Raw genomic sequence first — 49,047 nt, forward strand, 5'->3', positions numbered from 1 at the left:
CCACCAGCAGGTTGAGAATCTGCGCCTGAGTCGACACATCCAGCGCTGACACCGGCTCGTCGCAGATCACCAGCTTGGGTTTGACGATCAGCGCCCGGGCGATGCCGATGCGCTGGCGTTGCCCACCGGAAAACTGATGCGGCAAACGCTCCAGGCTGTTGCGCGCAAGGCCCACGGCGTCGAGCATCTGCTCGCGGGCGCGGCGCCTGAGATTCGCATCGTCCTGGCCGTGCAGGCGTTGCACGCGGTCCAGGATGGTTTCCACGCTGTGCCTTGGATTGAGCGCGGCATAAGGGTCCTGAAACACCATCTGCAACTGGCCGCGCCACGCCAGCCGCTGGACAGGCTCAAGGGTGGCGATGTCGCGTCCGGCGAAATCGATCTGCCCACGACGAGGTTCGATCAGGCCCAACAGCGCCTTGCTCAGGGTCGATTTGCCGCAGCCGGATTCGCCCACCAGGCCCACGGTTTCCCTCGGGTGAATCTCGAACGACAGCCCGCTCAAGACTTCCCGCTCACCGTATCCCAGGCTCAGGTCCTGTACCTGCAGCAGGGGAGCGCCGTCATGGCTGCCGGGACGCGGCGCATGGCCGGGGCCGTAGTGCGTGCTGCTGACCTTGTACTGGTTGGGTTGGCCGCCGTGGCGCGTGACCTGGATCTCCGGCAGGCGGTTGTGCAGGTAATGCTGGTCGTGGTCCCGGCCAAGGGAGGCGTTGAGCAGGCCCCGGGTGTACGGATGGGTTGGGCGGGTAAAGAGTTCGGCATTGGGCCGGTGCTCAAGGGCCAGGCCGTCGTGCATGATGATGACCCGGTCGGCCTGTTGGCGCACCACGCCCAGATCGTGAGTAATCAACAGCAGGCCCATGCGCAATTCCTTGCGCAGGGAGTCGAGCAGTTCGAGGATCTGCGATTGCACGCAGACGTCCAGCGCGGTGGTCGGCTCGTCGGCGATCAACAGTCGGGGCTCGCAGGCGATGGCCATGGCGATCATCACCCGCTGGCGCTGGCCGCCGGACAGGTGCTGCGGGTATTCGCCAAGGTGCGCCGCCGGACGTGGCAATTGCACCAGGCCGAACAGTTCTTCGGCGCGCTTGAGCGCCTGGCGGCGGGTGAAATCGGTGTGGGTCAGCAGCGTTTCTGTGAGCTGCTCGCCCAGAGTCAGCACCGGGTTCAGGCTCGACAGCGGCTCCTGAAACACCATGCCCAGGCCGCTGCCTTGCACCTGGCGCATCTGCCGTGGCGTCAACTGCAACAGGTCGCGGCCCTCGAACAGCACCTGCCCGCTGGTGCGCGCGTGCTTGGGCAACAGCCGCAGCAGCGCCAGTGCGGTGGTGGACTTGCCGCAGCCGGACTCGCCCACCAGCGCAAGGGTTTCCCCTGACTCCAGAGTGAAATCCAGCCCCTTTACCGCCTCGATCCCCTGGTAATTCACGCGTAGGTCGCGTACGTCGAGCAGGCTCATGGCAGGTACCGTCGCAGGCGTGGATTCAAGGCGTCGTTGAGGCCGTCGCCCAGCAAATTGAACGCCAGCACTACGGCGATGATTGCAATGCCGGGCAATGCCGTCAGGTACCAGGCGCTGGCGATTTGTTCGCGACCGCTGCCGATCATCCCGCCCCAGCTGGCGGTGTTGGGATCGCTCATGCCAAGGAACGCCAGGCCAGCCTCGATCAGGATCGCCGAGGCCACCAGAATCGAGGCCGTGACCACCAGCGGTGCCAAGGCGTTAGGCAGGATTTCTTCGAGGATCACGGTCCGGCTGCTGAAGCCCTGGCTGCGGGCGGCGGTGACGAAATCCGCCTCGCGCAGGGTGCGGAATTCGGCGCGGATCAGCCGGGCGATGGTCGGCCACGAAGACACGCCAATTGCCAGGGCGATGATGTTTACCGTAGGCGTGCCGATGGCGACGATGACGATCACCAGCAGGAACGAGGGCACGGTCTGGAACACTTCGCTGAGGCGGGTGAGGATGTCGTCCAGGCGCCCGCCGTGATAGCCGGCCAGCGCACCGACGGTGACACCGATCAGCACGCTGATGAGTGTGCCGTAGAGGGCGATCAGCAGGGAGGCGCGTGCGCCGTGGGCGATCCCGGCGGCGACATCGCGGCCCAGTGAGTCGGTGCCCAAGAGATAGGCCGGATCACTACCGGGCCAGAGCAGTGGAGCGGCGACCATGTCAAGCGGATCGCCGGGAAAGAAATACCCGGCGGTGAGGGCCATGAACAGGGTCAGCAGCAGAATCGCAGCGCCGGTGAGGGCCGCCGGATTACGCCGCAGCGCACCCCACAGCGATTCGCTGCGGCCTGCGCGTTGAACAGGGAAAGCAATCGTCGACATCGAATCCTCACTCATGGGTGTTGGCAGGACTTTGGGGGCGCCACCGATCCGTAGCAGCACGGCTTGCCGGCGGGGCCGGCCTCAAGATCGCTCCCGCCGGCAAGCCGTGCTGCTACGAGGTAGGGGGGCCAGGATTTGAGTTCCAGCCCAGACTCTGTAGCAGTCCGGCTTGCCGGCGAGACGTCCTTGAGATCGCAGACGCCGGCAAGCCGGACTGCTACGAGGTGTGGGTGTGCCCGGGATTTCGGGGTCATACGCGAATCCTCGGGTCGAGCCAGGCTTGCAGCAGGTCCATGCTCACGTTGACCGCGACCACCAGCATCGAAGACAGCAACAGGATCCCCAGCAGCAGGTTGTAATCCCGGGACAGCACCGCATCGAGGGTCAGGCGGCCAAGGCCGGGCCAGCCGAACAGGGTTTCGGTGACCGCCGCACCGCCCAGCAGCGCCGCGAAATGCAGGCCCGCCAGGGTGGTGACGGGCAGCAGGGCGTTGCGCAGCACGTGCCGGATCGCCACCCGCGCAGGGTGCAGCCCCTTGGCCTTCGCCGTGCGCACGAAGTCCAGCCGCTGCACTTCCAGCATCGAGGCGCGGGTCAGTCGGGCATACAGGGCGATGTAGAACGACGACAGGGTCAGCACCGGCAGGACCACGTGCTTTACGCGATCCAGCAACCAGTCCGCTCCGGAAAGGTCCAGTCCGAGGGTGGCGATGCCGTCGCTGGGCAGCCAGCCCAGGGTCACCGAAAACAGCACCACCGCCATCAGGCCGATCCAGAAACCGGGCGTCGAATACAGCACCAGCACCGCCAGCGACAGTGCCCGGTCAGGCCAGCGCCCGACCTTGCTGGCCATGACGGCGCCCGCAGCGATCCCGACCACCAACGCCAGCACCAGCGAACTGACCATCAGCAGCAGGGTGTTGGGCAGGCGGTCGAGAATCAGCTGGATGACCGGCACGTTGAAGCGCGGCGACAGGCCCAGGTCGAAATGCGCCAGATGGCTGAGGTAAGCCAGCAACTGCTCGCCCAGGCTCAGGTCCAGACCGAAATGGCTGCGCCACTGCGCCAGGGTCGCGACGGTTGCGCCGCCGGACTCACTGGCCAGCACATCCACCGCGTCGCCTGGAATCAGCCGCAGCAACAGGAAGTTCAGCAGCACGATGCCCAGCACGGTCGGCAGCGCCTGCCACAAGGTGCGCCGGGTCAGGCGAAGCAGGCGGCGGTCAGCCATGGGCAACCGCCTCGCCGGTGATACTGACGGCCGCCAGGCTACCGTCCAGCCCGTTGCCGTCCGCCTCGAACCCCGACACCCGCGCATTGAACACGGTCACCTGTTGCTGCATGACCAGCGTGATGCTCGGCAACTCCTCGATGACGATCTTCTGGAACGCTTTGAACAGCTCGCCGCGCCTGGTTTCATCCGTTTCCACGGCAGCGCTTTCCAGCAGGCGGTCGACTTCCGGGTTGTTGTAATGGGTGCCATTGGTAAACGGCACGCCCTTGCGAAAGTTCTTCGACCAGAACAGGCGCTGCACACCGACGGTGGGGTCAAAGGTGGTGCCCATGCCGACCACGGCAAAGTCGAAATCGCGATCGGTGTAGACGCGCTTGATGTAGGTCGGGAAATCTTGGGCGCGCAGTTGCACGTCGATGCCGACCCTGGCCAGCGCCGAGCGGATGTAGGTCGCAGTACGGGCGTAGCTGTCGCCGTAGGGCAGCGGGTCAAGGGTCAGGCTGAAACGCGAAGTGCCTTTCTTGGGCAGCCCGGCCTGATCGAGCAGGGCATTGGCCTTGGCGATGTCGAAAGGATAGGGATCGGGCCCATCGTAGTGATACTGAGCAAAGCTCTTCGGGATGGGCGAGACGCTGACATCGGCGTAGCCGTAGTACACCACCTTCCTGATCACTTCGCGGTCGATGGCGTGGGCAATCGCCTGGCGCACCTCGTGGCGGGCCAGCAGCGGGTTGTCCAGATTGAACTCCAGCATGGTCGGCGTGATGCTGTAGGCGTAGCCGCGGGTGGTGAACTTGAGCTTGCCGTTGGCCGTGATTCGCGCCAGATCGCTCAGCGGCACAGGGCTCTGGCCACCCGCGTCGAGGCTGCCGTTCTCGAACGCTGCCAGGCGCGCTGCCGAATCGGGGATCACCTTGAGGAACAGCGTATCGACCCCCGGGTAGCCGGCGTTCCAGTAATCGGGGTTGCGTTCGTACTCGATGAAACTGCCGCGCTGCCATTGCTTGAACCGGTACGGCCCGGTGCCGACCGGCGCGTTGTTGTGCGGATTGCTCAGCGGGTCGCCGCTGGCATAGAGGTGCTTGGGCAGGATCGGCGTTTCACCGGCGGCAAAGGCACGGATCAGATACGGCGCAGGTTTGCTCAGGCGCACGATGGCGGTGTGGGCGTCCGGTGTCTCGACGCTGGCCAGGTTGGCAAAGGTGCCGCCGCCCCGTGGGTGGAAGCGCTTGATAAGGTCCAGGGAGAACGCCACGTCTTCGGAGGTGAACGGCTGGCCGTCGTGCCATTTCACGCCCTGGCGCAGGGTAAAGCGATAGCTGAGGCCGTCCGCCGCCGCTTCCCACGCAGTGGCCAGCGCAGGTTGCGGCGCGAGGTTTTCGTCATACCCCAGCAGGCCTTCGAGCACCTTGCTGCTGGCGGTGATCGTGGTGCCAGCGGTGGTGTTGAACGAGCTGAGGGACGGCGGCTCCGGGTTGACCAACAGGTTGAAGATGCGCCGCCCGGTGATCGCCTGCTCGGTGGCCGCAGCCAGGGCAGTGGGCAGAAACGGCACGCTGGCGCCCAGCAAGGGCAGGGCGGACAGACCTTTGATGAACTGACGACGGGAAAAGGGCATTGACGGGATATCCTGATAAAGGTGTCAGAGGCGCAGGCCGGCCTGGTGCAGCAGCGGCAAGACGCGCTCGCCAAACTGCTCAAGGTCCGGAACGAAGTCGAAGAAGCTCAGTTGAATGCCGTCGATGCCGGCCTGCTTGAGGCGCAGGATGTCGCGCACCACGGTTTCCGGGCTGCCCACCAGCTGGATGTTGCCGCCAACGTAGCGCTGATCGGCCTTGTGCCCGCGCCAGGCGTGGGCATCGCTGGCTTCGCGGACATGCCCTTCAAGGGCGCCGGGATCGCCCGCAGCAGTGATCGCGGCATGGTGCTCCCAGGCTTCTGCGTCGCTGTCGCGGCAGATCACCAAAGGGTTGATCAGGGTGCGGATCTGCCGGCCATGGTGCGCCGCGGCGGCCTTGATGCGTTTCAGGTGCTCGGGCAGTTTGGCCAGCGCGTCTTCGATCTCGGCACTGCCGGGGCTGGTGGTGAAGACGATGTCCGAATGCCGGGCGGCGAAATCGATGCCGGCGCTGGAGCCGGTGGCGTTGACCAGCACCGGGCGGCCGAAGCGGGGTTTGACGCTGCTGTAGGCTTCCTGGAGGCGGTAATAGTCGCCGTTGAAATCGACGTTCTCGTTGCTGGCCCACAACTGCTGGACCACGCGAATGAATTCATCCGCCTGCTGGTAGCGCTGGTCGTGTTCGATAGGCTCATGGCCGAAGCGGCGGTGCTCGCGATGGCGGTGCCCGGTCACCAGGTTAAGGCCCCAGCGGCCGTTGCTGATGTGGTCCAGGGTGGCGCCGAACTTGGCCAGGTGCAGCGGGTGCCAGGGGCCGTACAGCACGTGGAGGGTCGAGATCAGCAGGATGCGCTCGGTGACCGACGCCAGCGCCGCCTGGGTGATGAAGGCGTCCAGTGACTTGTCGTGATAGCCGATCTCGCCGCCATAACCGCCTTTGCCCAGCCACTCCGCCAGCGCGAACACCAGATCGAAGCCAAGGGCTTCGGCGCGCAGGGTCAGCTGCTTGTTGTAGTCGAAGGTCCAGTCCGTACCCCGTGGCAACGCCGAAGGACTCCAGCCGCCCGATTGCACAGGCAGGAACAAACCCAGCATCAGGGGCTGGGCAAACGCGCGGGATAACGGACTGTCGGGATAATCGAGAGGCGAAGGCAATAAGGACAAGAGAAACACTCCGGCGTTGAATGTCGTGGGAGTGTTGTTGCAAAGGGTGTGCCGTTAGTTGGTTTTAGTTGGGGTGTGTTGAAAATAAGCGAGGGCGTGCGGCCAAGACAGAAAGTTTGCCGTATTTTGGCTGCGCAAGTTTGGGAAGTTGTGTTTATCAAGTGTTGCTGGAGCAACAGTTAGAGGGCGGGGTATTCAAGATCGCCCCCGCCGGCAAGCCGTGCTGCTACGGGATCGCATAGCTTGCGCGCTCTCAAGGGTGCTGATGTCCGTAGCAGCACGGCTTGCCGGCGGGAGCGGTCTGGAGGATGGGCACCATTTTGAAACCGGGAATAACTTTAGTTTAAAACGTTATAGCTTGTTATTTGACGATTCCCTCTGCCGCTCTTTATTGTCGGCGCACATTTTAGTCGGGCCGTACTTCAAACGTCGGCCATTCTTGTTTCTGTTGCCTTGAAATTAATTGCGGGAGTTGCCATGAGTGCTATCGAGTACCGTTCATTGGGCCGTCACGGAATAAAAGTGTCGCCGTTGACATTGGGCACCATGATGTTCGGTGGCCAGACCGACGAGAACGTCGCGCGGCGCATCACCGACAAGGCCTTCGAACAGGGCGTCAACTTCATCGACACCGCCAACGGCTACAACGCCGGTGCATCCGAAGAAGTGGTCGGCCGTCTTATCGCCCAGCGCCGCCAGCAGTGGGTCCTGGCGACCAAGTTCGTCAACCCGGACCCGAGTGGTGCCGGGCCGAACAACCGCGGGGCTTCGCGCAACAACGTGATTCAGTCGGTGGACGCCAGCCTCAAGCGCCTGAACACCGACTACATCGACCTGTTCTACCTGCACCGCGAAGACCCGCAGACCCCGGTCGAGGAAACCGTGCGTGCGCTGTCCGACCTGATTCGCGCCGGCAAGATCCGCAGCTATGGCCTGTCCAATCACCGGGGCTGGAAGCTCGCCGAGTTCAGCCGCGCCGCCGACTTGCTGGGCGTGGAGCGTCCGGCGGCCAGCCAACCGTTGTACAACTTGGCCAACCGGCAGATCGAGGTCGAGCACCTGCCTGCCGCCGATTACTACGGCATCGGCGTGGTGTCCTACAGCCCGTTGGCGCGAGGCGTATTGACCGGCAAGTACGTGCCCGACCAGCCTGCGCCACAGGACACCCGCGCCGGGCGCAACGATCCACGCCTGCAACAGACTGAATGGCGCCCGGAGTCGCTCAACCTTGCGCAGCGCGTCAAGGACCATGCCCGGCAGCGTGGCATCAGCAGCGGCCAGTTCGCCCTGGCCTGGGTGCTGAACAACCGGCTGATCACTTCCGCCATTGCCGGCCCGCGCACCGAAGCGCAATGGGACGACTATCTGCCCGCGCTGGAATACCGCTTCACCGCCGAGGACGAAGCCTTCATCGATGATCTGGTGGTCACCGGGCATTCCTCGACGCCCGGCTACAACGATCCGAGCCACCCATTCTTCGGCCGCCAGTCGCGGGTCTGACCTGCGCCCGGACGTTCTCCGGCTGCCACTCATTCAGGAAGCTTCAACATGCAAGAACACAACAGCCGCAGGACGTTCATCAAGCAAGTCGCGCTGCTGGGCGCGGCGGGGGCGGCAGGGTTGCTGCTGCCGGGCTGCGACAAGTCCGAGAAGACCGCAAGCGCTGCGCCGGCCATCATCAAGAAGCGCTCCGATCAGGTGGTCAGCTTCAAATACCCGGACAACCCCTCGTTCGACCTGGTCTACCTGGCCGACTCGCTGGGTTACTTCGAAGGCACCCGCACCCGTCCCAACTACATTGGCAAGATTGCCGCGCCGCAGATCATCCCGCTGGTCGGCACCGGCGAGATCGATTTCGGGTCGCGCATGGTGCCTTTGGTGATTTCGGCGATTGCCAGCGGCCTGGACCTCAAGGTGGTCGCCGCAGGCGGCAAGACCCTGCAGGAAGCGCCGCACATGAAGTACTTCGTGCGCGCCGATTCGGGGATCTTCACGCCCAAGGACATGGAAGGCAAAACCGTGGGCTTCAACAGCTTCGGTGCCTGCGCCGAGTTCGTGACCAAGAAGTACCTGCGCGAGCATCAGGTGGACGTCGACAAGATCAACTGGGTGGTGGTGCCGGACAACCAGGGCGAGCAGACGCTGGTCACGCGCAACATCGACATCGCGATCATCCATCCGCCGGCCTCCGGTGGCGCCGAACACAACCCCGAACTGCGCAAGCTGTGGAGTGACTACGACCTGGACAAGGGCCTGGGCGGCATGGCGCCGTACAGCGGCTACGGCAAGTTCATCCGGGAAAACCCCGAAGCCACCGAGGATTTCGTCAGCGCCATCGCCAAGGCCGCGAACTGGGTCAACGCCAACCCCGACGAGGCGCGCAAGATCGTGTCCCAGCGCATCGGTACACCGCTGGAACTGGTGGAACGCTACGCCTACATCGACGACCTGGTCGTCACCGAGCCACCGATTCAGTACTACATCGACATCCTGCAGAACGAGAAAAAGATCAAGCCCGGCGCGGTGGCAGTGAAGGATGTGTACACCAACCAGTTCAATGTGTTGGCCAAGGCAGGCAACACTCAGTCCTCGTAGCCGCGCGGCTTGCCGGCGGGAGCGGTGTGTCAGGCGCGTCATCTTTACCTGACCCACCACGCCCGCCGGCAAGCCGTGCTGCTACGGGACGGGTGGAACGCCGATGGGGCGTCATACATTCAATGATTAATCTGGATACGCAATGGCAGTGCATAAAATTTCAACATCCGGCCTGCACATGGAATATCAGGCTCAGGACGAGGCGGGCAACAGCGAGCGGGTCGAGGTGCTCAAGGATTTTGACCTCGATGTGCGCGAAGGCGAGTTTCTGTCGATCCTCGGCCCGTCGGGCTGCGGCAAGTCCACTTACCTGAACATCCTCGCCGGCCTTGCGCGCAAGAGCGGCGGCACGCTGAACATCGACGGCAAACCGTTGCAAGGCATCAACCGCAATCAGGGCGTGGTGTTTCAGGGCTATGCCTTGCTGCCCTGGCGCACAGTGCTGGACAACATCGCCGTGGGCCTGGAAATCCGTGGCGTCGGCAAGGCCGAACGGCGTGAGCAGGCGCGCGAATACCTGGACCTGGTGGGCCTGACCGGCTTCGCCTCGCGTTATCCCCATGAACTCTCCGGCGGCATGCGCCAGCGCGTGGCGATTGCCCGCTCGCTGGTCTACAAGCCCGATGTGCTGCTGATGGACGAACCCTTCGCCGCGCTGGACGCCCAGACCCGCGAAACCCTGCAGGACGAACTGCTGCGCATCTGGAGCCTGCACAAGAAGACCATCGTGTTCATCACCCACAGCCTGGACGAAGCGATTTTCCTGTCCGACCGGGTGGCGGTCATGACCCCGCGCCCCGGTCGCATCAAGGAAATCATCGACATCGACCTGCCGCGCCCACGCTTGCCCGAGGTGCGCAACAGCCACGATTTCGTCCATCTGCGCCAGCGCGCCTGGCTGTCGCTGCGTGAAGCCATGGGCGGTGCGCCAGCCAGCGATCTTGAACTGCCCGGCAAACCTCGCGATTTCAGCTGGCAACAGATCGCTCTGAGCAGCGGCTACCGGATCGGAGTGTAGGCATGAGCATCAAGAGAACCTTGCGCCGGACGGCGGACAGCTCCATCGGCATCCTGATCTTTCTCGCGCTGTGGGAGGCCTTGCCGCGCCTCGGCGTGGTCAATCCCGGGTACCTGAGCCCGCCCTCCGAAGTGCTCGCGGCGATCTTCGACATGGCGGGCAACGGCGCGCTCATCAAGCACCTGCAGGCCAGCCTGGTGCGCTCGTTGGCGGGCCTTGTGCTGGCGATCGTCACCGGTATCACGCTGGGCCTGCTGATGGGCTGGTTTGCGCGCCTTGAGCGCATCCTCGACCCGCTGTTGCAGTTCTTCCGCCAGACCTCGGCGCTGGCACTGTTCCCGGTATTCATCTTGTTTCTGGGGATCGGCGAGCTGTCCAAGGTGGCGATCATCTTCTGGGCGTCGTTCTGGCCGATCCTGCTCAGTACCATCACCGGGGTGAAACAGGTGGACAGTCTGCTGATCAACTCGGCGCTGTCGATGGGTGCCAACCGGCGGTTCCTGTTCCTGAAGATCGTGTTGCCGTCGGCGGCGCCGTCGATTTTCACCGGGGTGCGGCTGGCCGGTGCGTATTGCATCACGGCCCTGGTGGCCGCCGAAATGATCGGTGCCCATTCGGGGCTGGGCTTCCTGACGCTCAATTCCCAAGAAGTGTTCCAGATCCCGAGCATGTACGCCGGAATCCTGCTGCTGGCGGTGGTAGGCCTGCTGCTGAATTTCCTGCTGGCCTTGCTGGAGCGGCGGTTTACCCGCTGGCGGCGCGGCATGAAACATGCCGGTTAACACGGAGCGAGCCTTGAGTGGCGGCTGGATCAGTTACAGCCTCGCTGTGCTGATCGGTGGCGCGGCGGTGTGCGCGGTGTGGCTGCTGCCGCTGCTCGATGCGGCTGAACAGGCACCCGGGCCGCTGCTGGAAAGGGCAAAAGAGCAGCATGTGCTGCGCATTGGTGTGCGCAGCTACCCAAGGCCTACCTACAGCACCGAAGCGTTGGTGTCCGAGCCAGACGAGATGGACAGCGAACTGGCTCAGGCACTGGGGCGTTATCTGGGCCTGGAGGTGCAACTGGCGGCGATTCCTTCCCAGGACCTTGCAGGCTTTTTGAACAGCGGAAAAGTCGATGCGGTGATCGCCGGCAGCGCCGACGTCGCCGGCCTTGAGAAACAGCGTGCGTCGTTGCGTGCGGTGCCCGATGCCTTCGAGCACGGCGCACTGGTGAGTCTGCGCAATGCGCCGCAGTCTTCAATCGCAGGGCAGAGTGTCTGCGCGGCCTTTGGCAGTCCTTGGATCGACGCCTTGCACAAACAACACGCGCAAGTGCGGACCTACGCCTCCGGCATCCGCGCCGCGACGGCATTTCTGTCAGGAGATTGTGCGTTCCTGGCCGATGAACGAACGGTGCTGACCAGCCTTTTGCAGACCCCGGACTGGCGCTTCTATCGCTTGCTGCCGCAGACCCTTGAGGCCAGCAGCGACGCCCGTGTGTACCTCGCGCAAGCGGACTCGAAAAGCCTGCGCCTGCTACAAGCGGGCCTGCGCCACTGGCAGTCCGAAGGCGGGCAGGCGAGGGCATGGGACCTGCGCAGCAATGCGTATCTGGTGGACAGCATGAAGATCAGCGACGGACTGGTCTGCCACTGATCTTCGGTCAGCGGTTCAGGCGCGGGTCGGCAACACCCAGTTCGGCCGGATGAAGTGGCAGGTGTAGCCGTTGGGAATGCGCTCCAGATAATCCTGATGCTCGGGCTCGGCTTCCCAGAACGCGCCGGCCGGGCTGATCTCGGTGACCACCTTGCCGGGCCAGAGCCCTGAGGCGTCGACGTCTTTCACGGTTTCTTCAGCAATATGCTTTTGCTCGTCGTCGAAGTAGAAAATCGCCGAGCGATAGCTCAGGCCGATGTCGTTGCCCTGGCGATTGGCGGTGGACGGGTCGTGGATCTGGAAGAAGAATTCCAGAATCCGGCGATAGCTGATGAGGGCAGGGTCGAAGACGATCTCGATGGCTTCGGCGTGGGTGCCATGATTGCGGTAGGTGGCGTTCTCGACGTCGCCGCCCGAGTAGCCTACCCGCGTGGACAGCACGCCCGGATAGCGGCGCAGCAGGTCCTGCATGCCCCAGAAGCAGCCGCCGGCCAGCAGCGCGGTTTGTGTTTGGCTTGTCATGGTTCAGTCCTTCCAGTCGCTCGGTGAGCGTGTAGATTTCGATACGTCAGCCAGTGTGCTCGCGGCGCGCTCGCCTGCGCAAGGGTTGAAAGGGGCGAGCGTTCCCCGTAAAAGGCCTCGCTTGAAAAGCGAACCGGGTGGCCGGGTCCGCTGTCCATCCCACAGCGGGCCATTGGCCTGAACGCCCATCTGAGGAAACATCGTGAGCACCCCCCGTATCGGATTTGCCTGCATGTACCGCCATCCTGAGCGTGCGTTGTCGCTCAAGGAACTCAAGGCCCTGGAAGGCGGCTACAACCCGCGCACCACCACCCTGCGCTGGATGGACAGCGTCACGCTGCAGGTGGCCCGGGAAAAACTGCTGGAAATCGTCGAGCATAACCTGGCGGCGCAGATTCGCCTGCTGGGCTACGTGGCGCAGTTGCCGGTGGGGCGCAGGATGCTGCGGCTCTCCAGCGACCTGCTGCCGTTCTACAGCCACCCCAAGGTGCTGGAGTTCTACCGTGACCCGGCGCTGATGGTGCGTCTGGAACAGTTGTTCGCTGCAATTGGCGATACGGCGCGCCAGGCGGATATCCGGCTGTCGTTTCATCCGGGGCAGTTCTGCGTACTGGGTTCGGACCGGCCCGAGGTGGTCGAGAACAGCCTGGCCGAGTACGAATACCACGCCGACATGATCCGCATGATGGGCTACGGCAGGCAGTTTCAGGATTTCAAATGCAATGTGCACATCGCAGGCAAACTCGGCGCTGAGGGTGTGCGCAAGGTCTGGCCGCGGCTGTCCGAAGTCGCCCGCAACTGCATCACCTTTGAAAACGACGAGAAAACCTATGGCGTGGATGACTGCCTGCAATTGGCCGATCTTGCGCCGGTGGTGCTGGACATTCACCACTGCTGGATTCACGAGAGCGCCTACATCCCGCCCGACGACCCCCGTGTCGCACGGATCATCGACAGCTGGCGCGGGGTGCGGCCGGTGATGCACTACTCCCAGCCCCCGGAAAGCCTGCAGGCGCTGGGCTTCACCGCCGAACAGAAGCTTGAGATGGACGACCTGCTGAAGGTGGTCAACAAGCGCGACCTTTACCTGCACAGCGACCGAATGTGGAACGACTGGACCAACGCCTACGCACGGCAGTTTCTGGACAGGTTCGACATCATGTTCGAGGCCAAGGACAAGAACCTGGCGGTTGAAGAGTTCTATCAGCGGTTTGTGCTGCCGTCGTAGCAGTCCGGCTTGCCGGCGTCATCGACCTTGAAGCCGCCCCCGCCGGCAAGCCGTGCTGCTACGTGTGGTCGACGTGGCTCTTCGTAGCAGCCGGGCTTGCCCGCGGGGCTTTTCAGCGGTCCGAACCGCGATCCCGCGCTTTTCTCGCCAATTGCAACGATCCATGTTGAATACCGTCATGGCCGGGTGCCACAATCCGCCGGTCAGCGTGGCATGGACAGGCGGGATCCGATGCACCCCAATGAGTTTCAACTCGAACGCGATGTGCAGATCCGGGCGCAAGTGCGGACCGATCGTTTGCAGTTGCTGTTCCGGCAAACCTTTTTCTCGGTCACCGGCAGTTTCCTCGGCGCCCTGATGCTCAGTTGGCTGTGCTGGCAGCGGGTTGATCCTGTTGTGGTCATCCTCTGGCTGAGCGTGCTGGGTGCGGCGACCCTGCTGCGCATCGTGCTGTTGCTCGGCTATTTCCGAAGCTGCGCAGATACCCGGACCCCGGAACGCTGGGAGCGCAAGTACTGGCTGACCCTGGTGCTGACGGCCGCGATCTGGGGCGCAGGGGCGCTGGCGCTGATGTGCAGCGGCGATCTGCTGACCCGCACGCTTGTGCTGCTGTTCGCGGTGGGCATGTCGGTCAGCGCGGTGTCGTGCTATTCGACGTTTCGCGCCATGACCATCGCCTCCATCGGCCTTGTGTTGCTGCCCTGTACCTTCTGGCTGCTAGTCCAGCCGGACGCCACGCAGATTGGCATGGCGGTCGCCTCGCTGGTGTTCGCCTCGTTCGTCATCAGCGCAACGCGCAAACTCTCGGAGGCCATGGAAACCGCGTTCCGCCTGACCCGGGAGATGGAATACGCCCACAAACTCGCCACCCACGCCGCCCAGACCGATGAACTCACGGGGCTGAAGAACCGCCGCGCGTTCTTCCATGAGGCTGCGCTGATCTACGAACGCTGCAAGCGCAATCACCAGCCACTGGCGGTCCTGATGCTGGACATCGACCACTTCAAGCGCATCAACGATTCCTTCGGTCATCAGGCCGGGGATCAGGCGTTGCGGGAGATAGGCCGGGTGATCCGCGAGTCGACCCGCGAGGTGGATATCTGCGGCCGGCTGGGAGGCGAGGAGTTCGCCATTCTGCTCACCGACGCCTCGCTGGACATCGCCCGGCAAACCGCCGAACGCCTGCGTCAGGCGGTGACCCAGGTCAGCTGTGAACAGGTGGGCGGGATTACCGCAAGCCTCGGTGTTGCGGCCATGGGGGCCGATGACCGTAGCCTGACCGCGTTGCTCAACGAGGCGGACAAGGCGATGTTCCGCGCCAAGTCTCAGGGGCGCAATCAGACGGCAACGGCCTGAGGCGACTGCTGAATCCTTTCATGTCACCCGATCGTGACATTTGCAGTAACTCTTTTCATTCTTCCCCACCTGTGGCGTAGTGTGCTCAGCACGTTACCGATTGGAAGAGGTAAAGAGAAATGACCCTGCAAAACCGCCTGGACAACCTGTATCCCCGCGCCGATGAAATCCCCGAGCAGTTCCGTGCAGGCCCCGCCATCGAGCAGCGCGAGTACCTGGTCAATGGCGAACTGCGTCAGTGGCAAGGGCCGCTGGCGCCGGTGCTCAGCCCCGTATCGCTGAAGACCGACGCGGGCCTTGAAGGCGTCGTGCTGGGCAGTACTCCGTTGATGGACGCCGACACCGCGATGACTGCGCTGGATGCAGCGGTCAAGGCCTATGACCGGGGGCAGGGCGCCTGGCCGACGATGCGCGTGGTTGACCGCATTCGCCACGTCGAGACCTTTCTCAAGCTGATGCGCGAACAGCGCGACGCAGTCGTCACCTTGCTGATGTGGGAGATCGGCAAGAACCTCAAGGATTCGCAGAAAGAATTCGACCGTACCTGCGACTACATCGTCGACACCATCGGTGCGCTCAAGGAACTGGATCGTCGCTCCAGCCGTTTCGAACTGGAACAGGACACCCTGGGCCAGATCCGCCGAGTGCCACTGGGCGTGACCCTGTGCATGGGCCCCTACAACTACCCGCTGAACGAAACCTTCACCACGCTGATCCCGGCACTGATCATGGGCAACACCGTGGTATTCAAGCCGGCCAAGTTCGGCGTGCTGCTGATTCGCCCGCTGCTGGAAGCCTTCCGCGACAGCTTCCCGGCCGGCGTCATCAACGTGATCTACGGCAGCGGCCGCGAGACCGTCAGCGCCCTGATGGCCAGCGGCAAGATCGACGTGTTTGCCTTCATCGGTACCAACAAGGCCGCCAGTGCCCTGAAAAAGCTGCACCCCAAGCCGCATCGCTTGCGCGCCGCACTGGGCCTGGACGCGAAGAACCCGGGGATCGTGCTGCCGGATGTCAACCTGGACAACGCGGTCAGCGAAGCCATCACCGGCTCCCTGTCTTTCAACGGTCAGCGCTGCACCGCGCTGAAGATCATGTTCGTGCACGAAAACGTGGTCGGCAGTTTCCTGGAGAAATTCGAGGAAAAACTCGCCCAGCTCAAACCCGGCATGCCGTGGGAGCCGGGCGTAGCCCTGACCCCGTTGCCTGAACCAGGCAAGACCGACTACCTGCAAGGCCTGGTCGATGACGCCGTGAGCAAGGGCGCCAAGGTCGTCAACGAAGGCGGCGGCACCACCCACGGGCAGTTCTTCTATCCGGCGGTGCTGTACCCGGTGACGCCGGACATGCGCGTCTACCACGAAGAGCAGTTCGGTCCCGTGGTGCCGGTGGTGGCGTACCGTGACCTGGAAACGGTGATCGAATATGTGCTCGACTCCGACTTCGGTCAGCAACTGAGCATCTTCGGCAACGACTCCAAGCAGGTCGGGCGTCTGGTCGATGCCTTCGCCAATCAGGTGGGCCGGATCAACATCAACGCCCAGTGCCAGCGCGGCCCGGACAGCTTCCCGTTCAACGGCCGCAAGAACTCGGCCGAGGGCACGCTCTCGGTGCACGACGCCCTGCGGGTGTTTTCGATCCGCACGCTGGTGGCGACCAAGTTCCAGGAGAGCAACAAGGCGCTGGTCAGCGACATCATCCACAATCGCGAGTCGAGCTTCCTGACCACCGACTACATCTTCTGATGCCCGGGCCGCCATCCTGTGGCCCTTTGACTGACGCACGCCCCTGACATCCCTGGGGCGTGCGTGCTTTTCTTTGCCTTGAACCCACGGCTGTCTTTACACTCCAAGGATTCCCAACTTATTTCGGACGTTGCCGCGCTTGGTTGAAACCATCCCCGAGTTACAACCCCCAAGGTGCGCAAGCACTGTCCCACCGGTCCTGCAGCTGCTGCGTGCAGCGACAGCCGAGCAGCACAGGGCGCTGGAAGCCCGGCTGCCCCTGACCCACCCCGATCTCGACCTGCCGACCTACCGGCGCATCATCCAGGCCTACTACGGCTTTCATGCGCCCTTGCAGCAGCTCATCGAGGAGTTTGCAGGGCCCCACGCCGACCCCGAGCGCCACAAGATTCCCGCACTGCTCAAGGATCTGCACGCACTGGGTCTGAGCGATGCGCAGATTCAGGCCTTGCCGCTGTGCCGCGACTTGCCGCAGCTCAATGGCCCTGCGGATCTGTTCGGTATCCTGTACGTGATGGAAGGCGCAACGCTGGGTGGCCAGGTGTTGCGGCGGATCATCGCGCAGCGGCTGGGGATCGATGCCGACAGCGGCGGCGAGTTTCTCGACGTCTATGGCCGCGATACCGGTCGGCTGTGGAAGACCTTTCTGCAACGCCTGGCCGAGTTCGATCATCCTGACCATAACCCACAGGTCGCTGACGCCGCGTGCGCGACCTTCGCCTGTTTCGCCCAATGGCTGGACCGCCAGGGAGTGCTGCAATGACGATTGCCAACGAACACAAGCTGGAAGCGTTGTTGCAGACCTGCGCCGATGAGCCCATTCGCATTCCGGGTGCCATCCAGCCCCATGGCGCGTTGCTGACGGTCGATGAGTCGAGCTGGATCGTGCAGCAGGCCAGTGCCAATGCCCAGGCACTGCTGGGTGCCAATGGCGCCGCCGCAGGCCAGCCCTTGGCCCGTTGGCTGGGTGAGGAGGCGTTCGCCTGTGTGCGTCAGGCATTGGCCAGCGGCTCGCTGGAAGACCTCGACCCGCTGTCGCTGACCTTTGCCGGGCGTGCATTCGACGGCTTGCTGCATCGCCACGACGGCCTGCTGTTTCTCGAACTTGAAGCGGCCCAGGAGGCTGACGGCACTCTGGACCCGCACCTGACCCGGACCCTGCGTCGCCTGCAAACGGCCAGGTCCCTGGCCGAGTTGTATGAGATCAGCGTCAACGAAATTCGCGCGCTGACCGGTTATGACCGGGTACTGATCTACCGCTTTGAGGAAGAAGGCCACGGCCAGGTCATCGCCGAGTCCGCGACCCCTGATCTGGACGCCTATCAGGGCCTGTTTTTCCCCGCCAGCGACATTCCGCAACAGGCCCGCGAGCTGTATCGCCTGAACTGGCTGCGGATCATCCCCGACGCAACCTATGTGCCGGTGCCGATGCTGCCTGCGCTGCGCCCCGACAACGGCCAGCCGCTGGACATGAGTTTTGCCGTGCTGCGCAGCGTTTCGCCGATCCACTGCCAGTACATCCGCAACATGGGCGTGCGCTCGTCCATGAGTATTTCCCTGCTCAAGGATGACCGGCTGTGGGGCCTGATCAGTTGCGGCAATCGTCAGCCCCTGCGCGTGCCTCACCGCTTGCGCGCCGCCTGTCAGACCATCGGCCAGGTGCTGTCGATGCAGATCAGCGCGCTGGAGGAAGTGCAAGCCCAGCGCCAGCGCGAGGCCAAGGGCAGCCTGCTGAAATCTTTGGCCCAGGCGATGGGCGAGGTCGAAGGCGACGTCTATCAGGGCTTGATCGACCACGCCCAGGACCTGCTCGCCCTGGCCGACGCCGAAGGGGCGGCGGTGCTGATCGAAGACCAACTGCACCTGATCGGCCAGTGCCCGACCGCCGAGCAGGTCAAGGCGCTGGGGCAATGGGTGCAGGCGCAGCCGGGTCCGGTGATCGAAACCGCGAACCTGAGCCGTGAATTCCCTGCTGCCGCCGACTATCCGGCCATTGCCAGCGGTCTGTTGGCCTTCAGCCTGCCCAAGCCTGTCGAGAACGCGGTGATGTGGTTTCGCCCGGAAGTGAAGGGCAGCGTGAAGTGGAGCGGCAACCCCGATGCGTCAAAGCGGGTGGTCGCCAATCGCTTGCAGCCGCGTGAATCATTCGAGGCGTGGAAGCAGCAGGTCGATGCCACGGCCAAGGCCTGGAGCGTGGGCGAGGTCTACGCGGTGTCCGATCTGCGGCGCTCGGCGCTGGAGGCGGATCTGGCGCGTCAGGTGCTGCGCGAAAAAGACGCCGTGCGCGCCCGCGATGAGCTGGTGGCCGTGGTGTCCCACGACCTGCGCAGCCCGCTGACCGCCATCGTCATGCAGTGCGGCATGATGCAGCGGGTGATCGCCGCTGACGTGAGTCCGTCTTCCAAGCGTCTGAACTCGGCCATCGACACCCTGCAACGGGCGACGGCGCGCATGACCAACCTGCTGGAAGACCTGCTCGACACCTCCAAGATCGAGGCCGGACGCTATTCGATTTCGCCGCAGCCCGTGGACCTGACCCAGTTCTTCGAGGACGCCTGGTCGCTCTTGGCGCCGATGGCGGTGAACAAGTTCATTGAGCTGACTTTTACCAGCGAGCCGGGCCTCAGGATCATGGCCGACACCGAACGCATGTTTCAGGTGGTGTCGAACCTGGTGGGCAACGCCATCAAGTTCACTCCCAAGGAAGGCCGGATCAGCGTGTTGGCGACGGTGCAGGGCGAGTTCGTCGAGATCCGTATCAACGACTCCGGCGCCGGCATCGCCCCCGACCAGTTGCCCCACGTGTTCGAGCGCTACTGGCGCATCCGCGAAGGCAACCCCAGCGGCACCGGGCTTGGGCTGTACATCTCTCAGGGCATCGTCAAGGCCCACGGCGGCGAACTGGTGGCCAGCAGCGAGTTGGGCGTGGGCAGCGAATTCCGCTTTACCGTGCCAGTGGCGTAGGCTGATATCGGCATCTGGACGTGCACCGATCTCGCTTCTGGCCGTGAACGGCTCTCGGCATCTGGCCGTACACCGACCTCGCTTCTGGCCATGAACGGCTCTCGGTGTCGGGCCGTACACCGATCTCGCTTCTGGCCGCAGGCCGTAGGAGCTGGCTTGTCCTGCGATCTGCTGCGCAGCAGCAGTAAAATCAGGCACCCTGGGCGTGTCAGGCCGACCGTGCATTCAGGGTTTACTGCCGCTTCGCGGCAGATCGCAGGACAAGCCAGCTCCTACGCCCTTCGGGCAGAATCAAAAGCACCCAGTGCGGCACCCCAAGCTCATTCCAAGGCTCATCAACGTGAACATCGACACCCGCATCAAATTCCGTCACTTGCTGTGCTTTCTCGAAGTCGCACGCCAAGGCAGCCTGGCCAAGGCTTCGGACAAGCTCGCCATCAGCCAGCCAGCGCTGTCCAAGACGCTCAAGGAGCTGGAAACCCTACTGTCCGCGAGCCTGTTCGTGCGCAGCAAGAGCGGGGCGGCGTTGACCGAAGCCGGGGTGGCGTTCATGCGTTACGCCGGCCCCAGCGTGCAGGCGCTGCGTGAGGGGGTGAACAGCCTGCGTTCCGGCGAGCACGAGCCGGTGGCGGTGCGCCTGGGCGTGCTGTCCACCGTGGAAAGCCTGCTGGTGCCCGAGGTGATCCGGCGCCTGCATGAGCGGCACCCGGCGCTGGTGGTCAGCGTGGCCACCGGGCCTAGCGCCTATCTGCTGTCGCAACTGCGCCTGGGCGAACTGGATCTGGTGGTCGGGCGCATGACCGACAGCCCGCAGATCCTGGGCCTGAGTTTCGAGCACCTGTACAGCGAATCCATGACCCTGGTGGTGCGCGACGGCCATCCGCTGCTGGCCGCAAGCGAAGACCGACCCTCCCTTGAAGATTTCGCGCTGGTGCTGCCGCTGGCGGGAACCACTATCCGCAAGTTCGCCGACAGCCTGTTCGTCCAGCATGGCATCAGCCCGCCACGCCAGCGTCTGGAAACCCTGTCCCTGACCCTCAGCCGCCGTTACGTGCAATGCAGCGATGCGGTGTGGATCGCGCCTTTCGATGCGGTGCGCCAGGACCTGGCCCGCGGCGAACTGGCCGAGCTTGAATTGGGAATTCGCGAGCCCGGCGGTTCGGTGGGCCTGTGCAGCAACCCGGCCTTGCCGTTGCCCATCGCCGCGCAGTGGTGCGTCGACACCCTGAGGGAAGTGGGGCAGGCCTACCGCGAGGGGCTTTATCCATAACCATTCGGTTATGGATAGGTGCGTTTATTTCAGTTTTGCCATAGGCGATAGCGCGGGACACTGCGCCATCGCCTGCTGTTGTGCATCGCAGGCGCCAACCTCCAATAACTAAAACAGGAGACTGGCATGTCTGACGCCCACGACAGCCGCTTCGCCATTCGCGACCGCAATTGGCACCCCAAGGCCCTGACCCCTGATTACAAGACCTCGATCCTGCGTTCGCCGCGCCAGGCGCTGGTGAGCATCCCGCAATCGGTGTCCGAAACCAGCGGCCCGGATTTCACCCATCTGCAATTCGGTCGTCACGACGCTGACCTGCTGCTCAACTTCAACAACGGCGGCCTGCCGGTTGGCGAGCGCATCATCGTGGCGGGCCGGGTCATCGATCAATACGGCAAGCCGGTGCCGCACACCCTGGTCGAGATGTGGCAGGCCAACGCGGGCGGCCGCTATCGCCACAAGAAAGACGCCTACCTCGCACCGCTGGACCCCAACTTTGGCGGCGTGGGCCGCTGCCTGACCGACCGTGACGGCAACTACAGCTTCCGCACCGTCAAGCCCGGTCCGTACCCGTGGCGCAACGGCCCCAATGACTGGCGCCCGGCGCACATCCACTTTTCCATCAGTGGCCCATCGATCTCCACCAGGCTGATCACACAGCTGTATTTCGAAGGCGATCCGCTGATCCCGCTGTGCCCGATCGTCAAGTCCATCGCCAACCCGGACGCCGTGCAGAGCCTGATCGCAAAGCTGGACATGAGCATGGCCAACCCCATGGATTGCCTGGCGTACCGCTTTGACATCGTGTTGCGCGGCCAGCGCAAGACCCACTTCGAAAACGTCTGAGGAGCGAAGACCATGCCCGTTCAAATTCTGTCGGAAACCCCTTCGCAGACGGCCGGCCCCTACGTGCACATCGGCCTCGCGCTGGAAGCTGCCGGCAACCCGCCCCGTGAGCAGGAAATCTGGAACGAGATGGCAAGGCCAGGCGCGCCGGGCGAGCACATTCTGTTGCTGGGTCACGTCTATGCCGGTAATGGCCACCTGATCCGCGACTCGTTCCTGGAGCTGTGGCAGGCCAATGCCGACGGGGAATATGACACTGATTATGACCTCGGCAAGCCGTTCAACAGCTTTGGCCGTACCGCGACCCTTGATGAAGGCGAGTGGCTGGTCAACACCGTCAAGCCGGGTGTGGTGCGCAATGCCGCCGGTGTGCCCATGGCGCCCCACGTCAATATTTCGCTGTTCGCCCGTGGCATCAACATTCACCTGCACACGCGGCTGTACTTCGATGACGAGGCCCAGAGCAACGCCGTCGATCCCGTGCTCAACCTGATCGAGCAGCCACAGCGGCGCCAGACCCTGATCGCCAAACGCTGCACCGTGGAAGGCAAGGTCGCCTATCGTTTCGACATCCGTGTGCAGGGCGAAAATGAAACCGTGTTCTTCGATTTCTGATCGAAATCCGATGAACAGGACGCGCGAGCCGTCAGGAGCACTCCGTTGAACAGACCGGGCAATCAACTTTTCGACCGCTATTTCACCCAGGACGCCATGGGGCAGGTCTTTTCCGATCAGGGCCGTGTGCAGGGCATGCTGGATTTCGAGGCCGCCCTGGCCCGAGCCGAAGCTTGCGTGGGCGCGATTCCGGCCAGCGTGGTGGGCGACATCGAGGCCGCTTGCGATGCCTCGCTGTATGACTTCGATGCGCTGGCCGTGGCCATCGGCAGCGCGGGCAACTCGGCCATTCCGCTGGTCAAGGCGCTGGGCCGGCAAATCGCGACGGCCAGCGAAACTGCCGAGCGTTACGTGCACATGGGCGCCACCAGCCAGGACGTGATGGACACCGGACTGGTGCTGCAACTGCGCAAAGCCGTGGCCTTGCTGGAGCACGACCTGGCGCTGCTGGGCGACGCACTTGCGCAACAGGCCCGGCGCCATGCCGACGTACCAATGGCCGGGCGCACCTGGCTGCAGCAGGCAACGCCCGTGACCCTGGGTGCGAAGATCGCCGGTTGGCTGGGGGCGATCACCCGTCATCGTCAGCGCCTTCGGGAACTGAAACCGCGTTTGCTCAGCCTGCAATTCGGCGGCGCGTCGGGCAGCCTCGCGGCGTTGGGCGAGATGGCTTTCCCGGTGGCCGAGGCGCTGGCCCGGGAGCTTGAACTCACGCTGCCGGACCAACCCTGGCACACCCATCGTGACCGTCTGGTGGAGTTCGCCAGTTTCATGGGCCTGGTGGCCGGCACCCTCGGCAAGATCGGCCGCGACATCAGCCTGATGATGCAGACCGAAGCCGGTGAAGTGTTCGAGCCGGCGGCAGCAGGCAAGGGCGGTTCATCGACCATGCCCCACAAGCGCAATCCGGTGGGCGCGGCGGTAATGATCGGTGCCGCGACCCGTGCACCAGGGTTGGTGGCGACGATGTTCAGCGCCATGGCCCAGGAACACGAACGCAGCCTGGGGCTGTGGCATGCCGAGTGGGAAACCTTGCCGCAGTTGTGCTGCGTGGTCTCGGGGTCTCTGCAGCAAGCGCTGGCGGTGATTCCGGGCCTTGAGGTGGACGCGCCACGCATGCTGCGCAATCTGGATTTGACTCAAGGGCTGGTGCTGGCGGAAGCGGTGAGCATCGCGCTGGCGCAGCGAATCGGCCGTGATACGGCGCATCACCTGATCGAACAGTGCTGCCGGCGTGCAGTGGAACAGGGCAGGCATCTGCGTGAGGTACTGGGCGAGGAACCGGCCATCGGCGCCGAGCTTTCGGCCCAGGCGCTGGACAACCTGCTCGATCCGTCACAGTACCTGGGGCAGTCCAGGCGCTGGGTGGAACGTGCGGTCGCCGAGCATCAGGCTTTCAATTTCCTTCAAGCGTGAATGGATCAGAAATGGACGAAAAACAACGTTACGAGGCGGGCATGAAAGTGCGCCGTGAAGTGCTGGGCGACGCCCATGTGGACCGCAGCCTGGAGAAGCTGACGCCGTTCAACGGCGAGTTTCAGGAGATGATTACCCGCCATGCCTGGGGCGATATCTGGACCCGCCCGGGCCTCTCGCGGCACACCCGCAGCCTGATCACCATCGCCATGCTGATCGGCATGAACCGCGAAGGCGAACTGCGCCTGCACCTGCGCGCCGCGAAGAATAACGGCGTGACCCGCGACGAGATCAAGGAAGTGCTGATGCAGAGCGCGATCTACTGCGGCATCCCGGCGGCCAACGCGACCTTTCATTTGGCCGAAGAGGTGTGGAATGAGTTGGGTGTGGAGTCGTTGCTTAGCGCCGAATAACCCGGGGTGAACGCAAATATCGCCAACACCCCCGGATTCCTGTAGGAGCGCGCTTGCCCGCGATGGCGCCGTGTCAGGCACCCGATTCGTCTCAGGCGAATCGCCGTCGCGGGCAAGCGCGCTCCTACAGGTGAGTACCGTGGGCGCCGACGTTTTGTGTCTACAAAATCGAAATCGGATAACTCACGATCAACCGGTTCTCATCGAACTGATTGCTGCTGAAATCCCGGCGCATGGTGGAATTTCGCCAGCGCACCGACAGGCTCTTGAACGTCCCGGCCTGGATCACGTAGGCCAGCTCCGACTCCCGCGCCCATTCCTCGCCATCCGTCACACTGCCACTGTGCACGTTATCGCCCTTGATGTAGCGGTTCATCAGGGTCAGGCCCGGCACGCCGAGGGTGGCGAAGTCGAAGTCATGGCGAACCTGCCACGAGCGCTCTTTGGCGTTATCGAAACTTGAGTTGTAGCTGTCATTGGCCAAGGTGCCGCCGCTGGTGCCGTTGACCCGCATCCAGGCGTTGTCGCCGCTGACCTTCTGCAGGCCCAGGTAAAACGTGCTGCCTTGATACCGCGCCGACAGCAGCGCCGACCAGGTGCGGTTATCCAGATCGCCGGCCCGCGCGCTGCCATCTTCCGTACCGGTGAAATACCCGAGATTGGCCCCCAGCGTCCACGGCCCGAGCGTCTGGCTGTGAATCAGGTTGAGGTACTTCTGCTGGTAGATGTCTTCCAGTTGCGCATACCAGAGCCCGACCTGGGTGTGCTTGTCATTGAAGCTGTACTCGGCGCCGCCAAAGTTGAAACGGTCCGAGGTGAACGCCGCCTTGCCGGTCATGGACATGTCTTCCATGCTCGCGTCATTGCGTGGACTGTTGCCGCGGAACTGGCCTGCGCTCAGGGTCAGCCCGGTGAGTTCTCTGGAGGTGATCTGCCCGCCACGGAAGGTCTGCGGCAGTGATCGCCCGTCATCCGAGCGCAGGATGGGCAGCACCGGCATCCATTCGCCGACTTTCAATTCGGTATTGGAAACTTTCGCCTTGGCCGCCACCGCCAGCCGTCCGAAATCATCGGCAGGGCGACCATCATCGTGGATCGGCAATAACTGCGTGCCGCCCGAACCTTTGCCGCCGTCGAGCTTCACCGAGTACAGCCCCAGCGCGTCCAGGCCAAAACCCACCGTGCCCGGGGTGTAGCCCGAACGCGCATCGAGGATGAAGTTCTGCGTCCACTCCTGGGCGCCGCTCTGGGCGTTGGCCGGATCGACGAAATTGCGGTTGATGAAGAAATTGCGCAGGTTCAGCCCGACCTTCGCATCCTCGGCGAATCCCTGGGCCTGGCAGGCCATGGAAGTGAGGGCGATTGCAGCGGACAGCGTGCTGGGAACAAGGGACTTGTTGTGCATCGAATGGACCTTTTTTTGTAGTTATGGGCAACGCGAAACTGAGGTCCATGGTGCGAGTGGGGCCAAGGTGGTTCAATCGGCTGAAGCGGGTTTCGGGCGATTATCGAACGTTAATTAACTGGTTAGTACACTGTGATTCATAAGCGTTTGCATGAAGCGATTATGCTTGCCGGGCAGTTGCGCCATGGACGCAGTAAGGCACGTCATCTGATGAGAGAAATACGCAGAATCTGCGATGTTTCTTTGGTTATCTGACAACGCCTTCTATATGCTTTGAGCCTCTATCCAAGTGCTCGAAGAGGCAACGGAGCCACCCGTAATCCGGTAAGACCAAAGGAACGCTGATGAGTACCCCCAGCACGCCGCTCTCCGGCGTCAACCAGCCTCTGAAGGGCATCGCGCTGATCGTCCTGGCGACATTCCTGTTTTCCACCCACGACACCCTGTCCAAGTACCTCTCCGGCATTTACCCGATCATGATGGTGGTGTGGGTGCGCTATGTGGTGCACACGGGGCTGATGGCGTGCATTTTCATGCCGTCGGCGGGGCTGCGCGTGTTGCGCACCAAAAAGCCGCTGCTGCAGGCCTTGCGCGCGATGTGCCTGCTGGGGACGAGCCTGCTGTTCACCTCGGGCCTGATGTACATCCCGATTGCCGAGGCTACCGCAGTCAACTTCCTTGCGCCGTTGCTGGTCACGGCGCTGTCGGTGCCGCTGCTCAAGGAAACCGTGACGAGAGGGCAATGGATCGCCGTGCTGGTGGGGTTCAGCGGGGTGATGGTGATCGTGCATCCGGGAGGCGAGTTGTTCACGCCTGCGGTGCTGTTGCCGCTGGCGTCGGCGTTGTGTTTTGCGTTTTATCAGCTGTTGACCCGGTTGGTGGCTGCCCATGACAGCCCGACCACCAGCAACTTCTTCGCCGGGCTGTTCAATACGCTGTTGATGAGCGCGATCGTGCCGTTCTTCTGGCAGTCACCGGAGTGGAAACACCTGCCGTTCATGCTGGCCCTGGGGACCTGCGGGATGGTTGCGCACCTGATGCTGACCCAGGCGTTTCGCTTCGCGGCGCCGGCGATCCTGGCGCCGTTCAGCTATTGCCAGATCGTGTTCGCCGGGTTGTGGGGCTACATCGTGTTCGACCATGCGCCTTCACTGACGGCACAGGCGGGCATCGCGATCATCTGCCTCAGCGGCCTGGCGGCAGCATGGCAGCAGCGCAAGAAGGGCGGGTAGGGCGCAGGAATGCACTTACCGGCGAAGGCGACCTCAAGATCGCCCCGCCGGCAAGCGGAGCGCCGCCCGGCCGGGCTGCTACGGACCGTGTGAACAACGACATACACGTAGCAGCCGGGCTTGCCCGCGGGAGCGATCTCAAGACCGCCCCCACCATCCGAACCTGCCGCTACGCTTACGCCTCAACCTTGCGCGGCGCCATGAAATACATCCACAGCAGCGCAATGAAATACATCGCAGGAATCAGGGTAAACAACACCGCATAATTGTTGTGCGTCGCAGTCAGCACCGCGCCAACGATCTGCGTCATGAACATCCCGCCGATGGCCGCGCACATCCCGCCGAAGCCAAACACCGTGCTCATCATGTGCTTGGGTGTGTAGTCCATCACCAGGCTCCAGATGTTGGCGGTCCAGGCCTGATGCGCGCCGACAGCCAGAGCAATCGCAGCCACCGCGACCCACAGCCCGCTGGCATTGGCGGCGAACACCACGCTGATGATGGTCAGGGCGAAGATCAGCATCGAGATCAGCCGCGAGGTGGTGGCGCGCACGCCGCGACCGATCAGCCAGGAGGAGAGGATGCCGCCGCCGATGCTGCCGAAGTCCGCCGTCAGCCAGATCAGCATCAGGGGAATGCCCATCTGCGTCACGCTGATGCCCAGGTTGTATTGCTGGTTCAAGAAAGGCGGCAGCCAGTACAGGTAGAACCAGAAAACCGGTGCGGTCAGCGCGTAGGCAATGGCGAATGCCCAGGTGCCGCGCATTTTCAGAATGCGCGAGAACGGCACCTTCTCGGCCACCGGCTCAGGTTCACTGGCCTGATTGATGTAGTCCAGCTCGCTCTGACGCACAGTCGGATGTTCTTCAGGGTTGAAGTACTTCAGGCGCCAGGTGATGACCCACATCAGCCCAAGCGAGCCCATGCAGATGAACGCCGCCTGCCAGCCCCACACACTGAGAATCAGCGGCAGCAGGGCGGGGGTGACCATGGCGCCGACGTTGGTGCCGGCGTTGAAAATCCCGGTCGCCACGGCGCGTTCGCCAGCGGGGAACCACAGCCGTGTGGTCTTGACGCAGGCCGGGTAGTTGGCCGCCTCCGTCATGCCGAGGATGAAACGACACACCATGAAGCCGACCGCTGAAGTCGCCAGGCCATGGGCACCGGTGGCAAAGCTCCAGAGCAGCACCGCCAGGAAGAAGGCGCGCTTGACGCCCACCTTGTCGATGAACCGGCCTTGCAGCACGAAGCCGATGGCGTAGCCGACCTGGAACCAGAAGTTGATGTTGGCGTAGTCCATGGCCGTCCAGCTCATCTGTTTGGCCAGGACCGGTTGCATCACGCCCAGGGCGGCGCGGTCGATGTAGTTCAGGGCGGTGGCGCAGAACACCAGGGCGAGCATGCCCCAGCGGGTCTTGCCGACGGCGAGGGCGCCGCGGATCTTTTCGCCGATCCCGGCGTGAGGGTGCACGGGAGTGGCGGCGGCCGGCGCAGGCGTAGCAGGGTATGAGCGCATGAGCATGTAACCTGTCTTGGAATTGTTATGGTCTGGTTCGGGTATTGAGTACAGCGATGCAGGGCGGCATTGGGCCAGTAGCATCGGGTGAAACGGTGTCCTTGTCCGACAATGTGCAGTCGATGGTGGGCGCCGTGACAATGACCGTCAATTGACTCAGAACGCTTTTGGGCGATTATCGAACACAAAACTAACCAGTCCGTACATTTAAATTGCGGTGACAGAATACCCAGAGAATAATCGCTTTGACACCTGAGCATCCCCACAAGAACTGTCCGTCAGGTGCATTTATTCAGGAGTCAGAACATGCAGCGCTCGATTGCCACCGTTTCCTTGAGCGGAACCCTGCCGGAAAAGCTCGAAGCCATTGCCGCCGCCGGGTTTGACGGCGTCGAAATCTTCGAAAACGACCTTCTGTATTACGACGGCAGCCCGCGCAACGTGCGCCAGATGTGTGCTGACCTGGGGATCGCCATCACCCTGTTCCAGCCGTTCCGCGATTTCGAAGGCTGCCGCCGCGACCGCCTGCAGCGCAACGTCGACCGCGCCGAGCGCAAATTCGACCTGATGCAGGAACTGGGCACTGACCTGGTGCTGGTGTGCAGCAACACCGCCGCTGACTCTTTGGGTGAAGAAAACATCCTGCTGGATGACCTGTCGCTTCTGGCCGAGCGCGCAGGGGCACGCCAGCTGCGGGTGGGCTACGAGGCGCTTGCCTGGGGCCGCCATGTGAACACCTGGCAACAGGTGTGGAACCTGGTGCGCAAGGTCGATCACCCGGCGCTGGGCGTGCTGCTCGACAGTTTCCATACCCTGTCGCTGAAGGGCGATCCAGGCGCCATCGCCGACATTCCCGGTGACAAGATCTTCTTTGTGCAGATGGCCGATGCGCCGCTGCTGGCCATGGACGTGCTGGAATGGAGCCGCCACTTCCGCTGCTTCCCGGGGCAGGGCGAGTTCGACCTTCCGGGTTTCCTCGCGCCGATCCTGCGCAGCGGCTACACCGGCCCGCTGTCCCTTGAGATCTTCAACGACGGTTTCCGCGCCGCACCGCCACGGGCCAATGCCGCCGACGGCCTGCGCTCGCTGCTGTACCTGGAAGAGAAGACCCGCCTGTTACTGGAGAAAGAGCAGCAGCCGGTCAAGCCGGAACTGCTGTTTGCACCGCCTGCCGCCAGCACCTATGACGGCGTGGAGTTTCTCGAATTTGCAGTCGATGACGCACAAGGCGCGCGCCTGGCCGGCTGGCTGGAAAACCTCGGGTTCGCACGGCTCGGTCAGCACCGCTCCAAGGCCGTGAGCCTGCTGGGGCAGGGCGATATCAAGATCGTGCTCAACGCAGAGCCGTATTCCTTTGCCCACAGCTTCTTCGAATCCCACGGGCCGTCGCTGTGCGCCACGGCCTTGCGCGTGCAGAACGGCGACGCGGCGCTGGAGCGGGCGCGCCAGTACAAGGGCCAGCCCTATCGCGGCCTGGTGGGGCCGAACGAACGGGAAATCCCGGCGGTGCGAGCACCCGATGGCAGCCTGATCTATCTGGTCGAACCGGCAGCGCCTGGCCAGTCGATCTACGACAGCGACTTCAATATCAGCGCCACGGCGCCGGTCGAAGGCGGGTTGCAGCGTATCGACCACATGGCCATGGCACTGCCTGCCGACAGCCTCGATAGCTGGGTGCTGTTCTACAAGAGCATCCTGGATTTCGAAGCCGACGACGAAGTGGTGCTGCCTGACCCGTACGGCCTGGTAAAGAGCCGGGCCCTGCGCAGCCAGTGCAGCACCGTGCGCCTGCCGTTGAACATTTCGGAGAACCGCAACACGGCAATCTCCCACGCGCTGTCCAGCTACCGGGGATCGGGCGTGCACCACATCGCGTTTTCCTGCGACGACATCTTCGCCCAGGTGGCCCGCGCCAAGGAGGCCGGGGTGCAGTTGCTGGACATCCCGCTCAACTATTACGACGACCTGGCGGCCCGCTTCGATTTCGATGACGAGTTCCTCAGCGAACTGGCCTATTACAACGTCCTGTATGACCGTGATGCCAATGGCGGCGAGCTGTTTCACGTGTACACCGAGGCATTCGACGGGCGGTTTTTCTTCGAGATCCTGCAACGCAAGAATGACTATGTGGGCTACGGCGCGGCCAACGTCGCGGTGCGGCTGGCGGCCATGGCCAAGTCCCGCAGTGGCTCGACGCGCCAGGCACGGCTGTGACCGGCTGATGGCAAGCTGGCATATGCCGCTTCCGTAACGCGAGCATGCGGCTCATACTGGGGTGATTCCACCGTGGTCGTGAGCCAAGCATGAAAAACGTCGACGACACCCTCGCAGAAGCGCCCGTAGAGACGCCACGCAAGGGCCGCAAGAACAATCCGGAAAAGACCCGCGACGGCATCCTCCAGGCTGCCGTCGCCGAGTTCGTGGCCCAAGGCCTTTCAGGCGCCAGGGTCGACTCCATCGCTGAACGTACGCAGACATCCAAACGGATGATCTACTACTACTTCAATAGCAAGGAACAACTGTACGCCGAGGTGCTGGAAAAGCTCTACGGCGACATCCGCCACACCGAAAGCAGCCTCAAGCTTGACGTGCTCGAGCCCATGGAAGCGATCCAGCGCCTGGTCGAATTCACCTTCGATCACCACGACCGCAATGTCGATTTCGTGCGCATCGTCTGCATCGAGAACATTCACAACGGCGACAACGTCAAGCAGTCGCCGACCATTCGCGCATTGAGCCAGAACGTCTTGCACGCGCTGGACGAAACCTTGCGACGCGGGGAAAAGGAAGGGGTGTTCAGGCAGGGGGTGCAGGCGGTGGATCTGCATATGCTGATCAGTTCGTTCTGTTTCTATCGCGTGTCCAACCGCCACACGTTCTCGGAAATCTTCCAGATCGACCTGGAAGACCAGGCCACCCGCGCACGGCACAAGGCGATGATCAGCGATTCGGTGACGCGGTACCTGATGCCTTGATGGCCCCCCGGACCATGTGGGCGACACAAATCGTCGTAGCAGCCGGGCTTGCCCGCGGGGGCGTCCTCAAGATCGCTCCCGCCGGCAAGCCGTGCTGCTACGGACCGCATGGACACCAACATTTCCTGTAGGAGCGCGCTTGCCCGCGACGGCGTACTTAAGATCGCCCCCGCCGGCAAGCCGTGCTGCTACGGACCGCATGGACCCCAACACTCCCTGTAGGAGCGCGCTTGCCCGCGACGGCGTACTTGAGATCGCCCCCGCCGGCAAGCCGTGCTGCTACGAAATGTTCAGCGTATTGAAAAACGCCTGCATCCGGGTGGCATCGGCTTTTTTGCCGGTGAACAATTCGAACGCCTTGACCGCCTGAAACACCGCCATGGTACTCCCGTCCAGCGTGCGGCAACCCAACGCCCGGGCGTCGGCGAGCAATTGCGTCTGCAGCGGGAAATAGATGATCTCCGCCACCCACAGCCGGGCGTGCAGCAACGCGGCGGCCACCGGGGTGCCGGGGAGCTTGCTCATGCCCACCGGCGTGGTGTTGACCAGACCGTCCGCCTCGGCCACCGCCGTGGCCAGGTCCAGACCGACCCGCGCGCGTCCCGGTCCGAAATGCGCATTGAGGTTGTCCACCAGGCTTTGCGCCCGGCTGGGGTCCACCTCGAAAATACTCAATTGCTCAACCCCTTCGCTGAGCAATGCATGGGCCACCGCAGCCCCGGCGCCACCGGCACCCATCTGCACCACACGGCCTCGAGCCACGTCACCCAGACCACGGCGAAACCCCTCGGCAAACCCGAGGCAATCGGTGTTATGGCCTACACGCTTGCCGTCCCGGAACACCACGGTATTGACCGCGCCGATACTGCGCGCCTCAGGGGAAAGCTCATCGAGTAGGGGAATCACCGCCTGCTTGCACGGATAGGTGATGTTCAACCCGGTGAAGCCCGTGCGCTGAGCACCCTCTATGAGCCCCGGCAGGGCCGTTATGTCGAGCTTCTGTGCATCCAGATCAATGATGCGATACAGATAGCGCATGCCCTGGGCATCGCCCTCATGTTCGTGCAGGGATGGCGTGCGCGAAGCCTGGATACCGGCGCCGATCAGGCCGGCGAGAATGGAAGGGCGTGCAGCGGTGGAGGTCATGGAAAATCACTCTTGTTATTCGGCGGTCCAGCGAGCGGTCGCCCTTGTTGAGCAAAATGTACCAGATAGTTAATTTCGTAGAACCCCCCGATGTCAGCCACTGGAGCAATCCGTTCGATAATCGCCCGATTCCTCGATGGCCAAAACCGCCACTCGGACTGCGCGCTTTGACTATTGCCGATTCACGCGCAGGGGCGGAGTATTTCGCTGTTTGAGTCATCAAAGCCACAACAATAAAAGTGTAAGGAAGACACCCTCATGCAAATCCAAGGCAAGGTATTTCTGGTCAGTGGCGGTGCATCGGGTCTCGGCGCGGCCACGGCACAGATGCTGGTCGAGGCGGGCGCCAGCGTGATGCTGGTCGACGTCAACGCCCAGGCCCTTGAGGCGCAGGTCGAGAAACTGGGGAGCAACGCCCGGGCCAGTGTCACAGACATCACCGATGAAAACGCCGCCCAGGCTGCCGTCGCCAAAACCCTCGCCGAGTTCGGCCAGGTCAACGGCCTGGTCAACTGCGCGGGCATCGTCGGCGCAGAAAAAATCCTCGGCAAGGAAGGCCCCCACGCGCTGTCCAGTTTCAGCCGGGTCATCAACGTCAACCTGATCGGCAGTTTCAACCTGCTGCGGCTGGCGTCTGCGGCGATGGCCCAGGGCACTGCCGACGAAGGCGGGGAGCGCGGCGTCATCATCAACACCGCCTCGGTGGCGGCGTTCGATGGCCAGATCGGCCAGGCCGCCTACGCCGCGTCCAAGGGCGCCATCGCCAGCCTGACCCTGCCTGCCGCGCGGGAGCTGGCACGCTACGGCATCCGCGTCATGACCATCGCCCCCGGCATCTTCGAAACGCCGATGATGGCCGGCATGACCGAACAGGTGCGCGAAAGCCTGTCCGCCGGTGTGCCGTTCCCGCCACGCCTGGGCAAGCCTGCGGAATACGCAGCCCTGGTGCGCCACATCATCGAAAACACCATGCTCAACGGCGAGGTGATCCGCCTGGATGGCGCCTTGCGCATGGCGGCTCGTTAAACGAGGAGGAATCATCATGTCACTGAACACACGTCAGACCCTGATCGAAGACCCGGTCGTCATTGTCAGCGCCGTGCGTACGCCCATGGGCGGCTTTCAAGGCGACCTGAGCAGCCAGACCGCGCCGCAACTGGGATCGGTGGCCATTCGTGCCGCCGTCGAGCGGGCTGGCCTGGCCGCCACTGATGTCGAACAGGTGCTGTTCGGTTGCGTACTCCCCGCAGGGCTCGGTCAGGCGCCGGCGCGCCAGGCGGCGCTGGGTGCCGGTCTTGGTAATGGCACCCTGTGCACCACCTTGAACAAGATGTGCGGCTCGGGCATGCAGGCGGCCATCATGGGCCACGACCTGCTGTTGGCGGGCAGCGCCGAGGTGGTGGTCGCGGGGGGCATGGAGAGCATGTCCAATGCCCCCTACCTGCTGGACAAGGCCCGGGCCGGCTACCGTATGGGCCACGGCAAGGTCATCGACCACATGTTCTTCGACGGTCTGGAAGATGCCTACGAACGCGGGCGGTTGATGGGTACATTCGCCGAGGAATGCGCCTCTTTCGAAAGCTTCAGCCGTGAGGCACAGGATGCTTTTGCCATCGCCTCCCTGACCCGGGCCCAGGACGCGATCAAGGAAGGCCGTTTCGACGCCGAGATCGTTCCGGTGCAGGTCACCGCCGGCAAGGAACAGAAAACCATCACCCAGGATGAGCAACCGCCCAAGGCCCGCCTGGACAAGATTCCCGACCTCAAGCCTGCATTCCGCCAGGGCGGCACGGTAACAGCGGCCAACTCCAGCTCGATTTCCGACGGCGCTGCGGCACTGGTGCTGATGCGCCAGTCCGAAGCCCGGCGTCGCGGGTTGCAGCCTTTGGCGGTGATTCGTGGGCACGCGGCCTACGCCAACAAGCCGGGCCTTTTTCCAACGGCGCCGATTGGCGCGATTGAAAAACTCATGAGCAAGACCGGCTGGACGCTGAGCGACGTCAATCTGTTCGAGATCAACGAAGCCTTCGCCGTGGTGGCGCTGGTGGCCATGAGCAAGCTCGAATTGTCCCATGAAAAGGTCAACGTCAACGGCGGGGCATGTGCCTTGGGCCATCCGATCGGTGCGTCGGGTGCGCGGATTCTGGTGACCCTGCTCTCGGCCCTGAAACAACGCGGTTTGCAGCGCGGCGTCGCGGCGATCTGCATCGGCGGTGGCGAGGCAACGGCCATGGCCGTGGAATTGGTGTAGCCCGCCGAGACGCCGACGCCGGCAAGCCGGACTGCTACGAGGGCGCACACTGTCCCCGTAGCAGCCGGGCTTGCCCGCGGGGACGTCCGCAAACGCGCCGCCGTCCCTGAACCGACCCACCTCATACAACAAAACGGACAAACCCCATGAGCTACACAACGATCCTCAAAGAAATTCAAGGCCGCGTTGCGCTGATTACCCTCAACCGACCCCAGGCGCTGAACGCGCTCAACGCACAATTGATCAGCGAACTGAACCAGGCCCTGGACGAACTCGAAAGCAACCGCGACATCGGCTGCATCGTCCTCACCGGTTCCGCGAAAGCCTTCGCCGCCGGTGCCGACATCAAGGAAATGGCCGAGCTGACCTACCCGCAGATCTACCTCGACGACCTGTTCAGCGAAAGCGACCGGGTGGCCAACCGCCGCAAGCCGATCATCGCGGCGGTGTCGGGTTTTGCCTTGGGTGGCGGCTGCGAATTGGCGCTGATGTGCGACTTCATCCTGGCGTCCGATACCGCGAAGTTCGGCCAGCCGGAAATCAAGCTGGGCGTGTTGCCCGGCATGGGCGGCACCCAGCGCCTGACCCGCGCGGTGGGCAAGGCCAAGGCCATGGAAATGTGCCTGACCGGGCGCATGATCGACGCTGTTGAAGCGGAGCGCTCGGGGCTGGTGGCGCGCATCGTGCCTCAGGACCAGTTGCTCGAAGAAGCACTCAAGGTCGCCCATGGCATCGCCGGCAAATCGCTGCCGGTGGCGATGATGGTCAAGGAAAGCGTCAATCGGGCGTTCGAGGTCAACCTGACGGAAGGCGTGCGCTTCGAACGCCGGGTGTTTCATGCAGCCTTCGCCAGCGCCGACCAGAAAGAGGGCATGGCCGCGTTCATCGAGAAGCGCGAGCCCGACTTCAAGCACCGCTGAGCCTTGCTTCAAACGCGCCGCAGCACGCTGCGCAGCGAACGACAGTGACCCGGATGGACCAGCCACAGCGGTTTCTCCGGGCGCTGCTGCAGTCGGTTCAGCCGCACAAGGTCCTGCGGGCCGAGTCCCAGCCAGCCCAGGGCATCCGTCTTGCCTTCGAACAGGATATCGTCGGGCGCAAGGCGCGCCAGTTGGCCCAGGTCCGGCGTACCCATGCGCACGATGTACCAGGTACAGTGGGCGAGGGGCTGCTGGTCGTCGGGTTGCATCAACTGCAGGTCATGCAGGGGAAAGTCTTCGTCATGCATGCCTTCAGTCTGCAACACCAGCGCCTCGACCGCGGATTCGGTAATGCATAACCTCCCGTGAGGGCTGTGCAGCGACATCGCGACCGGGCTGTCCATGTGCAACCGCTCGCCATCGCGCAGTTGCAGCACGGGCCCGACAGGCGCCTGCGAAGTGCCGTCCACTTGCAGTGTGAGGGCCAGATGGGTGGCCTGGCTTGTGTCGGCAGGGCTGCCGCAAACCAGCGGCTGATCGGGGTCGCCTTCGAAAAAGCTCACCTGCACCCGTGCTCCGGCATCGAGTACCCCGGCGCTGCTGACCACGCGCGCCCAATTGTCCTCGCCACCTTCCGGCAGGTCGGCCTGCCAGTCGTAGCGAATCCTGATTCGTCCGGCCGGGTCTGCTTGCGGGTGGGTCTGTGTGGCGAGCAGCACTTCTGACACCAGCGGTTTCGGATGCGCCAGGGACGGGCGAAACGGCATCGCCCACGGAAGCACCCGAAAATCGTTGGAGTAGCTGTGCAGACGCGACTGGTCGAGTGCGTGCCTTGGGTTGTGGTCGCCGTTTCCAAAGGTCGCGGCGATGTCGTCGGTTGCCATGGCGTGAAGAATCCCGATGATGTTTTCCGCCCGCGCATCACGCAGCGGCGCCAATTGCCGCGCCCGGTGCCGTACCTCGGTCAGCAGCCATTGATCGTTGAACAGCGCATCCGGGTGACCCGCGACACGGATCACCTGTCCGCTGCGTAACCAGGGGCGGGCGCTGCGGCCCATGATATCCCGGCGTTCGCAGCGCACCGGCTCAAGGGTGCGCACGCTGACCTGATGCCGGCCTTGAGGCGTGTCGCAGTCTGCGGCGTGACTGCTGTAGCAGGTGCGCATCGACCATTGTTCGGCCAGATGCTCGACCTCAACCGCCTCGGGCCACTCGGGAAAGCCTGCCGGATCATCGGAAAATACCAGCACCTGGCGGCCGGCCAGGTGCTCGAAACGAAAACCGATGCCTTCCTCCTCACACAGGCGTTGCAGCAGATGCAGGTCGGTTTCGTCGAACTGCACGCAGTGCTCCCGGGGTGGGTATTCGCCGACCAGGCGCTCGAAGCGAAACGCGTCGTCTGCCAGTTGGTGATCGCGTAGCAGGCGCTCGATGATCTGCGGGGCTGTCAGGCCGTTCCATGCCTGGCGCCTTGTCCGGTTGGCAAGGCGCTCGACATCGGGTCTCAGTCGCAGGCGATAGAGGCTCAGTTCCGGGCCTTGAAACAGAGGTCGGGCGGCCTGGATCCGGCCATGAAAGGAGTTGTGGGCAGCTTCATCCGCCCCGACGGTCAGGCGGGCATCACGCTGCAACAGATCCATGCAGTTCAGCGCCGGGTCGCGGCTGACCAGATCCACATCGAAGCAAAAGGGCCAGTTGAGCCGTTCATGACCATTGATGCCGATGACCTGCAGATCGCCCGGGCCTTCGGCGATGGCCAAAGTCATTGTCACGTGCTGGTCGTGGTGCATCCGCTGTCTGCCCTGAAAATTGGAGGTGCAGAGGGTACGAAAACCCACAGGCCAAAAGGGCGCTTGGCAAATTTTCGGAAATGGCCTACAGATCGTGTGTGCATATCTGATGCGCTGTAGTGTCGTTTTCCGCGAAACTTATCGGCCCCAGTTTGATCGACTGGCACAGGCGGGGGTTTCATCTGGCGTGATCGCGTATAAAATGCGCCGGGCGCCGTCAATCTGTACCGGCGCAGGATTATCGATCACCTTTTCAGCATTCATCGTCACCGTCCGGCGCGCCACGCCGGGCCAGCCTGACGGTCAATCGCCACCGGAACAAAGAGAGCAATCATGGGCGCACAGTGGAAGGTCAAACACAAAGAAGCAGCAGCCAACGCCAAAGGCAAGATTTTCGGCAAGCTGTCCAAGGAAATCATGATTGCCGCCCGTTCCGGCGCTGACCCTGACATGAACTCGCGTCTGCGTCTGGTGGTCGAGCAGGCGAAGAAGGCCTCGATGCCACGCGAAACCCTGGAGCGCGCGATCAAGAAGGGCGCGGGTCTGCTGGGCGAGCATGTTCACTTCGAAAAACTCACTTACGAAGGTTTTGCCCCGCACCAGGTGCCGGTGATCGTCGAGTGCCTGACTGACAACGTCAACCGTACGGTTGCCGAAATCCGCGTGCTGTTCCGCAAGGGCCAGTTGGGTGCGGCGGGTTCGGTGTCCTGGGACTTCGAGCACCTGGGCATGATCGAGGCTGTTGCTGAGAAGGCTGATGTCGATGCTGACGAAGCGGCCATCGAGGCGGGTGCGCAGGATGTTGAAGCGGGCGATGAGGGTGTGACGCTGTTCTACACCGAAACCACGGATCTGGATGCGGTGTGCAAGGCGCTGCCGGAGCAGGGGTTTACGGTTGAGTCGGCGAAGATCGGGTATCGCCCGAAGAATCCGGTGTCGGGTTTGAGTGATGAGCAGATGGCTGAGGTCGAGGCGTTCCTGGAAGCGATCGATAGCCATGATGATGTGCAGAACGTTTATGTGGGGTTGGCGGGGTAAGGTGTTTTTGCGCCTCGCGGCTTGATGATGGTTCCCACGCTCTGCGTGGGAACGGCTGTGTAGACGCTCGGCGTCGTTGGGTGACATGGGATCGGGTGTATATCCGGTTTCTCGGATGGTGCGGGGTATGCTTTCCGCCCTTACGGCGGGTCACTTTTGGCATTCGCCCCAAAAGTAACCAAAAGGTCTTTGCGACAGGCTAGGGTCCTTCGGACTTCCCTCGCTCCGGCGCCGTTCCGGGGGCACGCCGTGATGGGCCGTCCCTGGCCCGCACGGCTTTCGCGGCATCCCTGCCGCTCATCCCCCTCCACGACACCTGCGCTCGGCCTGGCGCCTTGACGTCGCATTCTGCGGCGCCTGTGCCATCGCATATGAAGATCAAGATCAAAAGCTTCGGTTGTACACCGCCCCGTAGCAGCACGGCTTGCCGGCGGGGGCGTCCTCGAAATCGCCCCCGATCCTGTAGGAGCGCGCTTGCCCGCGACGGCGGCCGTAAGATCGCCCCCGCCGGCAAGCCGTGCTGCTACGGTTGGGTTTTGCTTTCCCGGATCGATTGTTCGACGCTGGCGAAATCCGGGCGGGCCATGACGTCTGGTTGTACGCATCGCCCCTGCAACGCTTGCAACCGGGCTGTCTGCTCTTCGCTGGCATCGCAACGCTCCAGCCATTCGCCCAGCAGGATGCCGAATGCCCTTACTTCAATGCGTTCCAGCGTCTGTCCGGTTTCGTGGTCGGGATAAAACGCGGCCGCTCCGAAATCCCCGAGCAGGCATTCGCCGTTTTCGGTCCAGAGGATGTTGTGGGCGTACAGGTCGCCGTGGTTGATTCCTCGGGCGTGCAGGTGGCGGCAGACCGAGGCGATGCCGGTGGCCATTCGCTGAACGGTGGCCAGGGTCATGCGGGTGCCGTTATACACGTCGCGGGTGCAGGATTGCAGGCTCGGCGGGCGGGCGAGGGTGGTGAAGCGCGGGGAGATCAGTTCCATCACCAGGCCCCGGGCCTGCTGCGGATGGCCGCAGATCTGGCCCAGCAATGGAATCAGGTCCGGGTGCTGGCCGGCGGCGATGCAGGCGGCCATTTCGTCGAGGGGCGAGCCGTCGCTGGTCAGGTCGCCTTTGTACAATTTGACCGCGACGTCCTGTGGAACGCCTTGATCATCCCGCCATTCGCCCCGATGAATGATCCCCGAGGCACCTTCGCCGAGCACGTCGTGCAGCGTCAGTTGTGACCAGGGAATCTGGCGGATCGGCTCCTCGATATGGGCGTCGTGCAGCGGGTTGCCCGCGAACGCCAGCCAGGCCAGGGCAGGCATGTTCAGCAGCCAGTCGGGCAGTTGGCGCAGCCGGTTGGCGGCGATGCGCACCAGTTCCAGCCGTTCGCACGACGCCAGCGAGGCTGGCAGGCTGGTCAGCCGGTTGCCCGCCATCATCAGCTTTTGCAGGTTTTCGAATTGCCCCAGTTCCTCGGGAAGCGACTCGATGCGGTTGTCGGTCAGCACCAGCGAGCGCAAGCGCGGCGGCAGCGCGCGGGGTGACACTTCAACGATCTGGCAGGACTTGAACCCGACGAAAAACAGCTGCTCGCACCGGCCCAGCGCTTCGGGCAGGCGGGTAAACGGATTGTTCGAGCAGAAGATGATCTGCAGGTGTTCGAGCCGATGCAGGTCCGCAGGCAGATCAGTCAGCTGGTTGCCGCTCAGATTCAGCACCTGAAGCGAATCGGCGAGGCTGAAGATCTCATCGGGAAAGTGCGTCAGGCCACAGCTGAGGTCCAGCCGCGTGATACCGGCCAGCTTACCGGCGCGCAGATCTTCAAGGGTGTGCATGGTGACGGCTGCCGTGGTTCAGGGCCCGCCATCATAGCGAGTCGGCGGGGACTGTGGCTAACGGCGCAGGGATCAGCCCAGGCAACGGTCCAGCAACTGGTACATGCGTTCGAGGGTCGGGGCCGATTCGGCGTAGAGAATGCGGTAGACCATGGGCGCCACCACCGCATCGATCAGCTCATCGGCGTCGGGGCTGCGCTCGCCGCGTTCCTGTGCGCGGTCGATGATGATCTGCAACTGGTCACGCACCATGTTCAGGCATTTGCCGGAGCACAGGGTGGCGCTGCTGCCCACCACATCGCGCATCATTTCCCGGCCTGGGGCGGAGCTGGTTTCTTCCAGGTAGACCTCGACCCAGGTGCGCAGGTCGTCGCGCAGATTGCCGCAATCCACCGGCTCGTCAGGGCGCAGGCGTTCTACGGCAGCGTCGGCGAGCAGCGAGGTCAGGTCGCCCCAGCGTCGATAGATGGTCGAAGGCGTGACCCCCGCCCGCGCGGCGATCATCGGCACGCTGAGGGCGGAGCGGTCCAGTTCCTGCAACAGATCACGCACTGCGGCGTGGATCGATGTCTGCACCCGGGCGCTACGTCCGCCGGTGCGAATGCCTTCTTTGATAGCCATGAAGCGGACCCTAACACAAAGTATTTGCTTTAAGCAGATTTAGCTCGCACACTCACTAAAGCAAATATTTAGCTTTTAATGCGTGCTTTTTCGAGAGAGTGTACCCGTGTCTGATTCTTTGCAGAACCCGCCAGACGATGGTCGGAGCCCACGACAAGGTCACTTGATGTATCTGGCCTTCGTCATGCTCTGTTTCTTCGCTGCATCCAGTGCGCCGACGCCGCTGTATCACGTGTATCAACAGGCGTGGGGCTTCTCCTCGGCGCTGTTGACGCTGGCGTTCGCCGTGTACGCCTTGAGCCTGCTGACGACTTTGCTGGTGTTCGGCTCGCTGTCGGACTACCTGGGACGCAGGCCGGTGATTCTGGCGGCGCTGTTGCTGGAAATCGCCTCGATGGGGCTGTTTATCCTGGCCAGTGACGTCAACTGGCTGATCGCAGCCCGCGTCGTGCAAGGTGTCGCCACCGGCATTGCTTCAAGCGCCTTGGCCGCAGCCATGCTGGACACCGACCAGACACAGGGCCCGCTGGTCAACAGCATCACGCCGATGTTCGGCATGGCCGTGGGTGCGCTGGGCACCAGTGTGCTGGTGGAGTATGCGCCGTTACCCATGCTGCTGGCCTATGGGTTGCTGCTGGCAGCCTTCGTCGGACAGGCACTGTACCTGTGGCGCGTGGCGGAAACCGTGACGCCGCAGCCCGGCGTGCTGAAAACCCTGAAGCCTGCGATGCGCGTTCCGCCCCAGGCACGCAGCACCTTGCTGCTGATCTTGCCGGCGGACATCGCGGCCTGGGCGCTGGGCGGATTCTTCCTGTCACTGGCGCCTTCGCTGCTGGCGGCGGCCACCGGGGCGGTGTCGGTGGTCAACGGCGGGCTTGCGGTGGCGGCGCTGACCATCAGCGGCGCGGTTTCGATCATGAACCTGCGCTTGAAAGCACCACGCCTGGCCTTGCTGGTCGGCACCAGTTTTCTCGCCGCAGGCGTAGCAGTAGTGCTGCTGGCGGTCAATCTGGGCTGGCTCTGGCTGTTCTTCACCGGGGCCGTGGTGGCCGGGATCGGTTTCGGCGCCAGTTTCCTCGGGTCGCTTCGCCTGCTGCTGCCGCTGGCCCACGCCCATGAACGGGCAGGGCTGATGTCGACCTTTCTGGCGCTCAGCTACCTGGCGTTCTGTGTGCCCGCGCTGATCGCCGGGCTGGCGGTCAAGACTCAAGGGCTGATCGTGACCACCAATGTCTACGGCTCGGTGGTGGTGATACTGGCGCTGCTGGCGCTGGGCGGCTTGTTGCTGCGCCGGGCCGAGCGCCCACGGACGGCCTAGCGCCCGGCCCTGCATTCGTTCGAGGTTCTGCTAGCTTCTTTCTCTACAAGAACAAGCACAGGGATCCACGGATGAATCATCAGAACGGCGCGCCGCGCCACGCGCCTGACGCAGCCCATTACGACCGGCATCACTCCCGTTCCATCACGGACCCTGCGGCCTATTGGGCCGAACAGGCGCAGCAGGTGGCCTGGTATCGCGCGCCGCAAGAGATTTTGCAGTCCATGCCCGATGGCACCCATCGCTGGTTCGCCGACGGCTCGCTCAACAGCTGCTATCTGGCGCTGGACAGGCAGATCGAACTGGGGCGCGGCGAGCAACTGGCGCTGATCTACGATTCACCCGTGACCGGCCAGCAGGCCAGCTACACCTACCGGCAACTTCACGCCGAAGTCGCTCGGCTCGCGGGGCTGTTGCGTCAACTGGGTGTCGAGAAGGGCGACGGCGTCATCATCTACATGCCCATGGTGCCGCAGGCGGCGATGGCCATGCTGGCCTGCGCACGCATCGGCGCGATGCATTCGGTGGTGTTTGGCGGCTTTGCGGCCCATGAGCTGGCGCTGCGCATCGATGACCTGAAACCCAGGCTGTTGCTGACGGCGTCCTGCGGGCTGGAGTTCGACCGGGTCATTGCCTACAAGCCGCTGGTGGACAAGGCTCTGGAGCTTTCGAAACACCAGCCGGAACACGTGCTGTTGTGGCAGCGCCCACAAGCGCTGGCGACAATGCTGCCGGGCCGCGACCTCGACTGGCAGGCCGCATTGAAAGAGGCCAAGCCCGCCGATCCGGTGCCGATGGCCAGCACCGACCCGCTGTATATCCTCTACACCTCCGGCACCACGGGCAAACCCAAGGGCATCGTGCGGGAAAACGGTGGGCACGCGGTGGCGATGCTCTACACCATGCATCAGGTCTACGGCATGGCTGCGGGGGATGTCTGGTGGGGTGTTTCCGATGTGGGCTGGGTGGTGGGGCATACGCTGATCGTCTACGGGCCGCTGATGGCCGGCTGCACCACGGTGTTCTACGAAGGCAAGCCGGTGCGTACCCCGGATGCCGGCGCCTACTGGCGAATCATCGAGCAGTACCGGGTCAATGCGCTGTTCTGCGCGCCGACCGCCATGCGTGCCATTCGCAAGGAAGATCCTCAGGGTGAACTGCTCAAGGGCCGCGACCTGAGTTCGATCCGGCAGCTGTTTCTCGCCGGGGAAAAACTGGACTCCAGCACCCACCAGTGGCTCGAGCGCCTGACCGGAAAACCGGTGCTCGACCACTGGTGGCAGACCGAAACCGGCTGGCCGGTCACGGCGCCGTGCCTGGGCCTGGAAGGGCACGTGGCCGGGCCCGGTTCGAGCAACCGTGCGGTGCCGGGCTACGCCGTTCAGGTCATGGACGAAGAGGGCAAACCGCTGCCTCCCGGCGAGCAGGGTTCCATCGTCATCGCGCTGCCGCTGCCGCCAGGGTGCAGCCAGACCCTGTGGGGCGATCACGCCCGCTACCTGTCGGCCTACCTTCAAGCGTTCCCGGGCTACTACAACACCGGCGATGGCGGTTATGTCGACGCTGATGGCTTGGTGTACATCATGGGCCGTACCGACGATGTGATTAACGTCTCCGGCCACCGGCTATCCACCGGGGAGATGGAAGATCTGGTCGGCCAGCATCCGGCCGTCGCCGAAAGTGCGGTCATTGGTGTGCACGACGAGATCAAGGGCCAGGTGCCGCTGGCGCTGGTGGTGCTCAAGGACGGAACGCAGCTGGACGCCGGGGAGGTACGGCAGCAACTGGTGGCACAGGTGCGCGAGCGCATCGGCGCGCTGGCGTGTTTCAACCGGGTGGTGGTGGTCAGGCGCCTGCCCAAGACCCGCTCGGGCAAGACCTTGCGTGCGGTGCTGCGCAAGATCGCTGATGGCGAGGATTACAGCGTCCCCGCGACCATCGACGACCCGGCGATTCTGCAGGAGATCGCCGCCAGTCTTGCCTGAGTCTGCATCAAATGACTCAAGTTGCCGTGGCAGGTGCCGACATACCGGACAGGAAAATAACATTCTGTTCGAGCAAGGACCTGCCATGTCAGCGATTTCTTCTGTTTCGGTGATCCAGCCCCAGGTGGTCGCCAAGCTAGCCGCCAACGAGCCTGCGGTCAGTGTCACGGCCGCCACGACGGTCAGCAGTGCATCGACTTCCGATACCGTGACCCTGGGTGAGAACACGCGCGTGCCCGATGCCCAGACCTACACGGTGCGGGGCCTGATCGCCAATCCCGACGTGCCGCCCGCCTGGGAATACACCCAGCAGGACAAGGTTTCGCTGAACATGACCGGCAACTTTGCCAGCTCAGGCGCCGCCAGCCGCTTCCAGGGCCTGGGCGCATCCTTGCTCGCGCAACTGGCCGAGACCAACAAGAACATCTCGCAATCGGTGATCCGCTCATCCACCGGCAAGGCACTGGAACCCGCCGAACTGGCAGCGGCCCAGGCGAAACTGCACAGCAACGCGGCCGACAACAGCATCAGCCTGACCCTCAAGACCGCCAGCGGCAAGACCGTGCAACTGACCCTGACCAGCTCCGACAACGGGCTGGCGGTGCAGGCGCAGGTCAGCGGCGGCGAGCTGACCGCCGATGAGCAGGCAGCGCTGGGCAAGATGTCCGACGGGTTCCAGTCAGCCATCGACGGCCTGACCGCCAAACCACCGCAGCTGAAGCTGGATGCGTTGACGAAGTTTGATTCGAACGTTTTCTCTTCGGTCGACCTGAACACTCGCATCCAGCTTGACGATAAGAGCATCCAGACCCTGCAGCAGCACGCCGACGCCGATGGCCGTTCGGTGCGCATGAGTGGCGCCTCGGGGGATCTGGACGTCTCGGTGGACCTGAAGAACAGCGCCATCATCGGTGACGCCAACCAGCAGGAAAAGGCGCTCAAGGGTTATGTCAGCCAGATCGAGGCCGCCCGCAAGCGCGGCGATGGCGATGCGCAATTGCTGTCGATGTTCCAGGATGCCTTCACCACATTGCACAGCGACTATCCCGGCACGCGCGCAGCCACCACGCCGCAGACCGTCAGTTCCATCGAGCTGACCCAAACCGATCATGGCCTGCTCACCGGTCTTGGGGATTTCAGTGCGTCGGTGACCGAGAAGGGCAAGGAGGGCAACCCGGCGCGTCCCGGCGAGCTGGACTCCTTCGCCTACAAACTGTCCCAGAGCACCCAGTCCAAGGGCCGCGATCAGCTCAATCGCAGCATCGTGCAGGATCAGCAATCGTCGCTGGTGGCCAGCTACCACAAGCCACTGCCGGGCGCGAACAAGCTGGACCTGTCGACAGACCCTGCCTCGCAGAACTATCTGTATTACCAGATCAACGATCAGGCCAGCAGCAAGACCAGCATCGGCTATGAGAAGGGCGCGCTGATCAATGCCTCGGTGGCCCAGACCGCCAGCCAGACCACGCGCATTTCCAGATACGTGATGGGGCATCTGGAATCGGACACCACCACACCGCTCAAGTCCTCGAAGAACCAGAACTTCCTGCATGTATTGCAGCAGGCGATTCAGCAGGACAAGGATGCACAGCTTGGGCGCGGTACGTCGCGGTTGAAAGACACCCTGGCCAACATCCAGGACAAGGTCTTGATGCAGCCTGATCCCGAGAAGTTGAACGGCTAAGCCCCACCGTCCGTAGCAGTCCGGCTTGCCGGCGTCGGCGATCTTGAGGCCGCCCCCGCCGGCAAGCCGTGCTGCTACGTGGCTGACCCCACAATCCCCGTAGCAGCCGGGCTTGCCCGCGGGAGCGATCTCATGGCCGCCCCCGCCGGCAAGCCGGACTGCTACGGGTGGTTCAATCGATTTGACGCCCTCATATCGGCCGCTTCAACGCCTGTCGCGCCGCCTGCGCCGCCGGGTCATCGGCCGGGCCGACCATCGCATAATTGTAACCGCCCCCCGACCAGTAATCGGCCTGCAGCTCGCCGTCACGGCGCGTACCTCGCGGCAGCATGCGCTGCTGTTCGATGGGCGGACGGATGTAGAAGCTTAGCGTGCGGCCCTGGGCGTCCTTGTATACCACCATCGCCGCAGCGCCTTGCTCGGTGCTGCTCAGACGCCCACTCACTGGCTTGAAGCCCGCCGACTCAAGATCCGGCAGACGGTTGGCCTGGGCGAAGTTCTTGTCCAGCCAGACCTGCACGTTATTCGGCTTGCCGGTGTTCCAGTCGCTGGCGACGTTGTCGTTGACGGCGAACATGCGGTAGGCCTGCACCGCATCGGCCATGGGTAGCACGGCATTAGCCAGGGTCATGTCCCGTGCCTGCCAGCCGGCCAGGCCGCCAATGGACACCGCGATCAGCAATAGCGCCGCACTGGCGAAATGCCGGCTGCGATTTCGGCGCATGCGTTGACGGATGAATGCCGGATCCAGCTCAGGATTGGCAGGCCGATGCAGATCACCACTCAGGCCCGCCCGCAGGTTTTGCGCGTCCAGTTGCCAGGCCTGCACCTGTTTTGCGATCTCGGGATTGGCCGCAAGCCAGGTATCCATGGTTTGCCGGTCGGCGTCGTCGAGCTTGCCGTCGATGTAGGCGTGCAAGTCTCGTTCACTGGGGGGCAAGGTCATCATTTGAGTATCCGCAAAGCAGGGGTGGTGATTTCGCCTTCGCTGAGCTGGCGCAGTGCCTGACGTGCGCGAGACAGACGGGACATGACGGTGCCCACGGGGACCTCGAGAATCCCGGCGACTTCCTTGTAGCTCAGGCCCTCGACCGACACCCAGAGCAGCAGGGCGCGTTGTTCGGGGTTCAGGCGTTCGAAGGCCTGCAGGGTGGTCCGGGCGACGACGGTCCGCTCCACCGAGGGTTCGTGTTGATCCTCGCCGCTGGCGCCGGTAAACAGTTCCAGCATGCGGCTATAACGTCGCGAACGGCGGTGATTGTCCACGAACTGTCGGTACAGAATCGAAAACAGCCAGGCCCGCAGGTCACCTTCCGGGCGGCGGCCGGGCCAGGCTGAGAGCGCCTTTTCCAGGCTGGCCTGCACCAGGTCGTCGGCGCTGCTGTAATCGCGGGTCAGCGACACCGCGAACCTGCGCAAGCGCGGCAGCAGTTCGCGTAGTTGATCGTCGACATCATTCATGGAGGGCTTCCAGGTCGATGGGCTCGACCGCTTCGGATCGTATGCAAGGGAAGACGCCGCAGCGTGAAGATTATTCCTGCCCGCAAAAAATAAAAATCGATGGCTGGAATAACTGCGCCGGCGCCGCGTCACACCTTGTGAACCGTATTCGCCCATGTCATTCGTAGAGGCCAGAGGCCCGGAGCGTGACCGATGATTGAGCCTGAACCGCCACACCTTCGCAAACCACCGTTGACGACCGCTGAGAAGCTCGCCCGCCTGGGCGGTATCGGCCTGGTCCTGGTGATCGCAGCCGGGGCGTTTGCCTACGTCAACGGCAGCCTTGACCCACAGCGCCTGACGCCTGCACGAGTGGTCGATGTGTTCGAACACAACAACGGCGTGCACCCTGGCTACCGCCGCAACCACCCCAAAGGCATTTGCGTCGCCGGTTATTTCGAAAGCAACGGCGCGGCCAGTGCGCTGTCCAGAGCCCAGGTGTTCGCTGCCGGGCGAACCCCGGTGATTGGCCGGCTGGCCCTGCCCACGGGTAATCCTTACTCGCCAGACAGCGCAGCGCCGATCCGCAGTTTCGCCGTGCAATTCACCCAGCCGGACGGTCAGCAGTGGCGCACCGGGATGAACAGCATGCCGGTGTTCCCTGTGGGCACGGTGCAGGCGTTCGTCGACCTGCAGAAGGCCACGGCGCCGGACCCGAAAACCGGCAAGCCGGACCCGGCCAAGCCTCCGGCATTCTTTGCCGCGCATCCCGAGGCGCAGCCGTTCCTGGCCTGGGTCAAGACCGCCAGGCCGTCGGCCAGTTTCGTGACCGAGACCTATAACAGCGTCAACGCCTTCGTGCTGGTCGATGCCCAGGGTAAACGCCAGGCCGTTCGCTGGAGCCTGGTGCCTGCCGCCAAGGGCGACGCGCCCGCGCCGGATGCCAAGGATTACCTGCAACAGGATCTGAGCGACAAACTGGCCAGCGGGCCGCAGCGCTGGGACCTGGTGCTGACCCTGGCCAACCCGACAGACCCGACCGGTGACGCCTCCAAGGCCTGGGCCGGCGAACACAAGACGGTGAACGCCGGGACCCTGGTGGTGGAGGGGGACAGTGCGCAACTCGACGGCGCCTGCCGTGATATCAACTACGATCCGCTGGTCTTGCCCAATGGCATCGAGGGCTCCGACGACCCGTTGCTGGCGGCCCGCTCGGCGGCCTATGCCGCGTCCTACATGCGCCGAACTGCTGAAGTCGGTCAGCTTGAAAAACCGCCTGTGCAGGAGAAACAGCCATGAGTACGCCCACTTCGCATTTCGCCCCGCTGGCTCGGCTTCTACACTGGCTGATGGCGGTCATGGTCATCGCGATGCTGTTCATCGGCGCCGGGATGGTGGCTTCGGTATCTGAGCGGCATGAATGGCTGTTGAGCCTGCACAAACCGCTGGGGATCGCGATTCTGCTGTTGGTCATCGTGCGCCTGATCGTGCGCTTTTGCACCGTGACGCCAGCATTGCCCGCTGACTTGCCGGCCTGGCAGGCGCTGGCGGCCAAGCTGTCGCACTACCTGCTGTATGCGCTGATGCTGGCGATGCCGCTGATAGGCTGGGCGATGATTTCGGCGGCGGGGGATCCGGTGATGCTGAGCAGCTCGATACGCCTGCCTTCAATCGTGGCCGCCCATGCCGAGACATTTGCCCTCCTGCGCGGGGCCCATCGATACCTGGCGTACCTGTTCTTCCTGACCATCCTCGCGCATCTGGGGGCGGCGTTGTTCCACGGCTGGATCCGCCGCGACGAGGTATTGGACAGCATGCTCAAAGGCCGCCCACGCAGCTGATCCCAAGACCCACACCAAACCCCGTAGCAGTCCGGCTTGCCGGCGTCGGCGGCCTCGAGATCGCCGACGAGATCGGAAGAG

General features: G+C 63.4%; 41 protein-coding genes (1 of these 41 cut by a window edge). 27 read left to right on the forward strand and 14 right to left on the reverse strand.

Features of this window, described 5'->3' with window-relative positions:
• The 5 genes from NPS29_RS14720 to NPS29_RS14740 all read right to left on the reverse strand — a co-directional run.
• Positions 1-1,462: the 5' portion of a dipeptide ABC transporter ATP-binding protein gene (locus NPS29_RS14720; RefSeq protein WP_274133462.1), read on the reverse strand. It extends 242 nt beyond the left edge of the window; 1,462 of the gene's 1,704 nt are visible here — the first part of the coding sequence; it begins with the start codon at positions 1,460-1,462; the stop codon falls past the left edge of the window.
• Entirely contained in the window at positions 1,459-2,337 is an 879-nt protein-coding gene (locus tag NPS29_RS14725; RefSeq protein ID WP_274133463.1) for an ABC transporter permease, read from the reverse strand. The genes NPS29_RS14720 and NPS29_RS14725 overlap by 4 nt, the downstream gene beginning before the upstream one ends.
• A 250-nt stretch (positions 2,338-2,587) precedes the next feature.
• On the reverse strand, positions 2,588-3,568 hold the full coding sequence (locus NPS29_RS14730; protein WP_274133464.1) for an ABC transporter permease: 981 nt from the start codon (positions 3,566-3,568) through the stop codon (positions 2,588-2,590).
• Positions 3,561-5,189 carry an ABC transporter substrate-binding protein gene (locus NPS29_RS14735; RefSeq protein ID WP_274133465.1) on the reverse strand — a complete coding sequence of 543 codons (1,629 nt, stop codon included), beginning with the start codon at positions 5,187-5,189 and terminating at the stop codon, positions 3,561-3,563. Before NPS29_RS14735 ends, NPS29_RS14730 begins: the two co-directional genes overlap by 8 nt.
• A gap of 24 nt (positions 5,190-5,213) precedes the next feature.
• The gene (locus tag NPS29_RS14740; RefSeq protein ID WP_274133466.1) at positions 5,214-6,353 is read right to left on the reverse strand and encodes an LLM class flavin-dependent oxidoreductase; all 1,140 of its coding nucleotides are present in this window, start codon (positions 6,351-6,353) and stop codon (positions 5,214-5,216) included.
• Positions 6,354-6,830: 477 nt separating this feature from the next.
• Between NPS29_RS14740 and NPS29_RS14745 the strand changes: the two genes are divergently transcribed.
• From NPS29_RS14745 to NPS29_RS14765, 5 genes are all read left to right on the forward strand, one after another.
• Complete coding sequence (locus tag NPS29_RS14745; protein WP_274133467.1) at positions 6,831-7,853, forward strand: aldo/keto reductase; 1,023 nt, start codon at positions 6,831-6,833, stop codon at positions 7,851-7,853.
• Between the two features lie 48 nt (positions 7,854-7,901).
• On the forward strand, positions 7,902-8,948 hold the full coding sequence (locus tag NPS29_RS14750) for an ABC transporter substrate-binding protein (RefSeq protein ID WP_274133468.1): 1,047 nt from the start codon (positions 7,902-7,904) through the stop codon (positions 8,946-8,948).
• Positions 8,949-9,090: 142 nt separating this feature from the next.
• Positions 9,091-9,966: an ABC transporter ATP-binding protein gene (locus tag NPS29_RS14755; RefSeq protein ID WP_274133469.1), complete on the forward strand. Its 876-nt coding sequence runs from the start codon at positions 9,091-9,093 to the stop codon at positions 9,964-9,966.
• 2 nt (positions 9,967-9,968) lie between these two features.
• Positions 9,969-10,748, forward strand: coding sequence for an ABC transporter permease (locus NPS29_RS14760; protein WP_274133470.1), 780 nt, complete (start codon positions 9,969-9,971; stop codon positions 10,746-10,748).
• Positions 10,738-11,604: a substrate-binding periplasmic protein gene (locus tag NPS29_RS14765; RefSeq protein ID WP_274133471.1), complete on the forward strand. Its 867-nt coding sequence runs from the start codon at positions 10,738-10,740 to the stop codon at positions 11,602-11,604. The genes NPS29_RS14760 and NPS29_RS14765 overlap by 11 nt, the downstream gene beginning before the upstream one ends.
• A gap of 15 nt (positions 11,605-11,619) precedes the next feature.
• Here the strand turns inward: NPS29_RS14765 and msrA are convergent, their stop codons facing one another.
• Positions 11,620-12,126 carry a peptide-methionine (S)-S-oxide reductase MsrA gene (gene msrA / locus NPS29_RS14770; protein ID WP_274133472.1) on the reverse strand — a complete coding sequence of 169 codons (507 nt, stop codon included), beginning with the start codon at positions 12,124-12,126 and terminating at the stop codon, positions 11,620-11,622.
• A gap of 202 nt (positions 12,127-12,328) precedes the next feature.
• Here msrA and uvsE point away from each other — a divergent pair, with 202 nt between their 5' ends.
• The 10 genes from uvsE (at position 12,329) to pcaC (ending at position 23,979) form a co-directional block, all read left to right on the forward strand.
• On the forward strand, positions 12,329-13,354 hold the full coding sequence (gene uvsE / locus NPS29_RS14775; RefSeq protein ID WP_274133473.1) for a UV DNA damage repair endonuclease UvsE: 1,026 nt from the start codon (positions 12,329-12,331) through the stop codon (positions 13,352-13,354).
• A 231-nt stretch (positions 13,355-13,585) separates the two neighbouring features.
• Positions 13,586-14,710 carry a GGDEF domain-containing protein gene (locus tag NPS29_RS14780; protein WP_274133474.1) on the forward strand — a complete coding sequence of 375 codons (1,125 nt, stop codon included), beginning with the start codon at positions 13,586-13,588 and terminating at the stop codon, positions 14,708-14,710.
• A gap of 119 nt (positions 14,711-14,829) precedes the next feature.
• Positions 14,830-16,455, forward strand: coding sequence for an NADP-dependent glyceraldehyde-3-phosphate dehydrogenase (locus NPS29_RS14785; protein WP_274133475.1), 1,626 nt, complete (start codon positions 14,830-14,832; stop codon positions 16,453-16,455).
• Positions 16,456-16,594: 139 nt separating this feature from the next.
• Complete coding sequence (locus NPS29_RS14790; protein ID WP_274133476.1) at positions 16,595-17,218, forward strand: biliverdin-producing heme oxygenase; 624 nt, start codon at positions 16,595-16,597, stop codon at positions 17,216-17,218.
• Positions 17,215-19,419: an ATP-binding protein gene (locus NPS29_RS14795; RefSeq protein ID WP_274133477.1), complete on the forward strand. Its 2,205-nt coding sequence runs from the start codon at positions 17,215-17,217 to the stop codon at positions 19,417-19,419. The genes NPS29_RS14790 and NPS29_RS14795 overlap by 4 nt, the downstream gene beginning before the upstream one ends.
• Positions 19,420-19,759: 340 nt before the next feature.
• Positions 19,760-20,689, forward strand: a complete 930-nt coding sequence (pcaQ, locus tag NPS29_RS14800; protein ID WP_274133478.1) for a pca operon transcription factor PcaQ — start codon at positions 19,760-19,762, stop codon at positions 20,687-20,689.
• Between the two features lie 126 nt (positions 20,690-20,815).
• Positions 20,816-21,535: a protocatechuate 3,4-dioxygenase subunit beta gene (pcaH, locus tag NPS29_RS14805; protein WP_274133479.1), complete on the forward strand. Its 720-nt coding sequence runs from the start codon at positions 20,816-20,818 to the stop codon at positions 21,533-21,535.
• Between the two features lie 12 nt (positions 21,536-21,547).
• Positions 21,548-22,150: a protocatechuate 3,4-dioxygenase subunit alpha gene (gene pcaG, locus NPS29_RS14810; RefSeq protein WP_274133480.1), complete on the forward strand. Its 603-nt coding sequence runs from the start codon at positions 21,548-21,550 to the stop codon at positions 22,148-22,150.
• A gap of 45 nt (positions 22,151-22,195) precedes the next feature.
• On the forward strand, positions 22,196-23,566 hold the full coding sequence (locus NPS29_RS14815; RefSeq protein ID WP_274133481.1) for a 3-carboxy-cis,cis-muconate cycloisomerase: 1,371 nt from the start codon (positions 22,196-22,198) through the stop codon (positions 23,564-23,566).
• An 11-nt stretch (positions 23,567-23,577) separates the two neighbouring features.
• On the forward strand, positions 23,578-23,979 hold the full coding sequence (gene pcaC, locus NPS29_RS14820; RefSeq protein WP_274133482.1) for a 4-carboxymuconolactone decarboxylase: 402 nt from the start codon (positions 23,578-23,580) through the stop codon (positions 23,977-23,979).
• A 160-nt stretch (positions 23,980-24,139) separates the two neighbouring features.
• On the opposite strand, the gene NPS29_RS14825 is transcribed toward pcaC, so the two are convergent.
• Positions 24,140-25,327 (reverse strand): OprD family porin, encoded by a 1,188-nt coding sequence (locus NPS29_RS14825; RefSeq protein WP_274133500.1) that lies wholly within the window; start codon positions 25,325-25,327, stop codon positions 24,140-24,142.
• 401 nt (positions 25,328-25,728) lie between these two features.
• Between NPS29_RS14825 and NPS29_RS14830 the strand changes: the two genes are divergently transcribed.
• Positions 25,729-26,616, forward strand: coding sequence for a DMT family transporter (locus NPS29_RS14830; RefSeq protein ID WP_274133483.1), 888 nt, complete (start codon positions 25,729-25,731; stop codon positions 26,614-26,616).
• Positions 26,617-26,791: 175 nt separating this feature from the next.
• Here NPS29_RS14830 and NPS29_RS14835 read toward each other — a convergent pair whose 3' ends face one another.
• Complete coding sequence (locus NPS29_RS14835; protein ID WP_274133501.1) at positions 26,792-28,132, reverse strand: MFS transporter; 1,341 nt, start codon at positions 28,130-28,132, stop codon at positions 26,792-26,794.
• A 306-nt stretch (positions 28,133-28,438) separates the two neighbouring features.
• Here NPS29_RS14835 and quiC point away from each other — a divergent pair, with 306 nt between their 5' ends.
• On the forward strand, positions 28,439-30,346 hold the full coding sequence (gene quiC, locus NPS29_RS14840) for a 3-dehydroshikimate dehydratase QuiC (protein ID WP_274133484.1): 1,908 nt from the start codon (positions 28,439-28,441) through the stop codon (positions 30,344-30,346).
• 89 nt (positions 30,347-30,435) lie between these two features.
• On the forward strand, positions 30,436-31,107 hold the full coding sequence (locus NPS29_RS14845; RefSeq protein ID WP_274133485.1) for a TetR/AcrR family transcriptional regulator: 672 nt from the start codon (positions 30,436-30,438) through the stop codon (positions 31,105-31,107).
• 279 nt (positions 31,108-31,386) lie between these two features.
• Here the strand turns inward: NPS29_RS14845 and NPS29_RS14850 are convergent, their stop codons facing one another.
• Entirely contained in the window at positions 31,387-32,253 is an 867-nt protein-coding gene (locus NPS29_RS14850; RefSeq protein ID WP_274133486.1) for a shikimate dehydrogenase, read from the reverse strand.
• 258 nt (positions 32,254-32,511) lie between these two features.
• Here NPS29_RS14850 and NPS29_RS14855 point away from each other — a divergent pair, with 258 nt between their 5' ends.
• From NPS29_RS14855 to NPS29_RS14865, 3 genes are all read left to right on the forward strand, one after another.
• Positions 32,512-33,279 carry a 3-hydroxyacyl-CoA dehydrogenase gene (locus tag NPS29_RS14855; protein ID WP_274133487.1) on the forward strand — a complete coding sequence of 256 codons (768 nt, stop codon included), beginning with the start codon at positions 32,512-32,514 and terminating at the stop codon, positions 33,277-33,279.
• A 43-nt stretch (positions 33,280-33,322) separates the two neighbouring features.
• A complete protein-coding gene (locus NPS29_RS14860) occupies positions 33,323-34,504 on the forward strand; it encodes an acetyl-CoA C-acyltransferase (protein ID WP_274133502.1) in 1,182 nt (393 codons plus the stop codon).
• Between the two features lie 146 nt (positions 34,505-34,650).
• A complete protein-coding gene (locus tag NPS29_RS14865) occupies positions 34,651-35,424 on the forward strand; it encodes an enoyl-CoA hydratase (RefSeq protein ID WP_274133488.1) in 774 nt (257 codons plus the stop codon).
• An 8-nt stretch (positions 35,425-35,432) separates the two neighbouring features.
• On the opposite strand, the gene NPS29_RS14870 is transcribed toward NPS29_RS14865, so the two are convergent.
• Entirely contained in the window at positions 35,433-37,190 is a 1,758-nt protein-coding gene (locus NPS29_RS14870) for a type VI secretion system Vgr family protein (RefSeq protein ID WP_274133503.1), read from the reverse strand.
• A gap of 357 nt (positions 37,191-37,547) precedes the next feature.
• Between NPS29_RS14870 and NPS29_RS14875 the strand changes: the two genes are divergently transcribed.
• On the forward strand, positions 37,548-38,252 hold the full coding sequence (locus NPS29_RS14875; protein ID WP_274133489.1) for a YebC/PmpR family DNA-binding transcriptional regulator: 705 nt from the start codon (positions 37,548-37,550) through the stop codon (positions 38,250-38,252).
• 523 nt (positions 38,253-38,775) lie between these two features.
• On the opposite strand, the gene NPS29_RS14880 is transcribed toward NPS29_RS14875, so the two are convergent.
• The gene (locus NPS29_RS14880; RefSeq protein ID WP_274133490.1) at positions 38,776-40,077 is read right to left on the reverse strand and encodes a leucine-rich repeat-containing protein kinase family protein; all 1,302 of its coding nucleotides are present in this window, start codon (positions 40,075-40,077) and stop codon (positions 38,776-38,778) included.
• A gap of 72 nt (positions 40,078-40,149) precedes the next feature.
• Complete coding sequence (locus tag NPS29_RS14885) at positions 40,150-40,698, reverse strand: TetR/AcrR family transcriptional regulator (RefSeq protein WP_274133491.1); 549 nt, start codon at positions 40,696-40,698, stop codon at positions 40,150-40,152.
• Between the two features lie 166 nt (positions 40,699-40,864).
• Between NPS29_RS14885 and NPS29_RS14890 the strand changes: the two genes are divergently transcribed.
• The 3 genes from NPS29_RS14890 (at position 40,865) to NPS29_RS14900 (ending at position 45,685) form a co-directional block, all read left to right on the forward strand.
• Complete coding sequence (locus tag NPS29_RS14890) at positions 40,865-42,016, forward strand: MFS transporter (RefSeq protein WP_274133492.1); 1,152 nt, start codon at positions 40,865-40,867, stop codon at positions 42,014-42,016.
• Between the two features lie 71 nt (positions 42,017-42,087).
• Complete coding sequence (locus NPS29_RS14895) at positions 42,088-44,001, forward strand: propionyl-CoA synthetase (protein ID WP_274133493.1); 1,914 nt, start codon at positions 42,088-42,090, stop codon at positions 43,999-44,001.
• Positions 44,002-44,086: 85 nt separating this feature from the next.
• Entirely contained in the window at positions 44,087-45,685 is a 1,599-nt protein-coding gene (locus NPS29_RS14900) for a lactate dehydrogenase (protein WP_274133494.1), read from the forward strand.
• Between the two features lie 190 nt (positions 45,686-45,875).
• Here the strand turns inward: NPS29_RS14900 and NPS29_RS14905 are convergent, their stop codons facing one another.
• Positions 45,876-46,634 (reverse strand): anti-sigma factor family protein, encoded by a 759-nt coding sequence (locus NPS29_RS14905; protein WP_274133495.1) that lies wholly within the window; start codon positions 46,632-46,634, stop codon positions 45,876-45,878.
• The gene (locus NPS29_RS14910) at positions 46,631-47,146 is read right to left on the reverse strand and encodes an RNA polymerase sigma factor (RefSeq protein WP_274133496.1); all 516 of its coding nucleotides are present in this window, start codon (positions 47,144-47,146) and stop codon (positions 46,631-46,633) included. Before NPS29_RS14910 ends, NPS29_RS14905 begins: the two co-directional genes overlap by 4 nt.
• A 192-nt stretch (positions 47,147-47,338) precedes the next feature.
• Between NPS29_RS14910 and NPS29_RS14915 the strand changes: the two genes are divergently transcribed.
• Positions 47,339-48,424: a catalase family peroxidase gene (locus NPS29_RS14915; protein ID WP_274133497.1), complete on the forward strand. Its 1,086-nt coding sequence runs from the start codon at positions 47,339-47,341 to the stop codon at positions 48,422-48,424.
• The gene (locus tag NPS29_RS14920; RefSeq protein WP_274133498.1) at positions 48,421-48,966 is read left to right on the forward strand and encodes a cytochrome b; all 546 of its coding nucleotides are present in this window, start codon (positions 48,421-48,423) and stop codon (positions 48,964-48,966) included. Before NPS29_RS14915 ends, NPS29_RS14920 begins: the two co-directional genes overlap by 4 nt.
• Positions 48,967-49,047 lie beyond the last annotated feature (81 nt).

Origin of the sequence: Pseudomonas putida (assembly GCF_028682175.1) — a bacterium.
Classification (GTDB): Bacteria; Pseudomonadota; Gammaproteobacteria; order Pseudomonadales; family Pseudomonadaceae; genus Aquipseudomonas; species Aquipseudomonas putida_AD.

Bases quoted from the DNA above. Each gene is read 5' to 3' on its own strand.
- NPS29_RS14870 (WP_274133503.1), bottom strand. From the start codon at position 37,190: ATGACTTTGGCCATCGCCGAAGGCCCGGGCGATCTGCAGGTCATCGGC.
- NPS29_RS14830 (WP_274133483.1), top strand. From the start codon at position 25,729: ATGAGTACCCCCAGCACGCCGCTCTCCGGCGTCAACCAGCCTCTGAAG.
- NPS29_RS14875 (WP_274133489.1), top strand. From the start codon at position 37,548: ATGGGCGCACAGTGGAAGGTCAAACACAAAGAAGCAGCAGCCAACGCC.
- pcaH (WP_274133479.1), top strand. From the start codon at position 20,816: ATGTCTGACGCCCACGACAGCCGCTTCGCCATTCGCGACCGCAATTGG.
- NPS29_RS14900 (WP_274133494.1), top strand. From the start codon at position 44,087: ATGTCAGCGATTTCTTCTGTTTCGGTGATCCAGCCCCAGGTGGTCGCC.
- NPS29_RS14765 (WP_274133471.1), top strand. From the start codon at position 10,738: ATGCCGGTTAACACGGAGCGAGCCTTGAGTGGCGGCTGGATCAGTTAC.
- NPS29_RS14745 (WP_274133467.1), top strand. From the start codon at position 6,831: ATGAGTGCTATCGAGTACCGTTCATTGGGCCGTCACGGAATAAAAGTG.
- NPS29_RS14885 (WP_274133491.1), bottom strand. From the start codon at position 40,698: ATGGCTATCAAAGAAGGCATTCGCACCGGCGGACGTAGCGCCCGGGTG.
- NPS29_RS14865 (WP_274133488.1), top strand. From the start codon at position 34,651: ATGAGCTACACAACGATCCTCAAAGAAATTCAAGGCCGCGTTGCGCTG.
- NPS29_RS14880 (WP_274133490.1), bottom strand. From the start codon at position 40,077: ATGCACACCCTTGAAGATCTGCGCGCCGGTAAGCTGGCCGGTATCACG.
- NPS29_RS14920 (WP_274133498.1), top strand. From the start codon at position 48,421: ATGAGTACGCCCACTTCGCATTTCGCCCCGCTGGCTCGGCTTCTACAC.
- NPS29_RS14725 (WP_274133463.1), bottom strand. From the start codon at position 2,337: ATGTCGACGATTGCTTTCCCTGTTCAACGCGCAGGCCGCAGCGAATCG.
- NPS29_RS14755 (WP_274133469.1), top strand. From the start codon at position 9,091: ATGGCAGTGCATAAAATTTCAACATCCGGCCTGCACATGGAATATCAG.
- NPS29_RS14895 (WP_274133493.1), top strand. From the start codon at position 42,088: ATGAATCATCAGAACGGCGCGCCGCGCCACGCGCCTGACGCAGCCCAT.
- NPS29_RS14910 (WP_274133496.1), bottom strand. From the start codon at position 47,146: ATGAATGATGTCGACGATCAACTACGCGAACTGCTGCCGCGCTTGCGC.
- NPS29_RS14890 (WP_274133492.1), top strand. From the start codon at position 40,865: ATGTATCTGGCCTTCGTCATGCTCTGTTTCTTCGCTGCATCCAGTGCG.
- NPS29_RS14730 (WP_274133464.1), bottom strand. From the start codon at position 3,568: ATGGCTGACCGCCGCCTGCTTCGCCTGACCCGGCGCACCTTGTGGCAG.
- NPS29_RS14795 (WP_274133477.1), top strand. From the start codon at position 17,215: ATGACGATTGCCAACGAACACAAGCTGGAAGCGTTGTTGCAGACCTGC.
- NPS29_RS14915 (WP_274133497.1), top strand. From the start codon at position 47,339: ATGATTGAGCCTGAACCGCCACACCTTCGCAAACCACCGTTGACGACC.
- NPS29_RS14785 (WP_274133475.1), top strand. From the start codon at position 14,830: ATGACCCTGCAAAACCGCCTGGACAACCTGTATCCCCGCGCCGATGAA.
- NPS29_RS14750 (WP_274133468.1), top strand. From the start codon at position 7,902: ATGCAAGAACACAACAGCCGCAGGACGTTCATCAAGCAAGTCGCGCTG.
- NPS29_RS14850 (WP_274133486.1), bottom strand. From the start codon at position 32,253: ATGACCTCCACCGCTGCACGCCCTTCCATTCTCGCCGGCCTGATCGGC.
- quiC (WP_274133484.1), top strand. From the start codon at position 28,439: ATGCAGCGCTCGATTGCCACCGTTTCCTTGAGCGGAACCCTGCCGGAA.
- NPS29_RS14780 (WP_274133474.1), top strand. From the start codon at position 13,586: ATGCACCCCAATGAGTTTCAACTCGAACGCGATGTGCAGATCCGGGCG.
- NPS29_RS14845 (WP_274133485.1), top strand. From the start codon at position 30,436: ATGAAAAACGTCGACGACACCCTCGCAGAAGCGCCCGTAGAGACGCCA.
- NPS29_RS14825 (WP_274133500.1), bottom strand. From the start codon at position 25,327: ATGGCCTGCCAGGCCCAGGGATTCGCCGAGGATGCGAAGGTCGGGCTG.
- pcaG (WP_274133480.1), top strand. From the start codon at position 21,548: ATGCCCGTTCAAATTCTGTCGGAAACCCCTTCGCAGACGGCCGGCCCC.
- msrA (WP_274133472.1), bottom strand. From the start codon at position 12,126: ATGACAAGCCAAACACAAACCGCGCTGCTGGCCGGCGGCTGCTTCTGG.
- NPS29_RS14855 (WP_274133487.1), top strand. From the start codon at position 32,512: ATGCAAATCCAAGGCAAGGTATTTCTGGTCAGTGGCGGTGCATCGGGT.
- NPS29_RS14835 (WP_274133501.1), bottom strand. From the start codon at position 28,132: ATGCGCTCATACCCTGCTACGCCTGCGCCGGCCGCCGCCACTCCCGTG.
- NPS29_RS14735 (WP_274133465.1), bottom strand. From the start codon at position 5,189: ATGCCCTTTTCCCGTCGTCAGTTCATCAAAGGTCTGTCCGCCCTGCCC.
- pcaC (WP_274133482.1), top strand. From the start codon at position 23,578: ATGGACGAAAAACAACGTTACGAGGCGGGCATGAAAGTGCGCCGTGAA.
- NPS29_RS14760 (WP_274133470.1), top strand. From the start codon at position 9,969: ATGAGCATCAAGAGAACCTTGCGCCGGACGGCGGACAGCTCCATCGGC.
- NPS29_RS14905 (WP_274133495.1), bottom strand. From the start codon at position 46,634: ATGATGACCTTGCCCCCCAGTGAACGAGACTTGCACGCCTACATCGAC.